Here is a 57,671-nt window from a genome sequence, read left to right on the forward strand (position 1 = left end):
GTTCGCTGGAGCTGTCTTCGCTGGACGGGAGCAACGGTTTTGTCCTGAACGGGATTGATGCCAGCGACCAGTCGGGCGTTTCGGTTTCGTCGGCGGGCGACGTGAACGGTGACGGGGTGGCGGACTTGATCATCGGGGCAGTCGGCGGCGATCCCAACGGCAACAGCATTGCGGGCGAGAGCTATGTGGTGTTCGGCGGCGGCTCGGTGGGCTCGGGGGGTTCGCTGGAGCTGTCTTCGCTGGACGGGAGCAACGGTTTTGTCCTGAACGGGATTGATGCCAGCGACCAGTCGGGCGTTTCGGTTTCGTCGGCGGGGGATGTGAACGGTGACGGGGTGGCGGACGTGATCATCGGGGCACGTGGTGGGGACCCCAACGGCAACGGCAGCGCGGGCGAGAGCTACGTGGTGTTCGGCGGCGGCTCGGTGGGTTCGGGGGGTTCGCTGGACCTGTCTTCGCTGGACGGTAGCAACGGTTTCGTCCTGAACGGGATTGATACCGGTGACCAGTCAGGCGTTTCGGTTTCGTCGGCGGGGGATGTGAACGGTGACGGGGTGGCGGACGTGATCATCGGGGCAATCGGCGGCGACCCCAACGGCAACAGCTCTGCGGGCGAGAGCTACGTGGTGTACGGGGTATCGGTCTTCACCTGGACGGGCCTTTCGGGTGGCAACTTCGATCTGGGCGGCAACTTCATCGGGGGGGTTACCCCCGGGACCACCGGCGGGGTGGTGGTCCTGGAGACCCAGTTCGGCGGGACCATCAACGGGCCGAGCGGTGTCGTGATCGCCGACCGGCTCAGCCTGGGGGCGGAGTTCGGCGTGACGACGCTGGACCTGCAGGCCAACAGCTTGATGCAGGTCCGCTCGGACGTGTCGCTGGATAACTCGGCCCGGCTGACGGGCGCGGGTGGGGTGTTTGCGGTGTCGGGTGACCTGAACAACGCCGGGGAGATCGATCTGGGGGTTAGCGGCCTGCAGGTGGTGGCCGACTCGCTGAACAACACCGGGCTGTTCCGGGGCTCGGGGGTGGTGGATGCGGTGTTTGTCAACTCGGCCAACGGTCGGATCGAGGCGTTTGATCAGAGCGGCGAGATGGACTTCCGCGCGAACGTGCTCAATCAACTCGGCGGGCTGATCGCCACGCGCGGTTCGGCGATGCGGTTTAACCAGGGCCTGACGAATGAGGGGCTGGTGTCGGTGAGTGACGGGGTGAGCGACCTCTTCGGGGACGTGAGCAACACCGGCAAGATCGCCTTGAGCAGCCAGGCGGTGGCGTCGTTTGTGGGTGACCTGGATCAGGAAGGCACGCTGGAGCTGCTGGGCAGCAGCCGCGCGATCGTTTTTGACACGTATACCGGCAGCGGCGGGACGACCGGGAGCGGCACGCTCGAGGTGCTGGGCACGTTCTCCCCGGGTTCGAGTCCGGCGAGCGTGGAGTACGGCGGAAACCTGATCGCCACCGGCGGCACGGAGATCGAGATCGGCGGCACGGGGGTGGGCGAGTTCGACCAGTCGATCGTGGCGGGCGACCTGACGCTGGACGGTGAGCTGACGATCGTGTTGATCGAGGAGTTCGTTCCGATGGCGGGTGATGTGTTTATGATTTTTGATGTGGGTGGCGAACGGATCGGCGCCTTCGACGGATTGGACGAAGGCGCTCTGGTCGGTAGCTACGACGGCACAGGCTTGTTCATCAGTTATCTGGGCGGAGATGGCAACGATGTGACGCTGTATACGATCCCCGAGCCGGGCTCGGCAGCCGTGGTGGTGTTGGTCAGCCTTCTGGGAGCGATGCGGCGGCGAAGCTACTGCTGAGTACGTCGTGGCTTCAACATGAAGCCCGCCATTGTGACTACCAATAAACCGGTGGTGGGTTCGGGGATGGTGGTGAGGGTGTTGGCCGAGGCGTTGGTGTTGCCGAAGTTGTCTTGCCAGACGGTGTAGTCTGCGGCGTCGACGATCCCGTTGCCGTTGCCATCGGCGGCGAGGTCGGTGGTGGAGCCGAAGTTGTCTTGCCAGATGGTGTAGTCGGCGGCATCGACAATACCGTTGCCGTTGTAGTCGCCCATTACGTTGGCTACATCGCCGAGGGTGTTAGCTACGAAGATACCCTCCGTACCATCGGTAAAAGTGGCGTGGAAGGCGAGTTGGCCAGCATCGTTGAAGAAAGCTGGTTGACCATACTCCCAGTCAATGTCGATTGAGGCGATGATACGGAGGTCTTCGTTGAGCGGGTTGTCATCAATATCGAGGAGATCGCCTTTACGAATGACAAGAGTCGGCAGGCCGTCGAGGTCAGTGGCCCAGATGCCGGTGTTGTTGGATAAATCTACGCCGGTGCCAAATAGTTCGCCACGGAAAGCAACTTGCCCTGCGTTGTTGAGGATGGGGTCCCAGCGCAGGCTGCTAAAAACAACGCCGGGCTTGGTTCCGGGAGCGGCGTCGCCAGTCCGGGCAATAATTCCGGGGTTGCTGATGGAACCTACGGCTTCGGACCAAATACCTTCATCGTTAGACCCGTTTACTCCGGTGCCGGTGAGTTCACCGCGGAACGCGGTATGTCCTTTGGCATTGAGAGACGGGCGAGCAAGCCCTCTTCTGAAGGTGACACCGGGTTCAGTCCCGGGCGCCGGATCCCCGGTGCGAACAACGATCCCGGGTCTACCCGCAGAGCCTGCGGCTTCGGACCAAATACCTTCGTTGTTGGAGCCATCCACGCCGGTACCGGTAAGTCTGCCACGGAAAGCGGTCTCGCCGACGTCGTTGAAGGCGAGGTCAAGTAGTCTGCGGAATTTCACGCCGGACTCTGTTCCTGGGGCGTGGTCGCCAGTGCGGATAATCAGATCGAGATTATCCGTGGTCTTGGACCAAATGCCAGTGTCGTTGGAGCTATCGACGCCGTTCCCGGTAAGTTGTGCCCAAAATGCGGTCTGTCCGGCGTCGTTGAGCACTGGTTTGGCTATGTCGATATGACTGAAAATGATGCCGGACCCTGTTCCGGGAGCGGCATTACCGGTTCGGACGAGAATTCCTGGGTTACCGGAAGAGCCTGCGGCCTCGGACCAAATCCCTCGATCGCTGAAACCGTTGGAGCTAAGCGAGGACAGGAGTGCGGTGAACGTGATCTGTCCCGCGTTGTTGAGGACAGGAGCGCTTATGCCGGTGAATTGGACGCCGGGCGGGGTGTCGGGGGCGGCGTCACCATCGCGAAGGAATAGTTCGAGCGAGCCTTTGGGCCCTGCAGCTTGGGAGTAGATCACGAAGTTGTTGGTGTGGTCCACGTCGGGGCCAGTGATGACCGCGCGGAAGGCAATCATTCCGTTGTCGTTGAGGACGGGGCCTACGAATCCATCGAGTTTGACGCCTGCGGGTGTACCGGATGCGTCATCATCATCACGTGCGATGAGTCCGGGGTTGCCGATCGAACCGGCGGTTTCGGACCAGATGCCTTTGTCAGGAATGACGAAGTTCGGATTGATGTTGGTCACGTAGCCCAGGAAGGCGACCTGACCGGAGGCGTTGATCGTTGGGTAGCCGAAGCTTTCGAAGGTGACGCCGGGTTCGGTGCCGGGGGCTTGGGTGCCGCTAAGAGCGCGGGTCTCGATTGTTACCTCGCCTAAGGCAGACGAGGTTATGACCAAGTCTGCGGCAGTTACAAAACCCGTCAACACGGCCACAAGAAAGGTTCGCAACAACCTCGCCGTCTTCGTCTGCTTTTTGTTCATCACTGCCTCCGGAGTACAACATCATCAGATGGGCTCGATGATAATGGTTGCGTAGTGCCTGACAACCTCTGCATGCACCTTGTTGATATCGCCCGTTGAGTAGTGGGTACCTCGAATGCGGATAAGCCTGCTGCTAACTGTGTCTTCTTGTGGGAGTGTACAGTTGCGCGATACTCGACGCCGCGGTGGCCCCGGGTCATTTACCCGGGGCTAAAGTTGATATGGGGATTAGGGCGTAAGTTGGGTGTGGCGGCGACGCGTGGTGGCGAGGCCGGTGAGGGTGAGCAGCACGAAGCCGGTGGTGGGTTCGGGGATGGTGGCGAGGGTGTTGGGCGAGGCGTTGGTGTTGCCGAAGTTGTCTTGCCAGACGGTGTAGTCCGCGGCGTCGATGACGCCGTTGCCGTTGCCGTCGGCGGCGAGGTCGGTGGTGCTGCCGAAGTTGTCGGCCCAGACGGTGTAGTCCGCGGCGTCGACGATGCCGTTGCCGTTATAGTCGCCGGCGAGGAGGTTGATGGCGACGACCGACAGGGCGACGCGGCTGGCTTCGTAGAGCACATCGAACTCCAGGCCGCTATCGAGGGTGGGCAGCGCGATGTTGTCGAAGGTGCCGGTGACGGTGTCGGCGAGGATCAGGTCGTACTCATCGCCCAGGCCGATGCCCGAGACATCCGCGGCGGACACGATCAGCGAGCCAGCGAGGGTGGCGGTGTTGTCGACCTGGAGCAGGTCGTCCGCCCCGGCGGCGGTTTCGATGCCGAAGGCGATGCTGCTGCCGCTGGTGAGTGCCAGAGCGCTGGCGGCGTTGGTGTTGACGATGGTGATGTCGCCGCCGTTGATGGTGCCGGTAGTGATCGCGTCGACGAGCACGAGGTCGCCGTTGGTGTTGTTGAGGGTGCCGAAGTCGGCGGTGCCCTGGGCGATCACGATGGTGCCGCTGTTGACGGTCGCACCCGACGAGAAGTTGCCCTCGGCGACGTTGAGCAGGCCGTCGGATTGAACAAAGGTGCTGTTGGTGACGTTGATGGTTTCGTCTTCGTCGATGACCAGCGTGCTGCCGAAGAGGCCCGAGCTGGTGACCACGATGCCGGAGTTGGTGAAATTGAGCGTGCCCGAATCGAACTCAACTTGACTGAAGCTGCCCGTCGAGATCGACCCGATGCTGAGCGACCCGCCGTCGACTTCGATCGGCCCGCCGAGAACGGCCAAGCCGTCGAAAGCGAGGTGCTTGCCCGCGTCGAGCAGGGCCGGGCCGCCGGAGAACACGGTGTTGATATCGCTGGTCGCAAAGGTTTTACTGCCGGTGTAGCGGATCAGGCCGGTGTCCCAGTTCACGGTGGGCACCGGTGTGTAGTTCGTGCCGGTGAAGTCGAGGAAGATCAGGTCGTTGGCGATGAGTTCGCCGCCGGTGAGGTTGATGGTGCCGCGGTCCTTGAGATAGAAGTCGCCGTCGATGGTGATCCGCCCGTTTTCGAGCAGGTTGAGGGTCGAGGAGCCGGACGATTGGCTTCCGCCGGACGACGAGACGTTGGTGCTGCCGGACATGTAGAAGTTGCCGGCGACGTCCCACGTGGCCATCGCGCCGGGCCCGCCGATGTCGACGCGGCCGACGTTGGTTGACGCTCGGCCGATGAACCCGTTCCCCCCGGTCACGACGGCGCCGCCGTCACGGATGCGCATCTCGCCGTCGACGCGGAGCGAAGACGAACCCGCCGCGACGGAGAGGTCGCCGCCGGTTTCGTAGAGCGAGCCGGCGTCTTCGACGGTCAGGAAGTTGTCGCCGTCGCCGCCCGCGCCGACCTCGGAGTATTCGGCGATCTGGACCTCGCCGCCGTTACTGACGGTGACGCTGCCGCTGGCCCCGTTGGCCTGGCCGATGTCGAGGTAGCGCACGTCCACGAGCGAGCCCGCTCCGTCGACGAGTAGTTCGCCGTGCCCGTTGGATTCGTCGCCGAGGACCATGAAGCCCTGCGTCGCCGGGTTGGCGGCGTCGGTGCGGAAGGCGCGGACGACCGCACCGTCGAGCACGTGGAGCTTGTTGCGGTCCGCCGCGGTGCCCGCCTGGAACCCGACGCTGATGCGTTCGCCGCCGAAGTAGTTGACGGCCGAGCCGACGCCGGTGACGGTGAGCGACGAGTCGTTGCTGCTGTTGACGCGACCGATGATGAGGCGTCGGTCGGCGACGTCCGGGTCGGCGAAGTTGCTCGCCACGTTGACGACCGCGCCGCCGCTGACGGTCATGGTCGCGTCGTTCTCGTCGCCGACAGAAAGACGCTGGGTGAGGTTGAGTTGCGAGCCGGCGCCGTCCACGGTGATGTCGCTGCCGGCGGAGCCGGGCTCGTCGGCGAGGATGAGTCCGTTGCCGTTGACGACGCCGCCGCTGTCGATGTTGAGGAAGCCGTCGCCCTGGAAGCCGACGAGGATGAAGTCGCCGTTGGCGTCGTAGCGGGAGCCGGTGCCGGTGACGTTGAGCGTGCCCTGGGCGTTGGCGCGGTAGCCGATCCAGGTCCGGCCGGAGGCGATGCCCACGCCGCCGGCGGAGATGTTGACGGTGCCGGTGCCGCCGTTTTCGTTCTCCGAGCCGCCGATGAACCAGGTGGAGTTGGTCGTTTCGACGCGGGACCCGACGCCTTCGATATTGAGCGTGCCGATGCCTTCGTCGTCGTCGCCGATGGTGACGCCACTGCCGGTGTCGTTGGTGGCGAAGACGCCGTTGAGCGTGGCGGTCGCGCCGTTGCGGAAGGTGGCGGTGCCGGTTGAGCCGACGCCGGTGCCGTTGCCGACGAACAGGTTGAGCGCGGTGAGCGTGGTGCCGGTGCCGTCGAAGAGCGCGGTGCTGACCGAGCCGTCGCGGAGGCCGACGTTGAAGGACGTGCCCGCCGTGGTGGTACTGCCATTGAACGATTCCCAGACGCCGCGCCCGGCGTCGCCGACGATAATCGCGCCGGACGTTTGGACCTGGGCGTTGGCCCCGTCCACCACCACACGGTTGTCCTGGTCGTTGTTGTCGAGGTCGCCGACGATGATCTGGGCCGCGTTGACCTGCCCGAAGTCTTGGAAGTTGTCGTTGAGGTCTCGGCCGACGCGTAGCTCACCCAGGCCGTCGCTGCCGACGATGACGATGTTATCCGCGTTCACGGCTGAGGCCGTTGTGCCATCGGTGCCGTAGACCGCCACCAGGCCGTTGGCGATCGCCCCGGCGGCGTTGGTGTTGCCGATGATGAGGTCGCCTTCGTTGGTGCTGTCGGTGGCTTGGGCGGTGATCTCGGTGATCAACTCTCCGCCGTTGGACACGGCAATTTGGGCGGTGCCGCCGGATGTGCCGACGAACACGGCGTGGGCCCGCAGGACCGAATCGGTCCCGTCGATCGTGCCGTTGCCGACCGAGCCTTCGCCGCTACCAAAGAGCGCTTGGGGGCTGGCCCCTTCGGCGAGCACGACCTGGCCGCCGTCGAGGATGTTGACCGTGCCGATCCCGCCGAGGTGGCCGACCAAGAAGTCGCTGGTTTCGGCCAGCGAACCGGCGCCCGAGACGTTGAGTGTGCCGACGGAGCGGACGACGGGGTTCGCCGGGTCTGCCAAGTCGGCATCGAAGAAGCTGCGGCCCACGACGATGTCTTGGTTGGCGCTGCCGCCGGCGTTGGTGGTGAGCAGTTGGCCGCCGTTGGTCAGGTTGACCGTGCCGGTGCCGCCATCGCCGCCGATGTTGATGATGCGTCCTTGGCTGTCGGTGCGGACCGCCGCGAGCGTTGAGCCCACGCCGTCGACGTTGACCACGCCCACCGCCCCGGCCGAATTACCCACGAAGATGTTCTCGGCGGTGACGTCCGAGCTGGTCTGGATGCCCAGCGTGCCGAAGCCCTGCTGCGCCACGAGCAGGTCGTTGTCGTTGGTCAGCGCGGCATCGGCGATGTTCCACAGGGCGCTATCGGCGATGTTCAGCGAGGCACCGGTGGCCAGGGAGGTGGCCGTGACGTCATCGATCAACGCGACGCCGGCGGTGGTTAGGTCGCCGCTGGTGATCCCGGAAAATGTCCAGGCGTTGTCGGCCACGGTGAGGTTGTTGCTTTGGCTGCCGGCGCTGAGCACGATCGGGTTGCCCATGAGGTCGACCTGGAACAACGCGTTGTCGGCGAGCGTGGGCGCGTTGCCGGTGTCCCAGTTGCTGCCCGTGCCGTAGATCAGGAAGGGGAACGGCCCCGGGGGCGGCGTGGGATTGATCCACTCGGCATCCTGCGCCTCGGCCCGCATGCCCGCCACCGCGACCACCACAACCAAACCCGTGGCCGACCACGCAGCCACGTTCCGATGCTTTGAAATGTACATCTCAACTCCCAACTAAACCGCCGCCCAGACGGGCCGCGCCGTTGACCCAAAGATGACTCGGACCTTGAGAAGTGCCAAGGCCCGGGGAGGGAAAGAAATGGGGCTTGTACACCTGACCCACCACTGCCTCTGCAGCGTTTATATCACCCCCCGAAAGCCGCAGCAAGAGAATTCAGCGCTCCCGACGACGACCGATCAACCCCGCACCTAAAACGCCCAAAACTGTCAACGAAGCCGGCTCGGGGATGATGGAGAGGGTGCTGGTTGAGGCGTTGGTGCTGCCGAAGTTGTCTTGCCAGACGGTGTAGTCCGCGGCGTCGATCATGCCGTTGCCGTTGCCATCGGCGGCGAGGTCGGTGGTGCTACCGAAGGAGTCTTGCCAGACGGTGTAGTCTGCGGCGTCGACGATGCCGTTGTTGTTGTAGTCGCCCAGGAGCGTGTCGATGATGGTGGCGAGGGCGATGCCTTCGGTGCCGTCTTCGAGGGCGAAGCGGAAGGCGAGTTGGCCTTCTTCGTTGAAGCCGAAGTCGTTGTATAGGAGGAACAGGTTGTTGATGGGGCTGCCTTGGAGATCGTCGCCGATGCGGGCGAGTTCGAGGAGGCCGTGGTCGGGGTCGAAGACGAAATAGGCGAGGGTGGATTGGGGGTTGGTGGCGTCGATGGTGGATGCGAGGAAGGCGACTTGGCCGTCGTCGTTGAGCTTGGCGCCGTGGAGGCCGGTGATCAGCTGGTCGAGGGAGTTGAGTTGGCCGACACGGAAGAGCGGGGCGAATCCGTCGGCGGTGCCGTCGCGGAGGAAGAGGGTTTCGAGGTTGTCTTCGCTGTTGTCGTTGATGGCGGTGCTGGCTTGGATGAGGACTTGGCCGGCGTTGTTGATCTGGGGCTCGCGGAAGCTCAGGCTGGCAAGGGTTCCGCCGCCGGGCAGGGCTTGGCCTTCGCGGGCCAGGGCGGAGAGTCCGTTCGCGGTGCCGTCGCTGAGGAAGAGTCCGCTGTTTGCCCCGTCGGTGACGCCGGCGAGGGTGTTGGTGAAGGCGACATGACCGAGGTCGTTGAGGGAGAACTTGTGGAAGGCGCTGCCTTGGGGGCCGAAGGTCCCGTTGCCATCGGGTGAAGCCTGGTCCTGTTGGACAATGAGCGAGGGGCCTGCGGGGTCACCGCCGAGGTAGAGGTTGGCGACTACGCCAGGCGATGGTGATTCGATAGGGATCGGGGTTGCGCTGTACACGGCCTGTCCGCTTTGATTGAGGCCAGTCAGCTGTTCACGAAAACGGATACCGTCTTCGCTGTCGAAGTCTTCGATGAACGTGCCGCTGTTCGGTGTGCCGTCGGTGCGGTAGAGGCCGCTAGCACCGAAGGGGAATCCGGGCATGTCGAATCGGGCGTTGAACGCAACTTGGCCGGTGTCGTTGAGGGTGCCGTCGAAACGGCGGGGCCGAAGGTCGACAACGCTCCCCCCGCCGTCGGGTAGCGGCTACCCTTCTCGGCCCAGACCGACGAGTCCGCCGGGTGTGCCGTCGCCGACATAGATCCCGGATTCCTCAGCGAATGGATCGTCATTGGTCGAGATATCGGCGATGAAGGCGACTTGGCCGACGTTGTTGAAGCCGGCGATGTGAGGGTTAGCCGCCGCCGCAAAGGATGGTGGTGTGCCGAAGTAAGTGAACGCCCCCGCGCCGTCTGGCGGCGTTTGTCCGGTCCGGGCGATCTCGACGAGTCCGGTGCCGGTGGCGTCGACTCGGTAGATGGCGAGGTTGTCATCGAACCCGCCGGGGGTGCCTGCGAGCGCAGCGGCGAAGGCGACTTGGCCGGTGTCGTTGAGCCAGAACGGGCTGCGGATCGTGGAGCTGACACCCGTTTGGAACGAATCGAGCGTGAACCCGCCGGGCACCGTTTGGCCGGTGGTGACGAGGACTTGTGTTTCGATCGAGGGGGCTGCCTGCACCGCCCCGCCGAGGATCAGCGTGGCGACTCCAACCACGGCGAGCCACGCCCGATGGGGTGCTCGGGCATAGGGCCGTTGCAAGCTCATCCGTCTACCACGAAACACACTCATATTGAAAACCTCCGGGAATTCTTGGGGACGATGAAGCTTGATTAAAGGTTAGCCGTGGTTAGCGATCAGAAGGTGTCGGCGGGTCCACTCGTTGGCCGAGATGGCGTGGCTCTACGGACTCGCCCTCGGCCAAACACGAGGGTGGCGAAGGAAAAGAGCGCGAGGCCGGTCGAGGGCTCGGGGATGATGGATAGGGTGTTGATGCTGAGGTTGGTGTTGCCGAAGTTGTCCTGCCAGACGGTGTAGTCCGCGGCATCGATGATGCCGTTGCCGTTGTAGTCGCCCAGGAGTTCGGCGATGTCGTTGAGGCTGACGATCCACGCGCTGCCGAGGGCGCCTTCGGGGCCGGAGCCGTTGCCGATGAAGGTTTGGCCGTCGGCACTGACATCGACGACGTCTTCGATGCCGGCGACGAAGTCGGCGCCGATGCCGGCGTCGAGGAAGACGTCGCGGAGGTTGCGCATGCCGTGTTCTTCGGTCCAGATGAACGGGGCGTCTCGCTGGGAGAAGGATTCGGCTTCGATGGTGGCTTCGCCGACGATGACCGAGCCGTCGGCGGAGATGGCGGTGGCCCAGCTGTTGAAATCGCCACCGGGCAGATCGCCCAGGCCGACCATGCCGTCCTCTTCGGTCCAGCGGAAGGCTTCGAAGAAGCCGCCGCCGGCTTCGGCGTTGGCCGAGTCGCTGGTGCCGACGATGATCGATCCGTCGGCGGAGATGTCGGCGGCGGTGCTGTAGTCGTTGTCGCCGCCGGGGAGGTAGCCCAGGTATTCGAACTCGCCGTCGGGTTCCCAGCGGTAGGCCTGGGTTCGGCTCGAACTTCCGCCGCTGTAGCTGCGGACGTCGCCCACCACCACACCGGCGTCGGCACTGAGCCCGCCCACATCGACATGCCGCCAAATATGGTGGGAGGGCCCGAGGTCGAGGAATTGGTAGCCGCCGTCGCTGGTCCAGACAAAAGCGTTCGAGCGGCTTTGTGGGCTGTTTGTCGCGTACCCTGCAAGGACCGATCCGTCGGCGGAGATGGCTCGCGCATTGACGCGTGGGTACCCGGTGGCGGGCAGATCGATCGGCTGTTTGTCTCCGCCGGGCTGCCAGGTGTACATCCGTATACCGCCACTCATACCGCCGTAATCGAACAGCGTACCCAAGGCGGTGTCGCCGTTGTCGGTGATGTCGACGGCCCAACTGTCGGCGCCTAGCGGTGCGCCGAGACTGCCCATACCGAGCATGCCGGTTTCGGCGGTCCAATGGAACGCTTCTTCTTCGATTCCTTCGAAAGTACTGCTGCTGCCGATCACGGAAGACCCGTCGGCGGATAGTGCCACTGCTTGGCTGTAGCTGTAGTCCGTACCGTCGGTCAGCGACCCCAGCCAGCGGTAGTCGGCTGCCATGGCGTTACTGCACACCAAGCCCGTACCGAAACACACCACCCATCCCATAAACGCTTTCACAGCAGAACCTCCAGAATCTGTAGACAAACCAAGACATCCCCGGGAGTGAATAAAGACACCGAGGCGGTGTCAATCCAAGCATGCATACTACTTAGCGGAATGTTCCATTACAACGCTATATCCGGATTTCATGGACAGCATGTTTTGCGGATTTTCTGATCGGACCGCGAAGATCGGGGTATCGTTCGCTCAGGGTGTTCAGGGGTTATCCTCGCGCTCTTCGATGTGTACACAGCAAACCACTCAAACCCAACAGCCCTATTGTCCCTGGCTCCGGGAGGATGGCGAGGGTGCTGGTGCCAATGTTCGAGTTGCCGAAGTTGTCCTGCCAAACGGTGTAGTCCGCGGCGTCGATGATGCCGTTGCCGTTGCCATCGGCGGCGAGGTCGGTGGTGCTGCCGAAGGAGTCTTGCCAGATGGTGTAGTCGGCGGCGTCGACGATGCCGTTGTTGTTGTAGTCGCCCAGGAGCGTGTCGATGATCGTGGCGAGGGCGATGCCCGATCTTCCGTCTTCGAGGCTGAAGCGGTAGGCGACTTGGCCGGCGTTGTTGAGGGTGCTGCTGAAGCCGACGTAGGAGAGGGTGCTGCCGAGGAAGGCATCGCCTTCGCGGGCGATTTTGATGAGGCCGCCGTCGTCGTCGTGAACATAGATGCCCGACACGACATCGCTGCTGCCGAGGATGCCGAGGTCAGCTACGACCAGGGCTTGGCCCTGGTCGTTGAGGCCTTGGGGGTGGAACTCGAGGAACTCGGCATCGCCTTCGGGGGTGATTTCTTCGTCGCGTGCGATTTGGAAGAGGCCCTCGGCAGTGCCATCGGTGAGGTAGAGGCCTTGCCCCACGGTTTGACCGTCGGCGGGGTTCATGAGGTCGGTGGCGAACAGCATTTGGCCGGCGTTGTTGAGTTCGTCGTGGTAGAGGAACCCTCCCGCGGAGTGGCCGGTGGGTAGGAGCTGGCCCTTGCGGATAAGGGTGTCGAGTCCGCCGCCGGTGCTGTCGCTGCGGAAGAGGCCGGAGTCGTCGCTGTTGCCGTCGGTAGTGCTGCTGAGAGTGGAGTAAAACGCGACTTGGCCCGCGTTGTTAATCATGGGGGTAATGAAGGTGGGGACGACAAAACTGCCGTTACCATCGGGCGCAGCCTGCCCTTCGCGGACGACTTTGGTCAGGCTGCCGGGCGTGCCGTCGCCGCGGTAGATGCCCTGGTCGTCGGTGGTACCCCCGGGGGTGTCTTGAAGCGTGGCGTTGAAGGCAACTTGGCCGGCGTCGTTGATGACGTACCGCCTGGAAGTAAAAGAGCGGAACGTACCATCGCTGTCGGGAAGAGATTGATCCACGGCGGCGATGGTCGTATCTCCGGAAGAGGTGCCGTCGCCGCGATAGATGCGGGTTTCATAGGTAAACGGTGTGGAGTCGTCACTGACCGAAGTCACAAAAGCGATCTGCCCGGCGTCGTTCAACTCAGGAGTCGAACTGGAGAATTGAAAAAAAGATTCTCCGCTGCTCGGCAGCGGTTGGCCCTCGCGAGCGAGGTTGACGAGGCCGCCGGGCGAGCCGTCGCCGAGGTATTGGCCGTGGGCGTATCGGGTGAAGTAGGGAGAATTGGTTTCTGCGAGAAAGGCAACCTGCCCGGCGTTGTTGATGCCTGAGGCGAAGTCTGCTGCTGCAAAAGTACTGAAGCCCAAACGACGGAATGTGCCGTTGCCTTCAGGCACCTCATCGCTAAGGCGTACGATTCTTACGAGTCCTTCAGCCGTGCCGTCGCCACGGTAGATTCCTTGGTAATCGCTAAACCCGCCGTTGGTGCCGGTGAGTTCGACGCTGAACGCCACCTGGCCTATGTCGTTGAGGTGTGGGGCGAAGTTCCAAAAGAAGTCGAAAGTGCCATCGTTTTCGGGGGTGGCTTGGCCTTGGATGGCGACAATAGCGGTGTCTACCACAGGCGTAGCGTTCACGTTGCCGACGCTCATACCCGGCAGCGCCAGCCCACACGAGACCGCCAGGGCCCAGCCCCTGTCCTTGGTCTTCACAACAGCATCCATCACCGCGTCCTCCGAAAAGCAAGGCCCGCCCGGGCTTGGTTTGAAACGATCCCCGAAATTGGGAGAACCAGAGCTCCTAGCCTAACAGAACACACTCACAGATCAACGATTGGCATGGTTTATTAAGCATAAACGGCCTGCGGCTAGACGAGATTTGCCCCTTGGCGAAACGCTTGGCCTGGAGCAAAAACCTCGACATCCAGCATGCATATCGATATGCTTGACAACCACTCGGATATCGGATCGTCCCACGTTTTGGGGCGTGGAGCTCATCGGCCAACACGCTTTCAACCCTGAATCACACCCGGCTAACGCGTCACCACCGATGCGCTTAGCGGCGATGTGAGTTTTTTGTTTGATGCAGGATTCCTCACGGCGACGCGTGGCGTTGTTCTTGTGGCGTTCTAGATGTTTTCTCCAGCCCTAACTCAACGAGTGATCTCAAAATGTACACCCAACCCCAGAATCGATGGTCTCATTACATCCTTTCCCTCATCGCCGGCGTCGCCTTCACCGCCGCCGCCCCGCTCTTCGCCCAGCCCCACACCGGCGACCCCGAAGAGAGTTTCGCCCCCGACGGCTACGAGCTCGCGTGGGAAGACGATTTCAACGGCCACCAGCTCGACCACGACAAGTGGTTCTACCGCAACGGCATCGACCGCGGACGCACCGTCATGTCACGCGACAACGTCATCCTCGACCACGGCCACCTCAACCTCGTCGTACAGTCCGGCGACTTCCGCATCAACCGCGAAACCTACCCGTACTACAACGGTGAACGCGACACGTTCAACTACGTCGGGGCCGGCGTGATCAGCGATTGGCGGTTCTCGCTCGGCTACTACGAAGCCCGCTCGAAGATGCTCGACGCCCACTACTGGCACCCCGCGTACTGGCTGGAAGTCGTCAACGCGGATGACGACAACAACCTGCTTCGCTTCCACAACCGGGCGGAGATCGACATCATGGAATGCGAGCCGCAGTGGCCCGTCGCGCAGAGCATCCGCGTGCACGACTGGCTGACGGGCGGGGAACACCGCAAGCTCCCGCCCAAAGACCCAAAGACCAAGCACAACATGACCATCGCGTCGGACCAGTCGCTGGGCTGGTACGTCTGGGGCATGGAACTCACCGAAGACCAGGCGATCTTCTTCGAGAACGGCCGACACGTCGTGACCGTCGATATCCCCGACGACTACCGACGCGACCCGATGAACATCATCCTGTCGTGCGTGACGATCAAGGACCCCGAAGACAGCGGCATCCAGAAGTTCGATTGGGTGCGTTACCACGAGCCGGCGTCGCTGCGGGAGAGCGATCGGAAAGAATGCGAAAGACTGATCCAGTTCACGAGTCTAGTCGGCCCCGATTTCATGGACGAACGCGATACCGAGGCCTCAAACGGCTGGCGGCAGCGGGCGAGCAACGCGAAGAAAGGCGACTTCGTAACGTACCGCGTGTACGTGAACGAGCCGGGCGAGTACGCGGTGAAGCTGCGGACGTTTGCCGAGGACGACGCAACCGGTGCGTGGCGTCTGACGATCGATGGCGAGAAGCAGGGCAAGCCCATCCGTGCCGACAAATCGACGGGTTATGTCGAATGGGAACTGGGCACGAAGGCGTTTGCGGAGAAGGGCTACGCGGAGTTCACGCTGACGTGCGTGAACGCGAAGGGTAAGGGGGCGGTGTTGGACTTTGACTGGATCGAGTTGGTGAAGGAGTGAGGGGTGAGATCGCCGGGATGCCGGGTGTCCCCGGTTGGCCGTTATTTTTCGTTACCCCCCCGCCTTTGGCGGGGGCTAGGCGTGGCGGCGAAAGCGCATCACCGGCCGGAAGAGTACTTGGGGGGCGTCCGCCCTGCCGGGCGTTTGGCTGGCAAGGTCGGCGAAGGCGGGGGTATCGACATCGCGCAACGTGTCGAGGTTCAGTCCGTAGTCGCGGTGCAGTACGCCGGCGTCGTTGAGACGGACTTCCTCGCCTTTGTGGTTTACGGCGATGGGTGCGTCTGTGTCGGCGTCGGCATCGGCGTCCAGCAGCTTCCACCCTTGTTCGCGGTAGGCGTCGCGCCCCTGTTCGTTGCGGTTGAAGATCACGATGTCGTGGAAGCCTTGCTCTCTGGCGTAGGCGTATGTGTAGTTTTAAAGGGTGTAGACCAAGTCGGCGTAGAGGGTTTGTTTTTCTTCCGTACCCAATGCCTCGTTTGGTGTGCCGAGGGTGGTGGGGCAGATGATGTGGCGGGTGATGGCCAAGACGCGGTGCTCGGACAGGCAACTCAACTTCAATGGGCGGAGAGTCATACACGCCAAAGTCTTGCCCCGATACCGAACCACGAGGTGGCGGGCTTCCCCACCGGCTTCATGGTCGATGCGCATCGCTTCGAGTCGGCGTTGCCAGTGGCCGTGCTGCCCCTCGGGGTCGTCGAGCCCGGTGGCTGTGTCTTTGCCAAGGGCCTCCAGGTGGATGCCCCGCCTGCCGACGAGGGGTTGGATGTTCTGGTGAAACGTCCCGTCCTCGAAGGGTGCTTCATCGGAAGGGGTGTGGTTGTCGCGACGCTCGAGTTTGCAGTTGAATCCCAGGAAATGCTGAGGGATTTTGTTGAGGCTGTAATACAGCCTGTGGGTCTCGGGGATCGAGAGCCCGTAAGCGGTGGGTACGAATTGGGCGTTGCGCTTGGTGAATAGGGCGTAGCTGTAGAGCTGGTCGGGTTTCGCTGTTTCGAGGTGGCGGATGATCTTGCGCATCGTGGTGCCATGGTGGATCGGGCCATCGAAGACCAGGACCGATCGAGTGGCGACAGCCTTGGCGAGATCCTCCGAACTCAGTTCTCTGGCCCGATCTTTGCCGTACTCATCTTTGTCCAGCATCCAGTAGCGGTATCCGCTCTCCGCTTTATTCCGGCTCGTGGTGCAGTAGATATACGAAGCGTTGTAAAGGGCCCACGGCCAGCGGGGGCGGTCGGTGTCGGCGTTGTATTCGTTGATCCAGCCGACCAATGCTTCATAAAGCTGGTGGCCCGACTCGCCTACCAACACGATGACCGGACGGTACGTCTCGTCTTCGTACCCCTTCGGCCAGAGTTCGGGGCCGAAGCGGGTACACATATCTAACAGGAGCGCCCGTACCTGTTCTTGCCCTAGGAACTGGGTCAGCATCATCTGGCGGTCTTGGTTGTTGGGTGGCGTGTCCTGTGAGTCATTGGGCAGGACTGCGGTGGTTCCCGGAGTTGAAGCCATGCGTCGTATCTTGGTGGTGAAGGATCAGATATCAAAAAACCCCAGATCAAAATGAGGTGGGGTAATTTAACAAATTCCAAGGGGTTGTCGAGAGATTCAACTTGGCCTGCGGTCGGCTTCCGGAGCCCGTATGAACAACCGGTCTAATTCGCGGGGTTTGTCTGGAAAATGGCCGCGTCGTCGTGGAGCTCGTAATTGTTTCCCACGAGAGCTGAAATCTCGGCGGTGCGCATCTGCATGCATGATCGGCAGAGGTGTTTTTGATCGACCTCCACCGCCCGCATGTGTTCTTTGCCGTGCAAGGTTTCGTGGATGATCTCGCCGCAACGGTCGCAGGAATGTTGGTCCTCACGGCCTTCTTCAGATTCGTTGACGAGTTCGACGAGTCGGCTCACTTTGTTGTAAGGCGTGAGCCGAAGTAGTGCCGGGTCAATCGGATGGTGGTCTGTGTTCACGAGCTCAATCTACTTTCGATGGCAAGGGTTGGCATCTTCGACCGCCCCTATGCCTTAACCGAAAACTATAGCGCCATGCGGCAAATGATACAAATCGTCAATCCCTTGGGACGATCCTGCTTATCGACCATCGATGTAAAGATGGGCGAATTTCTATCGGTCTTCCGTGACCCCGGAGTGAGTGCTGAACCGCCCTCAACCTGAAAGCAACATCATAAGCATATCCGCCCAACCCTTGCAAGCCGCACAACCTCACCCCTCCGCCTTGTCCGTTGCAGGTTATAACCAGGCCGGAAACCAAATGTAGGAATAATGGCGATTTAGAACGTGTGCGAGAAGGCTGGTTTTGCCCCCCTTCCTCCGGGAGAGGGGGACAAGCCAATCGCTTCTCGTGCAATTTTTAGGGGCTCGTTCCGTTACGCGGGCTCGATGAAGTCGATCTCGCCACAATCCGGCAGCAGGCCGGCGGCGATGCCTTCTTGGATGAGTTGGCGCACGGCTTGTCGGCCACGTTCGCCGTAGTCGAGGGTCCAGTCGTTGACGTACATGCCGACGAATTTGTCGGCCAAGTCCGCACCCATGTCACGGGCATAATTCAGGGCGAAGTTCACCGAGGCTTCGCGGTGTTCGAGGGCGTACTCGATGCTGTCGAGGAGGATGCGGCAGATGGTTCGGGCTTCGCCGGACTCGACGAGGTCGCGGCGGATGGCGTTGGCGCCCAGGGGCAAAGGGAGGTTGCGGGACTGGGTCCACCAGGTGCCGAGGTCGACGAGTTTTTCCAGGCCGTTGTTCTGGAAGGTGATTTGGCCTTCGTGGATGATGAGGCCCGCGTCGAACTCGCCGCTTTCCACTTTTTGGAGGATCTCGTCGAACATGACGGGCTGCCAGTCGAGGTCGTCGGCCGACAGGCCGTGCTCGGCGAGGAGGAGTTGGCAGGACAGCCAGGCGGTGGTGCGCTCGCCGGGGATGGCGAGCTTGGCGCTCTTGAGGTCTTCGATGGTTTTGAACTTGTCGGGGGGGCAGACGATCATCGGGCCGTAGTTGTCGCCCATGGAGCTGCCGCAGGAGGTCATTGCGTATTTGTCGGCCACGTAGGGATATTCGTGGACGGAAAAGGCGGTGATCTCGAGTTCGCCTTTTTCGGAGCGGACGTTGAGCGACTGGATGTCCTCGAGCACGTGGACGAAGTCGTAGCCCTTGGTGTCGATCTTGGGGGTGAGGGTGGTGCCGTCGGGTGCGGTGAAGTTGGCCAAGGGGTACCACATGAAGGCGTCGTCGGGGTCGGGGGAGTGGCCGATGTGGAGGGTTTTGTTCTGGGTGGGTGCAGTGCTCATGTCAGCAGTTTAGGCGTTTAAGGGGGTGGGGGGATTTAGATGTCCGAGCACGCTGCGTCAGCGAGTGGGTGGGAAGCGGGGGTTGGGGGAAGGCGTGGCAAGGCGGTCGCCTGCGCGGCGGGCGGTCAGGGCTACGCCCCGACACCCCGAAGGCATGGCGGCTGTCGAACTTTAGCTCCGGGTCATTGACCCGGGGTTGCCGCGGCTTCGGTTCCGCCAGAGCTACCGTAGCGTTCTTCGTGAATCAAGATGGGATGGTTCGGGCCTTGGCGGAAATCGATGGCGTTACCGGTGGCAGCCCCAAGATCGGCGAGACGCCCGGCCCCGAAGAGGTAGACCCTTGAGCCTTCACACCAGAGGGGCTCGGCCTCGTTGGAGTGGTAGTCGTGTGAGGCGACGAGTTGGAGGTCATCGTTGAAGATCAGCAATCGGTAGGCAAGGCCACGCGGTGCAGGCATGCCGGAGAGGATCAGGCGTTGGGTGGCAATGTGGTAGTTGCCGGCATCGGTCGTGATGTCGCCGATGTAGGCCAGTTGGGTTTGTTGCACCCCGTGGGGCGGTGCGGCGGCGGCGGTCATGCGTTGGTAGAGAGATAGATGGGGCGAGCAGCCGATTAAGGCCAAGGTGAAAATACAGATCGGGAGGTACCGCAGCATGTAAGAGAGGGTATCTCGAAATTGGTTCTGCGCCGCTGCGGCCCCGGGTCATTGACCCGGGGCTAAAGTGGGGGGACTGCAGACAATCCCGGGAGGTGTAAAATGGGGTGCATTCACGAGACCTATCATTCGGTTACGGCGGGACCGGAGTCGATGGAACGACCCCCCGGAAGCACCCATGCCCGGCAAACGCAACCTGAAAACCAACGGCGGCTGGCCGAACTACCGCAGCCCGCACCGCCAGCGTGCGGACGCCGAGGCGCACGCGGAGCAGGCCGCCCCGCCGCCGGTGGTCGAACACGATCTGGTGCCCGATGGCGAGCTGGGCGTGGTCGAAACCCAAGACGCGCTGCTCAAGTTGATCGACGAACTGCGGGACGCGGGCCGCTTTGGTTACGACACCGAGTTCATCGGGGAAGAGACGTTTTACTCGCGGTTCTGCGTGGTGCAGGTGTCGACGCCGGAGAAGATCACGCTGATCGACGCGTTGGCCCCCGGAATTGATCTACTTCCTTTCTGGGAGTTATTGGCTGAGCCGGCGGTGGAGAAGATCGTGCATGCGGGGCTGCAAGACATGGAGCCGGTGCAGCGGCTGACGGGTAAGCCGCCGGCCAACGTGTTCGATACGCAGATCGCCGCGGCGTTTGCCGGGCAGCCGTACCCGATGTCGCAGGCCAAGCTCTGCCTGGCGGTGGCGGAGGCGGACCTGGGCAAGAGCAGCAAGTTCAGCCAGTGGGACCGCCGGCCGTTGACGCCGCATCAGAAGCAATACGCCGCGAACGACGTGCGGTACCTGCACCTGGTCCGCCACCGCATTGGCAAGCGGTTGGACGAGATGGGGCACGCCGACAAGGCGCGGACGGAGTGCCAGCAGTTTTCGGACCCGTCGATCTACCGGGTCGAGCCGTTGGAGATGAAGCTCAAGGCCAAGGGCGGCGGGACGCTGAACCGCAAGGAACAGGCGATCGTCAACGCGCTATTGCTCTGGCGGGCCGAGGTGGCGGAAGAGCGTAACCTGCCGATGCGGATGCTCCTGGAAGATCAAATCCTGGTGGACCTGGCCAAGACGCCGGTGACGTCGGCGAGCGAGGTGGCGTCGTTTAAAGGTATGCCCTGGCCTGTGAAAGAGGCGTACGCGCAGACGCTGGTGGACCTGACGGCGGCGGCGTTGGCCGGGCCTTTGCCCAAGCGCAAGCGGGGGTACAAACCGCTGAGCGACACCGCCCAAGCCCGCCTCGACGAGTTGTGGGAGGCGGCCCAGGCTCACTGCGATGCGTTGTCGATCGCCCCGTCGATGGTGTTCACCAAGCGGGAGCTCACGGCACTGGTCCGCGCGGAAGAAAAAGGCAAAGCTCCGCCGACGGGGCTGCGCATCGGCACGGGTTGGCGCCGCGAGGTGTTGGAGCCGGTGCTTGGGGCGTTGCTTTGATTGGGCGATTTGGTGATTGAAGAAGTAGCTGCGACGCCACGCGTCGCTGGAGTGGTAGCACCATGTCGATTAAGGTACGGGGTTGGTCGGAGAACGATTGGCCCGGCATGTGGCGGATCATCGAACCGGTGGTGCGAGGCGGGGAGACGTATGCGTACTCGCGGGACGCGACTGAGTTGACGATGAAGCGGGCTTGGACCGAGTTGCCCGAGGCGACGTTCGTTGCGGGGGACCAGGCGGGCGCGTTGCTGGGGACGTATTACCTTAAGGCGAACCAGCAGGGGCCGGGGGCGCATGTGTGCAACTGCGGGTACATCGTGGGGGCCGAGGCACGCGGCCGGGGTGTGGCGACACTGATGTGCGAACACTCGCAGGCACAGGCGGTGGCGATGGGGTTCCGGGCGATGCAATTCAACCTGGTGGTATCGACGAATGCGGGGGCGGTGCGGTTGTGGGAGAAGCTGGGATTTGAAATCGTGGGGAGGTTACCCGGAGCGTTCGATCATCCACGGGTGGGTGAGGTGGATGCGCTGGTGATGTTCAAGCGGTTGGGGAAGTAGGCAGTGGGAAAGCAAAGGTAAGTGTGCGATGGGGAGAGGCTTTCCCCACACCCCATTGCCCACTGCCCAGTTCCCCACTCAATCAAACGGGTTGATGAAGTTGAAGATGTCCCCAAGGGGATCGGGCTTCGGGTCAGCGGGCGTGTCCGGATCGGCGTCGGCTTGTTCGTCTTGCTCGGGCGTGGGCGCGGGCTCTTCGACAGGGATGAGATTCGGGGCCCAGGTCTCGAAGTCTTCGGGGGGTGCGTGTTGCATCTGGAAGATGGAGTCGGCCGTGACCTCTTCGCCGGGGTTGTCCGGGGTGGCGACGTCGATGCTGATGTCGAGCGCCGAGTTGAGTCGGGGGAAGTCGATCTGGTAGCCGCCGAGGCCGAGGGACACCGAGTTGAGGTTGGCGACCGCCCGCTTGCGGTGCCAGAACACGCTCTTCTCGCGGATGAGGTGGGCGAACGGCAGGTCGATCTCGGCGATGAAGACGACCGATTGGCCGTGGGTGGGCAGGCGCATGCTGACGACCCGGCCGATGGGGATACCGCGGAACCGGACGGACGTGCCGGGCTCGATGGCGTCGCGTTGGTCGGAGGTGATGAACAGGCGCAGCCCGCCGGTCATGCCTGCATCGGACGGCGGGCCGGAGAGCGCGGTGAACGACTTGTTGCGACGCGGCACCTCTTCGCCCGGGCGGTACTCGATGCTCGGCCCGGCGAGCAACGACTCGACACCGCTCACGTCGGTCAGGCTGAACTCGGGGCGGAGGACCCACCAGTCCGAGTCGGGCGTGGCCAGCGGCAGCCCGGATTCGTTGAGCCTGATCGACACGGTGGCGCCGTTGCCGTTGGGGCTGAGCGCGACGTTGGTCACCGTGCCCACCTCGACGCCGCGGCAACGCACGGGCGTCTGGAACGCCTTGATCCCCGAGGCGTCTTCCAGGCGGAGCGTGACGTTGGGCTCGTTCTGCGTGTACGCCCAGTAGGCGAAGTAGCCCACCACCGCGAGCCCGAGGACCGGCAGCAGCCAGGCAAACGGCAGACGGCGGCGACGCACCGGCACCGCGGCGGGCAGGCTCGATGCGGGGGGTGGGGTGGGGTTTGTTTCGTTCATGTTGTATCCAGTTTGATTGTTTTTCACTTTAGCCCCCGGTGAGTCACCGGGGGCCGCCGCGGTGTTTTGGGTTGCCGCGGCCGCCCCGGGTCATTGACCAGGGGTTCATGTCGAGTCCTTCGTGCGCGACCAAAACACGCGCGGGTTGATCTCCTCGGCCGCGGCGATCGTGATCACCACCACCGCCAGGAACGCGATCGCCCCCGGCTTGGGATCAACCGACGCCAACGAACCCAGCCGCACCAGCCCGATGAGCAGTGCCACCACGAACATGTCCACCATGGACCACCGCCCGATCGTCGCGACAAAGCGGTGCAGTTTCGTCATGCAGCGGGCCGTGCTTGCCCGGCGCGGGTGGCGACACAACAGCATCGCGATGATCACAAACACCTTGGCGATCGGCACACACAGGCTGGCGACAAATACCAGCGCCGCCAACGCCGGCGACCCGCCGAAGTACAAGACCTTGATCCCCTCCCACACCGTCGCGGGCTCGGGCGGGCCGAGCTCGGCGATCCGCATGATCGGCACTAGGTTGGCCGGCAACAACAACACCGCCGCCAGCCCCACCAGCACGACGCTGCGCACCAGCGCCTTGTGTTCGTCTTCATTGATCTCCGCCCCGCACCGCTGGCAGCTCAGCTCGTGGTCGGCCATGCAGCGCGGGATCCGCTGCGCCAGCCCGCAGGTCTGACACCCCACCACGGTGTCGGCGGTCATGCAGGGGTCCGTGCCCTCCGGTGCGACCTCGGCCCGCTCGCTGTGCGGGCAGTCGACGCTGGGTTGCAACAGCTCCCAAAACCGGTGCGGCTTCACCCGGCGGGCGATGATGATCCACACTGCGAGCGCCGCGAGAAACAGGTGGAAGCCTCGGCCGTAGTCGAGGTGCCCTTCGTGCCCGAGCTTGCCCGCCGTGACCAGCACGCCCAGCAGGAATACCTCGAGCATCACCCACGGCCGGAGCTTGTGCATGCTGCGCAAAATACCGGCCGTGCCGGGCCCGGGCATGCGGGCCGCCAACCCGCCGCAGACATACAGCATCCCCAGCCCCCACAAGATCGGCCCGACCACCGTGCAAAACAGCACCGCCATGCCCACGGCCGTGCCGCCCAGCCGGATCGTGTCGATCGGCGGGTGGATGATCGCGATGCGGTTCTGCCCGCTCGCAAACGTGAACGACATGAACAGGTCTTGCGTCGCCACAAGCATGCAACCCAGCAGCAGCAACACCCAGAACATCGCCTCGATCGGCCCCGCCGGCGAGCGGTGCCGCAGCGTGTAATCACAACGCCGACACTTCGCCTTGCCCGCCGGGTAACCCGGCAGGGTTTGGATCAATCCGCAGCTTGGACATGTGTGAACAACGGCCATGACATCAAGAATAAGTGATTACTGACCGGAATTATTCATTGGTGAGTTGGTTGTGACGTTTTAAGGTACTGAGCATTTCGCTTGCACCCGATTGGTGGGTAGCCGGTAGCCCGGCGCTGTGATCGGGGGCAGCGGGTTGAATCAGGGTTACGCTCAACGCATAGTCGTGGAGGAAGGTGTGCGTGTTTTCAGAGTACGGCTCGGCCGAAAGCGAATCAATGATTGTGAGGTGGTCTTCTTCGGCTCCGTTGTCGAGGACCACCCAGTGATAGGTGCTTCGGTACACCAGGGCGACGGCTAGGTGTTCATCGCGAAGGTGATCATTCAGCATCACCTGGCTCTGCGGATCATCGAGTGATAGAGGTTGAACCCCGAAGCCGTCTTGATCGAGGACGCGGTAGAGGTCGGGTTGCAGGGTCCCAGTGGATTCGTCATCGAACGGGTTGGCTTTGGCATCGACTCCCAGTCGGAAGCGTAGGTCGTACCTGTCGGGATCAAGGCCGTAGGCGCGGTACAGCGATCGGAGCGAGTGGAGGCCGCAGGTGTGGGGCTCGGTCTGTATCTCGGCCACAACCGTGGTGGGCGTGGGGTTGGGCGCGGCGGAGGTTTCGGCGCTGTGGTACTTGCCGGACATAAACCCGCAGCCGTGGAATATGAGTACCACTAAGAGCAGTATGACAATCGGCGTGGCCAAGGCCGCGAGCCCGACTGTGCGCCACAGTATCCGTCGGTGGGACGCGGCAAGGTCGGGATTGGTGGGGTTTTTGGTCGACACGCTTTACGGACTCCGCGGTAGGTCGTGGATACCAGATTAAGTCAACCTTAAAGAAAAAGCCCGCGCATGGTTTTGAGCATGCACGGGCTTGAGTTTGGTTGGGTGCAGGTTCTACCCGATCAGCGATTTGAAGCCTTCGGCGATGCCTTCGGGGCCGAGGCCTTGGTAGGGCATTTGGCGCCAGAGGCCGCCGGAGCCTTCTTTGTTGGTGCCGATGTGGGTGTACTTGCCGGCGAAGCCGCGCTTGAGTAGTTCGCTGCCGAACTTGCTGCCGAGGCCGGTGGTGACGTTGAACGACTCGGCGACCATCACGGCGGGGGCGGCGGCGAGCTTGGCCATCATGGCTTCGTCGTAGATGTTGAGGCAGGTCTTGGCGATGAGGCCGACGTCGGTGCCGGCTTCCTTGAGGCCGATCACGGCGTCGAGGGCGCGATAAGTGGTTTCGCCGAAGGAGACGATGTAGCCGGCGGTGCCTTCGCGGACGACGGTGTCCTTGCCGGCGTCGAAGGTGTAGTCATCGCCGAAGACCAGGTTGCCGTTGTCATCGAGCAGGTCGGGCACGGCCGAGCGGGTGCTGAAGATGAAGCGGAGGCCTTCGTCGGTGAAGATCGACTTGAGGCATTTGGCGAACTGGTGCTGGTCGCTGGGGAAGTAGAGGCGGGTGGTGTCGTGGCCTTCGTCGGGCAGGCCGTTGGCGGCGAACATGTTGTTGATGCCGAAGTGGCAGGTGTTGTCGGCCATGTCGTCGCAGCCTGCGTGGCTGAAGTGGGCGAGCACGTTCGATTTGTTCAGTCGGGCCATGGTGATTTCGCTGACGCACATCTCGAGGAAGGCGGAGAAGGTCGCGAAGACGCCTTGCTTGCCCTTCTCGAAACCGAAGCCGGCGGCGGCGGAGTAGTTGCCGCGTTCCATGATGCCGCCGCGGATGAAGATCTCGGGGAACTCGGCCCGGATGACGTCGAGGCCGCAGGAGCCTTCGAGGTCGCTGTCGAAGACTTTGACCGAGGCTTCGCGTTCTTCTTTGGACATTGCGCCGACGATCTCGTTGAAGACCTTGCCGAACAGCGAGCGGTTTTTGCCGGCACCGGTCGAGCCTTTGAACTCGGGAGCTTTGGGGCCCTTGGTGACGTTCTTGAGGTACTCGGCGGCGTCGGTCAGGCCGCGGGCTTCGAGGTAGTCAACGGCGTAGGAGGCTTTGATGACGTCGTGGCCGTGGGGCGAGCCTTCGAGGGGTTCGATGCCGACGGCCATCTTGCGCTTGTTGATCAGGGCGACGGGGCCGGCGGTGTTGAACGCGGCGGCCATGCGGGCGTAGAGCGAGTCGAGGTCTTCGCCGTCGCCGACGTCGGTCTTGAGGCCGTGGCCCGCGAGGGTCTGGGTGACGTCGTAGCCCTTGAGGTACTTCGAGGGGTGGCCGGCGATGGTGACGTCGTTGTCGTCGATCAGGAGTTTGACGTTGAGGTCTTCGGCGACGCAGAGCCGGGCGGCCTCGGCGTCGTTGCCTTCCATCTGGCTGCCGTCGCTGCCGAGCATGAGCACGGTCTTGCCGGGGTTGGCCAGGGCGACGCCGTTGACCATGGGCCACATGTGGCCGAGGCGGCCGGAGCTGAACTTCACGCCGGGGGTGAAGTCACGTTCGGGGTGGCCGGGCAGGTGGCTGAGGTATTCGCGGTAGTGGAAGAGCTTGTTGGTTTCGAGGTTGCCTTCGAGCACGGCCATGAGGTATTGGGTTGCGACGCGGTGGCCGGCCTCGTCGAAGAAGATCGGCACGATCGAGTCGCCAGCGGGGCCTTGCATGAAGCTGTAGGCGATCATGACTTCGGGCACGGTGTCGTAGGGCCCGCCGGTGTGGCCGCCCAGGCCCTTGGCGTCGCCGATGGCGGTGAAGAACACGATGGCGTCGCGGCAGAGCTGGATGTTGTGTTGGAGCGCCTCACGCTGCTCGTCGGTGAGGGTGGTCACCGAAGGGTCGAGCGGGAGCTTCTTGAAGCTGCCCAGGTCGATGGGGAAGGTGGCGGTTTCGGTGGGGGTGGGTTCGAGGAGGGCAGCGGTCATGGCGGGGTTCCGGGTTGGGGTTCCTACGGGGATGCTGGGGGATTAAGGGGTCTGGGGTGGTGAATATGGTTTATCTGATCCGGGGCTTCGCGGTGCTCAGCCCTCGGCTTAGGGGGCGTCACACAATAACGCCGCGGTTATGGGGCGGCGTCGGGGGGATCGGCGTTGACCACAAATTAACAGATTGCCTTGGCGTGGTCGGCCACGCGGGGGCGGAGAGAGCTTAACAAGATTGGCCATGGGGAGCGCAGGGAGGTAGGGAGATGGGGAGTAGGCAGTAGGCCGCCATGGTTTTCCTACTGCCTACTCCCTGCCGCCTACTGCCTTCGACCACGCGTGGTGGAGCGATTACCCCTCTTCCACGCGGTCGAGGATCTGCTGCAGCAGACGTTGCTCGAGGTGGACGTCCCGGCCGATCGGCTCCCAGTAGCTCTGGGTGATGCCGCGGGCCTGGAGTTCTTCGGGGACCTCGGCCAGGTCGGCGAAGACCACGCCGTTGGTGCTGCCGTTCATCCGGCGTTGGGGGATCTGGAGGCGTTCCACCAGGACCTCGACGCGGAGGTCGTAGGTCGAGACCAGACGCTTCGCGGACTCAGCGTCGGCGTGGGGGGCATCATTTTGGGGTAGGAAATTGACGGTGACGGTGCGACGCAGATCGCCCAGGGTCGAGCGGACGGACTGGTCGGGATACGTGTTATCGGGTTTCCAGGCCTCGATGAGCGTGGGTGAGCCCTTGGGCTTGGTCGACACTTTGCCGAAGCGGAAGTCTCGGCGATCGACCTGGAAACCCGCGTCGCGCAAAACCTCGGCACTGATCTGGAACGCCTCGGGATAGTCCGCGATGGTTATCGCGGCGGGGTTACCCTGCACCGCGGGGTCGTTGGAGGTCGCGCACCCGACGGCGAGTCCAAGCGTCAACGACATACCCAGCAAGCCCTTCCGGAGCCTGGGGGAACACGGGGCATGACCAAGAGGCGAGATGGCGGAGCGCGATAGCATGGCCTAAGTCTACCTGTTTCAAGGTGTTTCAGAGCGTTTCAGATTTGATGGGGAAGTCCCGTAAATTGTTCAGGTCTTTGCCGGAGGGCTCAAGCCCCGTGGGTGGGCCTGCCGATACTTTTGCGGGGCGGTCCAGAGAATCTCAGGACCTACAAGCTGAATCGGTTGCGTGCTGAATAGTGTACCGCGACCGATTCGAATGACCCGCGATGCGGATGGCTCGGCGTGCAGTGTGGCGCCGGGGGGTTCCTTCCGCAGGCAAACCGCACTGTCTTCCTTTTAGGAAGATCCGGCGGTGGGTGAGGCCTGAACGAGGTCTCACTCCAAATCCAGGGCAACGCCGCCTGAGACCGGCCGAGATCGAGTTGCTTTGACCCCTTGGGGGGAGCCAAAGCAGTGCGAACTCCCGCTCCGAGACGCGTGAACGCCCGCATATGGAAGCATGTCGGACCGATGAAATTGACCAAGACCTCCGCCCAAGCCGCTCTGGCGATGGGTTATCTCGCTGAGCAGACCGCCACCCGCCCCACCCAAGCCCGTCAGGTGGCTGAGCACCTGGGTATCCCGACCGATTCCACCCTCAAGATCCTGCAGACCCTTGTCCGTCAGCAATTGCTGCGTAGCCAACTCGGCCGCAGCGGCGGCTACCAGATGCTGGTTCCCGCCGAGTACATCTCCTTGCTGCAGATCGTTGAAGCCATCGACGGCCCGATCAACACCGAACTGCCGCTGGACAGCCCGTCCCCCGAAGTGGAAGGCCGGCTCTCGTTGCTGCACGACGTCTGCATGCGTTCGACCGAGCACCTGCGCCGCGAACTCTCGAGCGTCACCGTGGCCGACCTGATGAACGCCGCGAAATCCGGGGCCCCGGTCCTCACGCCGGCGTCCTACGCCATCGCGGGTTAAAGGTTGAGTATCCACTGCTCCACCCGATAACGCATAGCGTCTATGGAGGCGTGGTTGATAACTGGGGGTTTACCTAAACCGCTTCGTTGTGCAATCCGATCAGTCAAAAGGATATGGGTAGCCCCGTAATGAGACGCGGCCCCATCCAGAGTGAGGCTGATGGATGAGTGAGCACGAAACGACCAACGACTTCTTGGAAGAGGATAACGATCACGATCTGTTGCAACTTGTGAGTTTTGAGATCGGCGTTGAGGAGTACGCCATCCCGATCCTCGCAGTTCAGGAGATCAACCGGATGATGCCGATCACCCGGGTGCCTCACTCCCCCGCCGCGGTGGAGGGTGTGATCAATCTGCGTGGCCGGATCATCCCCGTTATCGACATGCGTAAACGCTTCGGCCTCAAGCCTTCGGCCGACGAGGGCGATGCCCGTGTCATCGTGGTCGAAGTAGGCAATGTCGGCCGAGTGATCGGCTTCACCGTCGACCGCGTGCATGAAGTGCTCCGTCTCGACAAGACCATTATCGACCCTGCCCCGACCGCCGGCAACGGCGTCAAGGCCGACTTCATCTGCGGGGTGGGCAAACTCGAGGATCGGCTGTTGATCCTGATCGATCTCGAACGGCTGTTCACCCGCGAAGACTTCATCGACGCCAACGGCCTCGCCGCCTGACCCCCGAACCTCTCCACGCGTGGGATCACCAAGCCCGCGACACCTCTCTGTATTCCGAGCCAGGACCCATCATGCCCACGACCAAACGGCTAACCCTCTCCGACGCACAGTTCGAAACACTCCGCAAGGTCGTCTATGACCGCTCGGGCATCCACTTCCAAGACTCCAAGAAGTACGTCCTCGAGTCGCGGCTGTCGCGCCGCCTCGAAGAGCTTGAGTTCGACGACTACGACCAGTACCTAATGTTCCTGACCTCCGGCCCGTACCAGACCGACGAATTCCAGGAGATGTTCAACCGCATCACCATCAACGAGACCAGCTTCTTCCGCAACGAACCGCAACTCGACGTGTTCGAGCAGCGCATCCTGCCCGAGATCCTCGAGAAGCGCAAGAGCAGCAAGACGCTGCGTCTCTGGTCCGCCGCGTGTTCCTCTGGCGAAGAGCCCTACACCCTGGCCATGATCCTGCACCGCTCGCTGGGTATCCGCCTGGCGGACTGGAAGATCGAGATCCTGGGCACCGACATCTCCGAGAAGGTCCTGAACATCGCCAACGGCGGCCGCTATCCGCACTACGCGGTGAAGTCCACCAACCCGATGGTGCTGTCGCGTTATTTCAAGCAGGAAGGCCGTGAGTACATCCTCGACCCCGAGATCATGAGCATGGTCCACTTCGAGAAGCTCAATCTCAAAGACACCTACGCCGCCCGGCGGTTCGGCACGTTCGACGTGATTTTCTGCCGCAACGTGATGATCTACTTCGACGACCAGATGAAGACCAACTGCGTGAAGATGTTCCACAAACAGCTTGCCGACGACGGCACGCTGATGATCGGGCACAGCGAATCGCTGCGAAACCTCGACGTGAAATTCACCCAACTCAACATCCCCCAAGGCTTCGCGTATCAAAAATCCGACGCCTAATCACGCCCGACCCACCGCATCGAGCGAAAAGAGAGAATCACGATGAACGACATGGACGCCAGCCTGCTACAGGATTTCCTCACCGAGTCTTCGGAGCTGATCGAGCAGCTCGACCAAGATCTGGTCACCCTCGAGTCCGCGCCCGAGTCCGAGCAGGGCGACATCTGCAACAGCTGCTTCCGTGCGCTGCACACCATCAAGGGCGCCGCAGGCTTCCTGGGGCTTGAGCCCGTGATCGAGTTCGCCCACGCCGCGGAAGACGCGCTCAACCGCCTGCGCAGGGGCGAAGTCGCGGTGAGTGCCCAGGTGATGGACCTGCTGCTGCAGTCGGCGGATGTGGTCCGCGGACAGATCGAACAGCTCGCCGCCGGCGAATCGCCGAGCCCGGCCGACCCCGCCCTCATCGCCGCCCTTAACGCCATCGGCAGCGACGACGCCGGCGCGGACGCTTCGGCGTCTACGGATGACGCGCAGGAAACCGATGCATCTTCCGAAAACGACGCCGAGCCCGGCGAGCCCCTCGAGCTCGGCCCGCAAAAGATGGACCTGATCGAGTTCATGGTCACCGACCTGCAGGACTACTCGGCCCAGCTCACCGACACCATCCGTCAGGTCACCAACGACGCGACCCGCTCCGAGGCCGCTGAGCAGCTCGGCGAGATCGCCGACAACATGGTCAAGACCGCCGACTTCTTCGAGCTCGACGACCTGACCGCGGTAACCCAGCTCATGTTCGAGGTCGCGCCGAAGCTCAACGACCTGTCGTCTGAACTCGTCGCGGAAATCGAAGTGCGTCTGCGTGCGGCCAAGTGGATCATCGACAAGCAGGCCGAGGCGCTGGGCAAACTCCGTGTGTTGTCCTGGCCGTTGGAGACGTTCCTGCAACGCCTGAGCCAGCTCGCCGACGGGGAACCCCTGGACGCCGACTTCGCCACGAAACACGGCGGCGAGGTCGAGCAGCTGCTGATCCTCGATGGCATCGTGGACGAGCCCGCCGCGGCCGAGGTGCTCGACGATATCGCCGGCAAGATCGAGCCCGCCGAATCCGAAACCCCTGCCCCGCCCCAGGCCAACGAGCCCGCGGCCCCCGCTGCGCCCCAGGCCGCCCCGAAGGCCGCCAAAGAGCCGGGCCCCAAAACCGCGGCCCAGGTCGAGCAGACCATCCGCGTTGAAGTCGGCCGGCTCGAGTCGCTGCTGAACCTCGTCGGCCAGTTGGTGCTGAATAAGAACCGCGTGGTCGCGCTCAGCCGAACGGTGGGTGAGGCCGGCATCGAGCAAGAACTCAGTGAATCCTTCGCCGAGGCCGCCGGCGACCTGGATCGCCTCACCAGCGAACTCCAGGTCGGTGTGATGCGCACCCGCATGCAGCCGCTCGCTAAGCTGTTTGATCGCTACCCCCGGGTTATCCGCGACATCGCCCGCCACACCGACAAGAAGATCAACCTCGAGATCGTTGGCAAAGACACCGAGGTCGACAAGTCCGTCCTCGAGCTCCTGGCCGACCCGTTGGTCCACATCCTCCGCAACTCGGCCGACCACGGCATCGAGTTGCCCACCACCCGTGCAGACAACGGCAAGACCGAAGAGGGCACGATCAGCCTCTCGGCCGAGCACCAGGGCAGCCACGTCCGCGTCGCCATCACCGACGACGGCAAGGGCCTCTCACGCCAGGTCATCGGTGGCAAGGCGATCGAGAAGGGTCTGGTCACGCCCGAGGCGTTGGCCAACCTCGCCGACGAAGAAGTTTTCCGCTTCATCTTCGAGGCCGGCTTCTCCACCGCCGCCCAGGTCTCCGACCTCTCGGGCCGCGGCGTGGGCATGGACGTGGTCCGCACCAACATCAGCAAGCTCAACGGCGCGATCAACATCATGTCGACCGAGGGCCAGGGCACGACGATCGAGATCCTCATCCCGCTGACCGTCGCCATCATGCCCGCGATGATGATCGAGTCTGACTCCGACCAGTACGCGATCCCGCTGCAGAGCATCGTCGAGATCATCCGCCCCGAAGACGCATCGATCTCTTCGATCCAGGGGCAACAGGTCGTGCGGTTGCGCGACAGCGTGCTGCCGCTCATCGATCTGCGCGACCGCTTGGGCCAGCCCCCGCTGCCGCCCGAGCAGCGTTTCGCGGTCGTGGTCAAGGTCGGTGCACAGCAGATCGGCCTCGTGGTCGACGGCCTGATCGGGCAGCAGGAAATCGTCATCAAACCGCTCGAAGACGGCTACACCGAGGGCGGGCCGTTCTCCGGTGCCACCATCCGCGAAGACGGCCGGGTGTGCCTGATCCTCGACGTGATCCAGCTCATCAAGACCCCTTGCGGCACGCCTCAGCCTCACGGCGACCGGGCGGCCGCGTAATCCATGAAACCTCGGGTTGGGCGTGAATCGTCGCCCCGCCCCAGCCGATAGAGAAAAAGGTCGTGCACTGAGGACCGATCCCCGCAACCACCATCTGTACTCATATTCATCCAGGAGAGCCCTGTGGACAGCCAATTCATCATCCCGTTCATTGATTCGGTGACCAACGTCTTCGAGACGATGCTCCAGCTCAAGGTGGAAGTCGGCACCCCGTCGATCAAGCCCGCCGAGTCCGAATCGCACGACGTGTCCGGCATCATCGGCATGTCCGGCGACGTCGAAGGCACCATCGTCCTGGGCTTCCCCACCGCCAGCGCCGAACGCGCGGTCGCTGTCTTCACCGGTATGGAGATGGACTCGAAGCACGAAGACTTCGCCGACGCCATCGGCGAGCTGGTCAACATGGTCTCCGGCGGCGCCAAGGCCAAGTTCACCGATCGTAAGGTCAGCATCACCTGCCCCTCGGTCATCGTCGGCCAGCACCACACGGTCACCGGCCGCAAAGACATACTTACCATCCACATTCCGGTCGAATGCGACCTGGGCAACTTCAGTGTCGATGTTTCGATCCGCGACGCCCTGGCCTCCGAAGCCGCCGCGTAACGATTCCACCTCTTGTGGAGCCACCCGATTTACCCCAACCCGGCCTGCCGCTCAAAGCCCCGCCGCCAACCCGATCCATTTGATCCGACGAGGACACACTCATGAAAGTGCTACTGGTAGACGATTCGAAAACGATGCGCAACATCCAGCGTGGCATCCTGACCCAGCTCGGCTACAGCCAGATCGAAGAGGCGGTGGACGGCCAGGACGCCTTGGATAAAGTCACGTCGTTCTGCCCCGAGCTGATCCTGCTGGACTGGAACATGCCCAACATGGACGGCATCACCTTCATCAAGGAATACCGCAGCAGCGGCGCTACCACCCCCGTGATTATGGTCACCACCGAAGCCGAGAAGTCGCGCGTCGTGGAAGCCATCAAGGCCGGCGTGAACAACTACGTTGTCAAGCCGTTTACCCCAGATATTCTGAGTCAACGTATCCAGGAAACGCTCAGCAGAGCTGCGGCCTAACCGCGCCGGGTGGCCGGTCGGGGTGATAGGTCCGGGGTGTGTAAATTAGTACAGTCAACGGAGACGTGTGCGATGCGCATTCTGATCACAGATGACTCGGCCTTCATGCGGCTGGCGATCGGCCGGACGCTGGCGGAACAGCCCGACTTCGAGATCGTCGGCCGGGCCTGCGACGGCCGCGAGGCCGTCCGGCTCGCCAAGGAGCTCCGGCCCGACGTCATCACCATGGACATCGAGATGCCGGAGATGGACGGGTTGACCGCGCTCCGCCGGATCATGCGTGAAGCGCCGACTCAGGTGCTCATGTGTTCCACGCTGACGACCGAGGGGTCTTATCAATCGCTGCAGGCCCTGCGCTTGGGCGCGGCCGATGTCATACCAAAGCAGCTCAGTGCTGATCCGCAGGTCAAGCAGCGTTTTCTCGACGACCTGGTCCGCCGGGTCCGGGGGCTGGGCGAGAGCAACCGCCACAAACAGCAATCGTCGGACGTCGCGCCTGCGGTGTCGGACGCGCTGCCCGAGATCGATGCGTCGCGGATGGAGATGGTCTGCATCGCGTCTTCGACGGGCGGGCCGCCGGTGCTGGAAACACTGCTGCCCAGCCTGCCGGCCACGCTGCACATACCGGTGGTGGTGGGTCAGCACATGCCCCGGCTGTTCACCGAATCGATGTCACGTCGTCTTAACGACATCTGCCCGCTGCCTGTGATCCACGCCGAGAACGGGATGGAACTCGAAGCGGGCAAGGTCTACATCGCCCCCGGCGAAACCCACACCCATATCGAACGCGTGTCGTTGGCCAAGTGCGGCCTGCGCATGAGCGACGAACCGCGCGAGTCGTTGTATAAACCCTCGGCCGACGTATTGTTCGAAACCGCCGCGAAAGTCTGCCAGCAACGCGTGCTGGGCATCATCCTGACCGGTATCGGCGACGATGGATTGAAAGGGGCCCGGGCCCTCCACGAATGCGGTGCCCCCCTTCTCGCCCAGGACCGCTATTCTTGCGTGGTCTACGGCATGCCGCGCGTGGTCGCCGAAGCGGGCTATGCCACCGCGTCACTCACGCCGGACGACATCGCCAAGACACTGAGCGGTCTGACCGCTCGCGCCGCAGCGTGAACAATCGAAATGTAACTCAGAGTACGACACGTCAGCGAGTGACAAGGCGATGCACTTGCTGACGCTTCGTGCTCGGCGATGGGTTGGTATTACCGCTTAGTACGCATTGCGTTTACGCACCGGGATTTGTTCGATGCGTAGGCTCGCCAGCGATTGGGCGATCTGCTGGCCGGTTTCGCCACGGCCGTAGGGTTGGCGGAAGCGTCGCGTGTTGAGGCCGAGAGTTTGTTGGATCGCTTGGGTGACGCCGCGCTTCCCGTAGCCACAGGAAACCACGGAGTTGGGCGTTTCCCGTCCGCCTTGCCGCGGGCCGATGTTGACCGCGGGTGTCTTGCAGACGGCGGCTTCGATCAGTCCGGCGGAGGAGTTGCCCACGATCAACCGAGCGGCTTTGAGACGGGCGATGAATTCGTGGCGTGGCAGGTGATCCACGACTTCGACGCCAGCTTCGTGGATCGCTTGCGCGATGCCGTTGCGGCCGGGGTCGTGATTGGGGGCCATGACTAGGCGGGAGAACTTGGCGGTGGCTTGCAGTGTGCCACGCATGCGCTGGTGTTCGGTGGCGTCGTCGTCCCCGATGGGGTGCTGCATGACGATGATCTCGGGTGCGTCTTCCGCTGGGGCGATGTCGCTCAGGCCATCCGCCGCGGGTGAGCCGTGGTTGAAGACCGTGGCGGGGTCTTCCCCCATGCGGATGAGGCGTTTGCGGCTCTGAGCGGTGGCAGGGAAGTGCAGGTGGGCGAGTTTGCTGATCGCGTGGCGCATCGCTTCGTCGGCCACGCCCTCGGCCCGGTCGCCGCCGTGCAGGTGGGCGACGCGGATCCCGGCGATCGATGCTGTGCTCGCCGCGGCAAACGCTTCGATACGGTCGCCTAGCACGAGCACCACATCGGGCTTGAGCTGCGCAAACGCCTCGGCAAATACACTGATGCCCCGCCCCGTCGCTACCGCGTCGTGATGCCGCCCCACGCGATCCGGCTTCTGCATCCGCACCTTCGCCGCGATTGGGAAGGCGATGTCTTGGTGTGTTCCGGTGACAAGGTGCATCCCCGCCGCAACGCATTGAAGCGAGAGCTTGGGGTGCGCGTCGATGGCGCGCATCACGGTTTCGAGCAGGCCGTACTCGGCCCGCGTCCCGGTGACGACTGCGATGTTGCGGGGTGACGCCATGAGCAAGGCCTGTAGGGTGGGCACCGCCCACCACGAAGCGGCAAGATCGGCGCGGTGGGCGGTGCCCACCCTACGCCTTTGAATAACTACAAGTTCACCCTGCCGCCCGGCCGCGTTCCTCGGCCTGCAGCTTCAGCGTGGCCTCGGCGACGATCAGGTCTTTGGCTTCGTCGATGTCGATCACTTCGCCGGGCTCGGTGACGACGACACGACGGTCGGTGCCGAGGAAGGCGTGGGGGTTGGCCGGGTCGATCTTGAACAGGCTCTCGCGGGTGACGGCGATGACGCCGCCGTCGAGCTGATACAGCGGCGGCAGGTCTTGCCGGCGGTAGACGCTGTTGGGCTCGTAGGGCTCCATCACGTCGTCGTTCTCGCCGGTGAGCGACTTCATCCAGTAGGGGTGGTGCTTGCCGACGGGGCAGACGGACTGGACCGAGTCGCAGCCGGTCTCGATGAGCTTGTCGAGGGCGCGTTGGGTCAGGTCGTCGGGGCGGACGGGCACGTTGCCGTAGAGGATCACGATGTGCTCGTGGTTGCCGATGATCGAGGTCACGGCGTGCCGGGCGGCGGCGTCGACGGTTGCGGTGTCGTGGGCAAACTCGTACGGCCGGGTGACGACTTCGACGCCCAGGTGTCGGCCGATCTGCGACATCTCGTTGCTGTCGGTGGACAGCAGGATGCGGTCGAGGCCGGGGGTTTCGAGGGCGTGTTCGATGGTCCACGCCAGGCAGGGCTTGCCGGCGACGGGGAGTTGATTTTTGTGCGGCAGGCCTTTGCTGCCGGCACGGGCGAGGATCACAGCGAGAGCGTTCATGGATTGTTTTCGTTCGCCGGGTATCGGCGTTGCAGATGGTAGTGTTATTTATCAATGCATTATCAATATCGGCTAGCACGATACCGGGGCTGTAGCCTCAACCCGCCGCATCGACCACCAATCGTGGCACCGCCGACACACCGGCGAATCGTCTCGCCCGCCCGGGATTTCCAGCGTTGGAACGCCCGCCCAGAGCTCCAAAAGCATGTTATCGGAAGCGTTGCCCAGGCTCGCCCGGCCAAGCGCATCCTGCCCGCAGAGCGTGACCGTGCCGTCGGACAGGACCGTGATCCGACGCTTGACCTGGTGCAGACTCGGTTGCTTCCACGGCGGGTCCATCGGCACGGGGTTCTGGTCCGGGGCCAACGCAAAGCTGCCCTTGCCCAGCGTCGGCGGGCGCTCGATCACGGCATGCCCCACGACCTGCATCCAACGCTCGAAGAACATCTCCATGTCCTTGAGCGTGTCGGCGGTCTTTACGAGTCGCGGGATGATCCACGGCAGACCCGCGGCGGGGAGCTGGTCGCTCGCTGAGGTCGTCGTTGCCCGCCGGTCGAACAGCCACTGCAGGTTGGCCATCACTTCGGGCAGGCGGTCGATGCCCATCACCTTGGAGTAGGTCGCGGCGGTGTCGGCGTTCACGCGGACGCTGAGGATGTCGATCGGCAGCTCAGTCAGCGGCGCGAGTTCGTCACGCGGCGAGAGTAAGTCGGTTTCGAGGTGCAGCCCGAACACGTCGGCCTCGGTGGCGGCTTGAACGAGTTCGACCCATTGCGGGTGGAGCAGCGCGTCGCCGAGCCCGCCGAGGGTGACGGCTTTACCGGCGCATTGGGCGAGCAGGTCGCGGGCCAACCCGAGGTCCATCTCGCTGCGTGGGAGGTCGACGTGGTGTTGCGGGACGATCGGACCGTCGGGGATGCGGCGCGGGGTAAGCTCGATGGTGATCTGCTCGGGCAGGTCGGCAAAGACGTGTTCGGGGTGGTCGAGTTCCCAAACGCGACAGGCGTCGGTGATGGCCACGGCATCCGCGTCGGCGAAGCCATCACCGAGTTGATCTGCGACGCGATGCAGACGTTGCATCCCCGCCGGGCTGTCGAAGATGAACCGCCGAGCGGTGTCGCGGACGCTGGCGGCGATGGGCAGGTTGCACTCTCGGCCGATGGGGTCGATCGCGGGGCGTTTGGGGTTGTAGGCGAGCGCACTGCCGAAGGTCGCCTGCTTCTCGGCGAAGTCGTGCAGCACCTCACGGCTGGTCACGAGCGGGCTCAGCCCGGGCGGGGCCTGGGTGAAGACGAGCTTCATCGCGTCGGGCGCGTCGAGGTGGATGTCGAGCAGTCCGTCGGCGTAGCCCGGATCGAACGCACACCAGTCGCCCCCCACAAGCACCGCGGCCTCAGCGTTGAAGCGGTCCATCGCCAACGCGAGCGGCGCGGCGGGCAAGAGTTCGTCCCACGCGGTTGCGCCGGCCAAGCCGCCCCGCCAGCCGGACAACGCCCACTTGCGGGCCGAGCGGATGCGCGGGGTGAACGTGTCGCCGGCCACGTCGCCATGAGCGAAGGTTTCGATGGGCTTGGCGAATGCAGAGGTGTCGATGTGGGCCAGCGGGTCTTGCCCCGGCTGATGCAGCACGACGACTCGGCCGACGCGTCCGATGCGCGTGGCGCGTTGCAGTGTGTGCCACAGCGCCGGCCGGCCCGCGAGCGGGGCATGCAGGTCGCGCGCATGACCCAACCGCCCCGCCGAGACGTCGGCCACGATCAACGCGATGACAGATGCGGGGTTGCTCATGGGAGGGTTACGCGGCGGGGGTGGCGATCTTGCGCGACGGCTTGGCCGAGGCGTTGGCGTTGATCTGGATATCCGGGGAGCGTGACTCGCGCTTGGCGCGTTGCGTCACACGCCCGTGCGCCTCGCGAAAGATGACGAGTGCTTCGTCGCAGGCCTGGATGATCCAGTCGATGTTGTCGCGGTCGCGCTCGAGCTGGGCGGCGAGTTTTTCCTTGGAATTCCCCGCGTCTTTCGCGATCGAGCGGTCGGTGCGGTTGCGGCGGTACGAGCCGATGGTGTTGAGCTGGTTGACCAGGGCGAAGGGCTCTTTGAGGTCGCCCTCGACGCGCTTGCGGTTGCGGTCAAGCTTGGTGAAGTGCTGGTCGAGTTTCTTCTTGTCACCCTTCTCCAGGCATCGGCCCATTTTGCGGATGAGTTCGATGCTGTCGCGGGACATGCGTTTGAGTTCGAGGGTCTGCGTGATCCGCTGGTTGAGCAGCGCGTCGAGTTGGCCCAGGCGGTCTGCATCCAGCTTGCGCGGCGGGACGGGCAGCGTCGGCACGGGGCGGGTGGCGTGCTGGGCGATCGCGTCGGCGAAAGTGAGGCGGGTGGTGTGGGCCTTGGGCATGCCGCCCTCGGTGGCGTCAATGACGAGTTGATCGTCGGCCTCGGCGTCGGCGAAGTCGCGCTCGAACTGCTTGAGGTAGGTGATCATCTGCTCGTCGGAGAAGATCGGTCGGCCGTGCATATCGTCGAATCGGCGGAGGTGGCCCCGCATGCGGACGATGCGTTGCCACTCCATCATCTCGATGGTGTTGAACGGGTTGAGTTCGCAGTCCCACACCTGGTGGACCGCGGTGCCGGGGGCGTAGTAGAGCCCGTCGGAGAAGCCAAGGTCTTGGCCGATGAACATGATCGGATCGCAGCCGAGGTGCTGGGCGAGGTAGAACGACAGGTGGGCGACGGTCGCGCCGCCGCGGATGGGCACGATCTCTCGGCCGAGGCCGCCGGTCGCGGGGTCGCCGAGAAGTTGGTCGTTGAACGCATCACGGCAGACGCGGACGGGGCCGGGGAACGCGTCGAGGATGGCGGGGTTGGCCTTGGGCTCGGCGACGAGCGTGACGTTGGGAAGTTCGGGCAGGCCTTCGTAGAACCGGGCGCAGATCGGCGAGTAGTCGAGCGCCGTCACGAAGTCGGGCTGGACGCCGCGGTCCAGCAGCGGCTTGAGCGCCGTCTGCACCGCGATGACCACGATGTTCTTTCGCACCTCAGGGTCCTGCAGCAGGTGCACGTTCTTCACCAGGCTCGGCCCGGCGCCGACGCACACAGCGGGGTACCCCTTGGCCGCGTTGTGCAGCTCGTTGGTCGTCGCCCCGGCGGCGTAGACATCGAGGTTGTTGGCGAGGTTGCGGCAGGTCCGCGCGGCATTGACTAGCGCGGTGGCGATGTTGGTCCGGCTGTAGGCGACGATGTCGGTGATGGCTTGGCCGAAGGCGTTGACCGCGTCGCTGTGTAGCTTGCGGGCGATCGGCAGCGTGACGAGCTGGGTGCCCTGGGTGAAGAGTTGGGCGTGGACCTCGGTGCGCGAGAGCAGCTTGGCCCGGTCGATGTCATCCCCGCCCCCGGAAAAGAGCATGACGTTGGGCTTGGCGAGCAGCTTCGACAGGTCGCGCTGCTCGAAGACCGCCCTGAGCAGCGCGGGGTCGGGCTCGTAGAGCAGGATCAGGGCGTCGTTCCCCAGAAGGTCGAGGGCGGCCTCGGCGTGGTAACCCAGCCCCAAGCCGAGCAGTACGGCACACGCGGTCTTGCCGGGGTCGAGGTCGCCCAGCAGTTTCTGGGCCTCGGCGGCGGGGTCGTATTTGCTGCACAGCGGGGTCGGCCGGCCGCCGGGGGCTTCGGTGGGGAGCGCGGCGATGGGCTGGCCGTTGCGGGCGGTGTCCCAGTCCAAGGCGGCGGGCGTGGTCTGCTCCAGTAGCTCGGCGAGCGCGGGGTCGTCGCCGCGGAGGGCATCGAGGTTGGCGCGCAGGATGTCGGGCACGGGCGTGGGCATGCGTAGGAGAGTTATCGGAAGGCGGGCGGCGTGGGCATGATTCGTGGGGCTTGCCGCTTACGGCTTAGCCCGGGGTTGGCTAAGCGCTAAGCCGCAAGCGGCTGGGCGGGAGGTGTAACCCCTGTTCAGGGGACGACGTATGCCAAGTGACGGCAATTCTGCCGGGCCCGGTTCCGGGCGGATAGGATGGTGCGATATGGAAATGATCTTGGCCCAGAGTTCGAGCCTTTCGGAGTTGCTTTTGGAGAACCCCTGGCCGTTGGTGATCGCGCTGGTCGCGGTCTCGGCGGTGCTGCGGACGGTGGGCAAGCGGCAGGACCAGAAGAAGGCGGTGTCGGCCTCGTGGCTGGCGCTGCTTCTGGGCATCGGCGTTTACGTCGCGGCGACGCTAGTGAACACCGATCGGGAGACGATGATCGAGCGGACCGAGGCGTTCGTGGCGGCGACCTCGCCCCCGGACGAGGTGGCGCTGCGGGACCTGCTGGCCGACCGGGTGGTGCTCATGGGGCCGGGCGGCGACGTCTGGGAGGACCTGAGCGCCGAGTTCATCGCCAGGGAGATCAAAGAGCACGAGGTGAAAGACAACGCGACCCGCGCCGTGGACGCCCAGAGCACCCGCCCGGGCATGGGCGTCAGTACCATGGACGTCAGCAGCCGGCTGGGCGGCTACCCCATGCGGAGCCAGTGGGAAGTCGAGTGGCAGAAAGACCCGCAGGGGAATTGGCGAATCACGGCCCTGAAGTGGCTAAGCTTTAATCAGCAGGACCCCAGCCCCAACCTCTACCGTTAGCCATGAACGCGAAGCAACTGTTCCGAATGAAGAAACTCGCGGCCACGCTGCTGCTGCTCACGCTGTTGCTGGGCGTGGTGACCTACACGCTCGCGGAACCGACCGCCGACGCGGAGCCCGCGACGATCGACCTGGGCCCGCGCTGGGTGGACGGCCAGACGTCGCGCTACGAGTTCTGGAACCAGATGGAGCAGACGGTCCACATCAAGCTCGGCGACCAATCGCAGACCTCGTCCAGCACCATCGAAGTCGATGGCGAAGTGACCTGGACGGTCGACAAGGTCAACGCCGACGGCTCGTCGGTCTGCACCATGACGCTGGAGTGGATGAAGTACGTCAACACGCCGAGCGAGGGCAAGGCGATCTCGGTCGATTCGCGCAAGTCCGCGTCGGCCGAGACCAAGGCGATGCACGAGTTGCTCAGCGCGATGGCGGGCGTGGGGCTGACTATCGAGATCGCACCCGACGGGAGCGTGACGAAGGCCAACGGCGTGGACAAGATGAAGCGCAAGACCTCGCAGCCCGACTTCATCCCGTCGGAGCTGGACTTCGAAGAGACCGCCTCGGACCTGGCGTCGATCGCCTACGCCCCCAAGCCGTTCGACCTCACGCCTTCGGGCGCGGGTAAGACGTGGAAGGCGGACTTCCGCTGGGACCACGACCTGGGCAAGATGGACCAGAAGTGGACGTATGAGCTGGACCGGGTGGAAGACATTGCTGGGGTCCAGGTCGCGGTGGTGACGGGGCAGGGCAAGTTCAAGCTCGACCCCGAGGTGGACAAGGACCGCCCCGCCGACGCCCCGCCGGTGAACGTACGGCTGCTCGAGGGCTCGGCCGAGGCGGAGGTGCTGTTCGACCTCTCGCGTCACGAGGCGGTGGGTCGGCACTCGCTCAGCAACGAAAAGATCCTCGTCACCGTGTCGCTGCCCGACGGCCGGAAGTTCGAGCGGACCCTGACCGAGGAAACCGTCGGCCAGGTCCTCCGGCTCTCCGAAGACTGATCCTTGCCTGGCGGGGGTTGTCCAATTAATATATTTGAACCGATTTTAATGGACGTCTCACCCCCTCACGTCTCGGCTTAGGCTCGACGATTTTCAGGAGAATAGCGTGATGAAATACTTAACTTCTTTGTTTGTGTCGTGCTTCGTCATCGCGTTGACTGCGGATCGGGCCGTGGCGGCCGAGCCCGGGCAGACCGATCGGCCCAACATCGTCTACATCCTGATCGACGACCTGAGCTGGTTCACGATGACCTCCTACGGGGCCACGGCCGTGACCTCCGGGCAGCAGCACTTCAAAGACGTGCCGTTGTCGATGCCCCACATCGATGCGCTGGCTTCGGGCGGGGTGATGTGTGAGCAGGCGTATGTCTATCCCATCTGCGAGCCGACGCGGGTCGCGATCCTCTCGGGCATGCACAACGGCCGAAACTTCATCGCGCCCAAGGCGCTGCACGAATCCCAGATCACCATCAGCGACGTGTTCAAACGCGCGGGCTACGCCACGGGCATGTTCGGCAAATGGAAGCAGACGCGCGGCACGAAAGAGATCTCCGCGGCCGACTACATCTTCCGTTTCGGCTGGGACGAGTACCTGTGCTTCGATGTGGCGAACAAGGCCCCGGGTTGGAGCCGGTTCCTCGACCCGACGCTGTATCACAACGGCGAGGTGCTGCACTTCACCAAGGACGACAAAGACCCCGTCACCGGCCGGCGCGTGTACGGCCCGGACGTGTGCAACCGCGCGCTGCTGAAGTTCATCGACGACCACAAGGACCAGCCGTTCTTCGTGTACTACCCGATGATCCTGGTGCACGACGAACACACCCCCACCCCCGACACCGTGCCCGCCTCGGCCTACGACAACTTCGACATCAAGGGCGACTTCAAGCACGGCGCGATGAAGGGCGACGCCAGGCAGTACTTCCCCGACATGCTCGCCTATATGGACAAGCTCATCGGCAAGGTCGTTGAGAAGCTCGAAGAGCACGACCTGCGCGAGAACACGCTGATCGTCATCATGGGCGACAACGGTACCAAGGCCGTCTTCGAAGCCACCCAGCCCGACGGCAGCAAGATCGCCGGCGGCAAAGGCCACAGCCGATTCACCGGCGAACACGTCGGGCTGATCTTCAACCAGCCCGGCACCGTGCCCGCGGGCGGCGCGGGTCAGGCGCGCACGTTCTCCGGCCTGGTCGACGCGACGGACATCTACCCCACGTTCCTCGAGGCCTGCGGCATCGACATCCCCAACCCCGACCGCATCGACGGCATCAGCGTTTGGCCGCAGGTGATCGGCCGGGCCAACGGCGCGGGGCGTCAGGCGATCTTCAAGTGGTACAACGGCAACCGCAAGATCACCGACCTCGAGAAGAAGATCGAGTTCGCCCACACTGCCGACTTCAAACGCTACGCCCCGCACCACGACTTCCCCAACGGCCGGTTCTTCGACCTCCGCGACAACCCCTGGGAAGAGCAGGGCAAGAAGGGCCCGAAGATCGGCTGGCAGAACTTCTTCTACCACGGGCTGGACGTGAATCAGCTCACCCCCGAACAGCAGGCGGCCTACGACATGCTCGGCGAAACGCTCGACGAGAAAGCCTACGTCCCGGTGAAGTCGCTGAAGATCGCCGCCCCGAGCCAGGCGGTGTCGCGCGGCCAGACGATCGACCTGACCTGCGCGGTGATCCCCGCCAACGCCACCCGTAACAACGTGATCTGGGAATCCAGCAACCCGAAGATCGCGTCGATCGACAAGTTCGGCACCGTCACCGGGCACAAGACCGGCAGCGTGACGATCACGGTGTACTCCTGGGACGACGCCAACCCGGTGGCGAACCCCAACATGACCGAGTTCCTCCGCGACGGCGTGAAAGACACGGTGAAAATCGAGGTGCGACGGGAAAGCCTAACTTCAACGATGCGATAGTCGATGCCTTCGCCCCCCTCTCTCTCCGGGAGAGGGTTGGGGTGAGGGAACGTGGTGTAGTGACACGCCCTACGCCGTGGTTACCGCGAGTTCCCCCTCCGACCGGCCTCTGACGAGTCCGCCCACCTCCCCCGATGGGGGAGGGATTAAGTCAGCGCTTTTGATACCACGCCCAGAGTTTTTCGAGTCCCTGCCGGACGTCGGTCTGCGGGTCGTAGCCCAGCAGGCGCTGGGCTTTTTCGATATTGGCAAACGTCTGCTTCGGCTCGCTCGCCGGGGCGGGCGGGGTGTCGAGGATGGCTTTCTTGCCGATGAGTTCTTCGAGCATGGTGACGAAGTCGGCCATGAGCACGGGCTCGCCGCGGCCGAGGTTGATGACCTCGTAGCCCAGCGGTTTACGCAGCGCCGCGTCGACGCCCGAGACGATATCGTCGACGAACGTCCAGTCGCGTTTCATCTGCCCGGCATCGAAGAGCGTGATGGTCTCGCCGCGGGCGATGCGGTCGGTGATCATGAAGGGCATCATGTCGGGGCGGGCCCGCGGGCCGTAGACGCTGAAGAAGCGCACGGCGGTGAAGTTCATCTGGTGCAGGTTGTGGTAGGTGTAGCCCATCAGCTCGATGGCTTTTTTCGAGGCGGGGTAGGCCGAGAGGGGTAGGTTGCAGGCGTCGTCTTCAACGAAGGGGATGTTGGGCGTCTTGCCGTAGATCGAGCTGGTCGAGGCGAAGACGAAGTTGCCGCAGTCGTGGGCTTTGGCGGCTTCGAGGAGGTTGATGCTGCCTGTGATGTTGACCTGGTTGTAGATCGGGGTCCGGCCGATGGAGTAGCGGACGTTGGCCATCGCCGCGAGGTGGGCGACGGCGTCGGGCTGGTGCTGCTCGAAGAGTTGGCTGACGCCGGCCTCGTCGCGGATGTCGATCTCGGCGAGCGTGCAGTTCTCGTGGTCTTTGAACCCCGCGACGTTGGCGTGCTTCTGATCGACGTCGTAGTAGTCGTTGAAGTTGTCCAGCGCGATGACGCGGTCGCCCGCGGCGAGCAGTCGTTCGCAGAGGTGGGACCCGATGAGGCCCGCGGCGCCGGTGACGAGGAAGGTTTTCATTTCAGATTTCAGATTGAGGATTTCAGATATTCATTTGCCGGGGGCTGCAAAACATATCGGACATCTGAATTCTGAAATCAAAAATCTGAAATGAATTATTTCGCCGGGTTGGTCCGCGGGTTGTCCTTGCGGAGGCCTTCGCGGTATCGGCCGTAGACGCCTTGGCCCGACCGGCGGACGTGGGCGACCAGGGCCAGGACGCAGGCGTCGTGGGGGTAGGCGTCTTCCAGGTCTTCCAGGGCGGAAGCGGTGTTGCCGGCCTTGCCCGTGGCGGTGCGGCGGTAGAGGCGTTTCCAGGCGTCTTTGAGATTGCTGATCGACTCGGCGGTGAAGCCGCGGCGGCCCAGGCCGGTGGTATTGACGCCGCGGATCACGGCGGGGTTGCCCTCGGCGATCATGAACGGCGGGCAGTCGTTGACCGCGCGGGTCATGCCGCCGACGAAGGCGTGCTGGCCGATGGTGACGAAGTGGTGGATGGCGGTGGCGCCGCCGATGACCACGTGGTCCTCGACGCAGACGTGGCCGGCGAACTGCACGGCGTTGGCGATGACGATGTGGCTGCCCAGGACGCAGTCGTGGCCGAGGTGGGCGTAGGCCATGATGAGGTTGTGGCTACCGACGGTGGTGATGCCGTGGTCGTTGGCGGTGCCCTTGTGGATGGTGACGCACTCGCGGATCTCGTTGTGATCGCCGATCACCAGCTGGGAGTCTTCGCCCTGGAACTTGAGGTCTTGCGGGTCGCCGCCGAGCACGGCCCCGGACCAGACGGTGTTGTTTTCGCCGAGGGTGGTGCGGCCGGTGATGGTGACGTGAGACACCAGCCGGGTCCCCGTGCCCAGGGTGACCTTGGGCCCGACGTGGCAGAACGGACCGACTCGGACGTCGTCGGCAAGCGTGGCTTGAGGGTCGACGACGGCTAGGGGGTGGATTTCGGGCATAGGCAAGTTGTGGTCCTTGACCCGGACTCGGTGGCGTGAGCCAGGCGATTGAGAACTATGTTCACGGCTCGTTGAGCGTGTTGCAACAACAATTTCTCAATTCCGGGGCCAAAAACCTCCTTATTCCGCCTCGTCGTCGACCATCATGAACTTCACTTGCGCCTCGGCGGCGAGTTCCTCGGCCACGTAGGCCCGGCAGTGCATGTGTGCGATTCGGCTGCGGATCTTCACCGCCTCGGCGATGAGCATGAGTTGGTCGCCGGGCGTCACCGGCTTACGAAGCTTGACGCGGTCCAGACTGAGGAGCACCGGCAATTTGCCGACCTGCTCCAGGGATTGGCCGATCAGCACGCCCGACAATTGGGCCATCGCTTCCACGACCAGTACACCAGGCATTATCGGAGTATTGGGGTAGTGGCCCTGAAAAAACGGCTCGTTAATCGTTACGTTTTTTACACCTACAGCTCTTTGGTCCCCCACGATCTCCACCACCCGGTCCACCAGGAGCATGGGGTAGCGGTGGGGCATCATGCGAAAGAGCCGGCGGACATCCAGCACCGAGTGGTGGTGGGCCAGGTCCTTGAGCCGGGCGGCCTCGTGCTGTTTGATCAGCTCGCGTACGAGGCGGTGGTTCATCGGGTGGCCCGACTTGTAGGCCACGATCCGGCCCTGGATCGGTGCGCCCAGGAGATACAGGTCGCCGATCAGGTCGAGCATCTTGTGACGGACCGGCTCATCGTCGAAGCGGAACTCGTTGGTGCCCAGCGGGCCGTCGTCGCCGATGACCAGCGCGGTGTCCACGGTCAGGTGCGGGAACAGCCCGGCCTTCTGCGCGGCCATCGCCTCGGCCTCGAGGCTGAAGGTTCGGCTCGGCGCGATCTCCTTGGCGTAGTCCGCTTCGGGGTCGTCCAGGTCGAACGTCTTGAGCTGCCGGCCGATGACTTTCGACACCCCGGTGTAGTCGAGTTCGTAGACGACCTGCATGCCCGGGTCGGGGCTGGGCAGCGCGGCGACCATGGCGTCGTCTTCGCGGATGACCACGGGGGTCTTCACGACCAGCCGGCGGCGGGGGGTGTCTTGTTTCGCAATGCCCGCCTTGAGCAGGGTTTCGTAGAACGGCAGCGACGAGCCGTCCATCGCCGGGACCTCGGGGCCGTCGAGCTCGATGATGAGGTTGTCGATGGCGTGGGCGGCGACGGCCGACATGCAGTGTTCGATGGTGTCGACCGAAGCCTCGCCGACCTTGATCGCGGTGCGGCGGACACGTTTGGTGACGTGCTCGACGGAGACGGGGATCTCGGCGTTGTTGAGGTCGGTGCGTCGGAAGACGATGCCGTGGTTGGCCGGGGCGGGGAGGAACGTGAGGTTGACCGGCACGCCGTGGAACAGCCCGCGTCCGGACATGGACTGGGGGGTCGAGATGGTGTGCTGGTGTGAATCCATACGGTAGTTCGGCAGATGCCGTGGGGCGGGCACGATGTCCGCCGCTCGCCGGGGCGTTCGCTGCGAAAATCAGGAAGCCTTAGTTTAGCGTCGGGCGGTCAGTCGCTCACCTCGGAGCGGTCGACGCGCTGCTTGAGGGCCTTGAAATCTTTGAGAAGCTTGGGGAGTTTTTTGATCGCCATCAGTTCACGGATGGCCTCTTTAGCGTTGCTGGCGTTGTACCCCAGCCACTCCTCGCCGTCGGGGATATCGCCTGAAATGCCTGCGCCGCCCGCGATCTTGCAGCCTCTACCGACGGTGACGTGGTCACGGAAGATCACCGCCCCGCCCACGAGCGTGCCGTCCCCGATCTTTACCGAGCCGGCCACCGCGGAGCAGCCGGACATCACGACCATCTGGCCGATCTTGCAGTTGTGCCCTATCTGCACCTTGTTGTCGATCTTGGTCCCTTGGCCAATCGTGGTGGCGTCGAACTTGCCGCGGTCGATGGTGACGCAGGCGCCAAGTTCGACCTCGTCGCCGATCTCGACGTTGCCCAGGTGAGGTATCTTGACGATGCGGGGGCGCTCGCCGGTCATGTCCGGGCGGTAGCCGAAGCCGTCGGCCCCGATGATGCAGCCCGGCTCGAAGATGCAGCGGCTGCCGACTTTGCAGCGTTCGCGGATCACCACGTTGGGCCACATCACGCAGTCTTCGCCGAGGCGGACGTCGTCGAGCAGGGTCACATGGTTGTGCAGCACGGTGCGGGCCCCGACCTTCACACCCGGGCCGATGACGCAGTACGCCCCGACGGTCACGTCTTCGCCGAGCTCGGCGGTGTCGTGCACGACCGCGGTGGCGTGGATGCCGGGCTCGGGCTTGGCGGGCTCGGGGGCGATCGCGTCGAGCACGCGGGCCATCGCCAGGTCGGCGTTCTCGACGAACACCAGCGCCCGGCCTTCGCCGGGCTCGAGCTCGATGCCCTCGGTGACGATGGCGACGGACGCCTGACTGGTGCCCCAACGCGGCGCGTAGCCCGACTCACCGACGAACGTGAGGTCGCCGGGCTTGGCGGTGCTGATCTCGGCGAGGCCGGTAATGGCCAGGTCGGGATCGCCCACGAGTCGGCCTTCGAGTAGCTCGGCCACGGTCTGGGGGGTGTATTCAGTCAAGCGTTGAACGTCGGAGGTTAGCGGTGTCTTCTGACTCCCCGTCCTTGAGGTAGGGGCCGGGGGAGGGTGTCGGTGTTATCAAGGCTGACGGAATCTCGTGATCCTGGCAAGCCTCTGCACCCTCCCCTTACCCCTCCCTCAAGGGAGGGGGATCGAGCCGGAAGCATTTCGATGTCTTAGCGTTGATCGAAGTCAGCGTTCATGCGTTGCAGCACGGCGTTGGTGATGTCCACGGCGTCGCCGGAGTAGATCACCTTCCGGGTCTGCACCACGGTTTGGAGTTGCTGGATGTTGAGCCGCATCAGGTCGGGCAGTTCGCCGCCTTGCAGGACGACGTCGTAGCCGGCGGCCTGGGCGATGGCGGCCGAGGCTTCGTTCGCAGCGATGTAGATCTCGGCGAACTGGCGGGCCTGATCGAGTTGGCCGTTCTGCTCTTGCATCTGGACCCAGACCTGCATCTCCAGGGTCTTCTGCTGGAGTTCTTCACGCTTCTTGTTCCACGCGTCGCCGCCGACTTGCAGCGTGTCGAGGGTGGTGGAGATGGTTGCGATCTGTTGCTGGCGCTGCTGCTGCTCGGCCTTGAGCGACTCGGCCTTGGCCTTGCCCTCGGCGAGGAACGCGGCCTGCTGGGCACACTGGTTGATGACGTCCTGCAGGTTCACCACCGCCACCTTCGTGGGGGTCGCGGCGCCGCCGGCCTGACCGCCCGCGGTGACGTACAGACCCAGGGTCAACGCGGCGACCAGGGCAACGATTACGATCGAATTCTTCATCTCTGCAACTCCTTGACGAGTTCGGGTATGGTTCGGTTGAAAGGTAAATCCGTAGCCCAATATCGTATCAGGCTGTCTACGGCCTCACAAAACATACGCCGGCATGGCCCATGAGGGTCGCCGATGGTTGTTTGCCATCCCCAACGTTTTCCCCTCCGAGCACGAAGCGTAAGCGAGTGGCCGTGGCGGTCTGACACCGCATGCACTCGCTGACGCGTCGTGCTCGGAGGGGGGATATGGGGGTGTGGGGGTGAGTCAGTCTGCCGACAGCGCTCGACGCAGGATCTTGCCGGTGGGGTTACGCGGCAGCTCGTCGAGCACGCGGATTTCTTTGGGCACCTTGAACGGTGCCATGTTGTCCCGGCAGTAGGTCTTGAGCGCCCCTTCGTCGAACTCGGCGTCCTCGGCCAGCTCGACGAACGCGATCGCCACCTCGCCGCGGGAGTCGTCGGCCCGGCCGATGACCGCCGAGGCGTTCACGGTCTCGTGGCGGTTGAGCACCTCTTCGATCTCGCGGGGGAAGACGTTCTCGCCGCCGATGATGAGCATCTCTTTCTTGCGGCCGGTGATGTAGAGGTACCCATCCTTGTCGATCTTGCCGATGTCGCCGGTGCGGAAGCAGCGGGTCGGGCCGCCGCGTTTAGCGCGGTGCCCGGACGAGCCGATGTTCGGATCGTCGGGCACGTCCAGCGTCAGGATGACCTTGTCGGTGAGTTCGGGCAGCTGGTAGTAGCCCTGCATGACGCTGGGGGCCGAGATGAGGATTTCGCCTTCCTGGTCGCGGCCGAGCAGCTTGTCGTTGTCGTCGACGATGAAGTTCTGCACGCTGGGCAGCGGCAGGCCGACGGAGTGGAGGCGGGTGTTTTCGGGGGTGGACCAGTTGGTGACGGGTGAGGTTTCGGTGAGGCCGTAGCCCTCGTTGATCTCGACGCCGAGCTTGTCTTTGTACCCGTCGTACACCGCCTGGGGCAGCGGCTCGCCTCCGCAGATGACGTAACGCAGGCTCTTCCAGTCGTCGGGCGAGGCGCTCTTCACGTTGAGCAGCGCGCCGAGCATCGACGGCACGCCGATGAAAAGCTGCGGCCGGTGCTCGCGCATCAGGTCCATGATCTTGCGTGGGTTGAACCGCGCGGTGTACACCACCCGTCCCCCGCCGAAGAGCGGCAGCAGCGTGAGCACGGTCAGCCCGAACGTGTGGAACTGCGGCAGCACGCCCAGGAACGTGTCACACTTGGTCAGGCCCGCGTGTTCCATGGAGTCTTCGATGTTGGTGCGGATGTTCTTCTCGCTGAGCATCACGCCCTTGGGCTTGCCCGAGGTGCCCGAGGTGTAGAGCAGGACCGCCAGGTCGTCGTCGGCCAGCTTGGGCGGCATCCGCAGCGGGGGCAGGCCCTTGAAAGACACGTCCTCGAGCTTCATCAGCTTCACATCGCCGGGCAACGCCTCGACGTCGATGCCCAGGCCCGTGATCGCCTCGATCATCTTCCCGGCGGTGATGATGGTGTCGATGCCGCTGTCGGCCACGACGTGGGCCAGCTCGTCCTGCGACAGCAGGTAGTTCAGCGGCACCGGCGTCTTCTTGGCCAGCCAGGTCCCCAGAAACGCGACGGTGAACGCGCCGCTGGTCGGCAGCATGATGCCGATCTTGTCTTTCTGCGTGGCCTGCTCGATCGCCTTGGCGGCAAACAGCGCACCGGCCGCGATCTTGAAGAACGTGTACTCGCGCTGGTCGTCGATCACCGCCACCTTCGCGGGGTGGGTGATGGCCTTTCGCATGATCTTTCGCAGGATGCTCATCGCGGTAAACTATATCCTAATCATTCGATCATTCCCCAAACCTCCCCGATCAGGAAGGCTCAAAATCCGATGAATGGATCCCGCGTGTTGCGTGTCGTGTTGTGTTTGATGCTGCTGTCTGGTGTGGTGTTGCAGTCGGGCTGCCGTAATTCTCAGCCCACCGCGACGCTGGACGACGCCAACAGCGCCTACCACCGCGGCGACTACGAACAGGCCTACAGCTTCGCCTCCGCCATCGCGTCCGCCGAGCCCTCGCTGGACTCGGCCGAGGCGGCGTACGTCGCGGGCCTGTCTGCGGGTGAGCTCGGCCGGACCGACAAGGCCGTGAAATACCTCCGCCAGGCCGCCGAGGGCTTCGACAAGGAACTCGCCGCCAATGCCGGGGTCATGCTCGGCCTGGCCTACTCGACCCAGGAACGCTACGCCCTGGCGACCGACGCCCTGCTCTCGGCCGCGCCCACGCTCACCGGCGAAGACCGCGCCAAGGCCTACTACTACGCCGCCATCGCCCAGCAGAAGCTCGGTCGATGGGCCAACGCCCGGGACCACCTGACCCTGGCCCGCGCCTCGTCCGCCGACCCCGCGTTCCGCAAGCAGGTCGAAGACCAACTCGCCGTGAACGGCTACACGCTCCAGCTCGGCTCGTTCGCCAATGTCGAAAACGCCCAGGCCGCCGCCGACCAGATCCGCGACGCCGCGATCGAGGCCCGCGTCGGTGCCCCCCGCCTGCTCGCCAACCCCGCCCGCCCCGGCCAGACGCTGGTGCACCTGGGCCGGTTCACCACCTACACCTCCGCCGCGGCCTACCGCGACGAGCTGGGCATCCCCGGCGCGTTCATCGTCCCGGTCGCCACCGAACAGGTGCGGTGAGCATTTGGTGGTTTAGCGATTTTGTGATTTGGCGATTGAGCCATTGAGCAAACTCAAAGACCTGCCCCGGCATCACGCCGACCGGCAGGTCTTTTTTCAATCGCTAAATCACGAAATCACAAAATCGCCAAATGACCTCACCACATCGCGCGGGCGCTGGTCGCCGCGATCCGGGCCAGACGCGTCAGACGCATGCGGTCTTCATCGCTCATGTTGATGAACTCGATGCCGAACTCGAACTTGCGTCGGCCGAGCTTGCGGATACGGCGGACGATGACATCGATGGACATGATTTCTTTGTCGATCTGCACATCGATGCGGAACTTCTCGCCTTCCTGGACGGGGATCGCGCCCTTGCGGTGGATCCGCATCCCCGAGGCGGAGATGTCCACGACGCTGCCCAGCGACGACTCGGTGCCCTCGGTCTTGAGACGGCCGTGGCGACGGCGGTTCTGAGCGTGTGCCTCCGGAGCATCTTTCATACTGGTACGCCAGATCTTCATACCGTGGATATCGACCGGCCCGGTATCCGGCTTTACCAGCACAATCCGTCATATCCGGCGGGTTTTCCCCCGCACCCGAAACCTTATCGGCCCCCCCAGACATACAACAGGACCGCGAGGCACATCAGCGCCGCGGCGCCCAGCCGCCGCGCCTGCACCGCCCAGCCGTGCTTCTGCTCCAGGTGGTGCCAGCCCATGCCCGCCAGCATGACGCCCAGCAGGATCGAGATCAGCCCGCGGGTCGATTGAAGGATGGCTCCGAGCACGGTGCCCAGGCTCGCAAACGTGGCGTAGAGCGCGACCATCGTTGCCAGCCAGATTGCGGCATAGGGCAGGGTGTCCCGCCAGGCCTCCCGCTTCCGTGAGCCCCAGACCCCGAGCAGGGGCAGCGCGATCACGCCCAGGCTGCCGTAGACCGCGGCGACCGTGAAGATCGGGATGCCGAACCTCGAGTGGTCCCCGGTCATGTCTTTGGCGATCTCGATGGTGCCCTTGATGAACGTATCCGCCAAGGCGTACGCCAGGCAGGCCCCGACGACCAGCGCCGTCACCTTCCACGCCAGCCGGCCGCCCACATCGTTGAGCACCCACGCCGCCGCCACCGCCATCGCCACGCCGGTCCACTGCGTCCCGGTCAACGGCATCCCCATCAGCACCGAGAGCAACGCCAACACCGCCACCTTCATCCCCAGCAGCGGCGCCACCCGCGACGCATCGGTCGCACGCAACGAACTCAGCAAGCACACCTGCGCGAGCACAAAAAATCCGATCAGCCCCGACAGCTGGCCCCACCATTCCGCCGTCGGCGCGAAACCCACGGGCCAAAGAAACGGCAGCGCTACCCAGCACACCGCCCCCATCAACACGTGTCCCTGAACCAACAGCTGCGACACCGGCCGGCCGCGATCGACCGTGAACCAACGCGACGCCAGATACGCCAAGGAGTGGCCCAGCCCCGTTAACAAACCCAAAAGGATGCCCAAGGCCATACCGCAAACACGCCTGTCTACTTAGTCCGTAAGTCCCAAGCGATCGTAGCCCCGCTGCAGCATGTCGGCCGTCTTCTCCCAGCCGATGCATTCGTCGGTCACCGACACGCCGTATTGCAGCTGCGACAGGTCGTCGGGGATCGACTGCTTACCTTCGAACAGGTTCGACTCGATCATCACGCCGATGATCGCCTCGCCCGATCCGCCGGCGTTGCGCTGCTCGATCAGGCTGTCCCACACGACTTCCTGCTGGGCGAACTTCTTGCCCGAGTTGGCGTGGGAGCAGTCGACCATCAGCAGCGGGTTCATGCTGGCGGAGGTGAGTTTTTCTGCGGTGGCGGAGATGTCTTGGGGGTGGTAGTTGCTGCCCTGAGCGCCACCCCGCAGGATCACGTGGCCGTAGGCGTTGCCGCGCGTGTGCACGACGCTGGCCCGGCCCTCTTCGTCGACGCCGATGAAGTGGTGGGGGTTGAGCGCGGCCTGCATCGCGTCGAGCGCGACTTGCAGCGAACCGTTGGTCGCGTTCTTGAAACCGACCGGCATCGACAGGCCGCTGGCCATCTGGCGGTGGGTCTGGCTCTCGGTGGTGCGTGCGCCGATCGCGGCCCAGCTCACAAGGTCGTCGAGGTACTGCGGCGTGATCGGATCGAGGAACTCGGTGCCGGTGGGCAGGCCGAGCTCGTTGATGTCGATCAGCAGTTTGCGGGCGACGTTGAGGCCGTGGGTGATGTCGAAGCTGCCGTCGAGGTGGGGGTCGTTGATCAGGCCCTTCCAGCCGACGGTGGTGCGGGGCTTCTCGAAGTAGACCCGCATGACCAGGAACAGCCGGTCGTCGAACTTCTGTTTGAGTTCTGCGAGTTTCTTGGCGTACTCCATCGCCGCGGCGGGGTCGTGGATGGAGCAGGGACCGATGACGACTAGGAGGCGCGGGTCTTCGCCGCGCAGGATCGCCTCGATGCTCTGCCGGCCGTCCAGCACGGTCTGCCGGGCCCGGTCGGACAGCGGCAGGGATTTCTCAAGCGTCGCCGGCGGGACCAGGGGGTCCAGCGACGTGACGTTGAGGTTCTGGGTCGGCCGAGGATCGGTGGTGGGGGTGGTGTTCATAGCGAATCGACCATGATACCCGCTATCCGCGAGGAATTGGGCAAGGTGTTGACCCCAGAAAACAGACCGCCGATGCCACCGGCGGCTTTGAACGGAAGTTGCGGATTAAAGAGAAGTTACCCCGCGAAACGCTGGGCGATGCGGTTCACGCCCCGCAGGATGTCGGCGGCGGTCTTGAAATCGCTGAGCCCGGGGTTGATGGGCTTGAGGATCGAAGCGGTCAGCGACTCCAGGGCCCTGGCGCTCTCGCCCAGCGGCTGGTAGTCGATCAGCCGTTCGAGCTCGGGGTTGGTCTGCGGGTGGTTGATCTGGACCGCGAGGTAGAACGTGTCCACGCTGGGGTCGGCCTTGCCCTGCACCGCGGCGAGGGCTTCGTTGGTGACCTCGCCGTTCTCCACCATCTGGCCGAGCACACGTTGGATGTGGCTGGTGCGCATCATCTGGTCGAACAGCTCGTGCAGGACGGGGCTGGCTTGGAGGTCTTCGTCGATCTGAGCGGAGCTGCCGAAGTCGATAAAGCCGACGCCCTCGGGGGTGATGACCAGGTTGTCCGGCCGCAGGTCCAGGTGCATCAGCTTGGCGTGGTCGTGCAGCATGGAGAGCAGCTCGAGCGACTGCCGGGCGAACTCGATCTGCGTGATGGGTTGGCCGCCGTTGCGTAGCCAGTTCATGTCCAGCCGGGTGACAAAGCCCTTGTCGTTCTTCACGATGCGCAGCGGCCGGGGCACGCGGGTGCGGAACGCCTCGGGCAGCGTGCGTTGCAGCTTGTCGAGCGCCTTGGCCTCGCGGGTCAGGAAGATCGGGAAGATCTCGTTGACCAGTTTCTCAGCGCGGACGCGGATGTCGATCAGGTCAAGGTCGGGGTACTTGCACGCCAATCGGCGGGACAGGTTGTCGATCGTCGGCACCTGCTTACGCACGCAGAAGCCCGAGCTCTGCGAGTCGTCCTCGGCGAGCTTGACGTCGAACGTGAACCGATCGGTCACCTGCCCTGGGGGCACGAGGTGGGTCTTGCGTGCGACGAAGCAGTAGGCCCGCGGCGTGACGCCGGGGATGCGCAGCCCCAACGGCCCGCCCCAGAGTTCATCGAACCCCTGTTCGAGCACGAAGCCGTTCTTGTTGTCGTAGGCCTGCATGATCTTGCCGACGCGCTCGGGGTTAGGGTCGACGCAGGCAAACAAGCCGCCCCACCGCAGCCGTTCGAACACCTCATCGGGCTGCTTGGGCTCGCCGGGTCCGGCCAGGCGGATATCGACCATGCCGTCGTGCTCGGCGTCGCTGGACCGCCCGACCTGTCGGCCGCGGGCCTCGGCCTTGAGCTTCTGCTCCAAGAGGATGCGGACCCACTTCTCGGTGTCGGCGTTCTGGCCGACCGCCGAGGGCTTCATGTGTCGCGAGAGCGGACTGATTTTTTGCAGGATGGACATCGCCGGGATCTCTGAAGACGCGGTTTCGCAAGGGCTTCGTCCATGTCTTCGTGCATCTCGGCGGGCGACTGAGTCGGGAACGGATGCGGGGCCGTAATTTGTGGGTTTAGGTCCGGCGTAGCACGGACAAGCGGCGCAGCACGCAGCCCGCCGGGGAAAATCGGGCTGCGGGGGTGAAATTGATTTGACAGGGTTAGGCGTGAATCGGAGCACGAAGCGTTAGCGAGTGACAGCTTTCGCAGGTCGCTTGTGTCACTCGCTTACGCTTCGTGCTCGGAAGTGGCGTTGTGTGCGGGGGCGGTCAGGTGAGGGTCAGATATCCCGCACGCAGCGGAAGCCGTTGTTGGTCGTGGCGCTGTCGGGGGTGTTGCCGGTGCGGGCCCCCAGGCGGTAGCGGTTGCAGTAAGAGTCGTGGCAGAGGTAGCTGCCGCCCTTTTGGACCTTGTGGGTGAGGCGGTAGCCGGTGGAGTCGATGAGCGTTGCCGCTTGCGGCTTAGCGTTCGGGGTGTTGGATCCGGTGCTTTGTCGCTGCGCTCCGCAGCATCCGGCTTCGTTTTGGGGTTTGACGGGTTGGGGGCCGAATGGGTTGTCGCGGGTTTCGGTGGAGGCTTCGACGTGCCAGGTGGGGCTGAACCAGTCGCTGACCCATTCCCAGACGTTGCCGGAGGTGTTGTGCAGGCCGAAGCCGTTGGGGGAGAACGCGGTGACGGGGCAGGTGCCGACGTAGCCGTCGTCGGCGGTGTTGTTCGTGGGGAACTTGCCCTGCCAGACGTTGCAGCGGTGTTGGCCGCGCGGTTCCAGCACATCGCCCCAGGGGAAGATCGTCTGCTCCTTGCCGCCGCGGGAGGCGTATTCCCACTCGGCCTCGGTCGGCAGACGCTTGCCCGCCCACCGGGCGTACTCCATCGCGTCGTTCCAGCTCACCTGCACCACGGGGTGGTCCATGATGGCTTTGATCGATGAGCGTTCGCCGTGCGGCCGATCCCACTTGGCGCCGGGCACTGCCAGCCACCACGGCGTCTGCGGCACGGTCGCGTCCTTGCGCAGGCTCTCGGCAAACTTCTTAGACAGGTGCAGGTGGAACACGAACGACCAGCCGAAGCGTTCGGCCTCGGTGGTGTAGCCGGTGTCTTTAATAAACGCGGCGAACTGGGCGTTGGTCACGCTGGTCGCGTCGATCCAGAACGGGCGGAGCGTGACCTCGCGGACCGGGCCCTCGCCGTCGTCGGGGAAGCCCTTGGGGTAGTCCGTGCCCATGAGGAAGCTTCCGCCGGGCAGCTCGATCATGACGTCGGTCGAGCCTTGGTCGGCGTGACGGATCGGCTCGAGCACCGCTTGGAGCGGGCCGGTGTAGGCCGGGGAGCTGCCGGGGTTGGAGGAAACGCTGGGGGTGCAGCAGGCTTTGGGGGCGGACATCCATCCGATTTTATCAGAGGCGGT

General features: G+C 63.8%; 45 protein-coding genes and 1 pseudogene. 15 read left to right on the forward strand and 31 right to left on the reverse strand.

The genetic code is table 11. The features are described from left to right. A partial coding sequence (locus HNQ40_RS07915; RefSeq protein WP_390675041.1) for a hypothetical protein occupies positions 1-1,817 on the forward strand: 1,817 nt, incomplete at its 5' end. On the opposite strand, the gene HNQ40_RS07920 is transcribed toward HNQ40_RS07915, so the two are convergent. The 6 genes and pseudogenes from HNQ40_RS07920 to HNQ40_RS07945 all read right to left on the reverse strand — a co-directional run bounded on the left by HNQ40_RS07920 (position 1,808) and on the right by HNQ40_RS07945 (position 13,595). Beyond that, positions 1,808-3,727, reverse strand: coding sequence for a DUF7453 family protein (locus HNQ40_RS07920; RefSeq protein ID WP_184677339.1), 1,920 nt, complete (start codon positions 3,725-3,727; stop codon positions 1,808-1,810). The genes HNQ40_RS07915 and HNQ40_RS07920 overlap by 10 nt on opposite strands. Positions 3,728-3,955: 228 nt before the next feature. Continuing rightward, complete coding sequence (locus tag HNQ40_RS07925; RefSeq protein WP_221435427.1) at positions 3,956-8,026, reverse strand: beta strand repeat-containing protein; 4,071 nt, start codon at positions 8,024-8,026, stop codon at positions 3,956-3,958. 196 nt (positions 8,027-8,222) lie between these two features. Then, a pseudogene (locus HNQ40_RS07930) lies at positions 8,223-9,464 on the reverse strand (DUF7453 family protein); the annotation flags it as partial. Between the two features lie 57 nt (positions 9,465-9,521). Beyond that, a complete protein-coding gene (locus tag HNQ40_RS07935; protein ID WP_184677342.1) occupies positions 9,522-10,028 on the reverse strand; it encodes a DUF7453 family protein in 507 nt (168 codons plus the stop codon). 140 nt (positions 10,029-10,168) lie between these two features. Beyond that, positions 10,169-11,497: a hypothetical protein gene (locus HNQ40_RS07940; protein WP_184677343.1), complete on the reverse strand. Its 1,329-nt coding sequence runs from the start codon at positions 11,495-11,497 to the stop codon at positions 10,169-10,171. A gap of 265 nt (positions 11,498-11,762) precedes the next feature. Further along, positions 11,763-13,595 (reverse strand): DUF7453 family protein, encoded by a 1,833-nt coding sequence (locus HNQ40_RS07945; protein ID WP_184677344.1) that lies wholly within the window; start codon positions 13,593-13,595, stop codon positions 11,763-11,765. 446 nt (positions 13,596-14,041) lie between these two features. Here HNQ40_RS07945 and HNQ40_RS07950 point away from each other — a divergent pair, with 446 nt between their 5' ends. Continuing rightward, positions 14,042-15,319: a glycoside hydrolase family 16 protein gene (locus tag HNQ40_RS07950; protein WP_184677345.1), complete on the forward strand. Its 1,278-nt coding sequence runs from the start codon at positions 14,042-14,044 to the stop codon at positions 15,317-15,319. 75 nt (positions 15,320-15,394) lie between these two features. Here the strand turns inward: HNQ40_RS07950 and HNQ40_RS07955 are convergent, their stop codons facing one another. From HNQ40_RS07955 to HNQ40_RS07975, 5 genes are all read right to left on the reverse strand, one after another. Beyond that, positions 15,395-15,688, reverse strand: a complete 294-nt coding sequence (locus HNQ40_RS07955) for a hypothetical protein (protein ID WP_184677346.1) — start codon at positions 15,686-15,688, stop codon at positions 15,395-15,397. 45 nt (positions 15,689-15,733) lie between these two features. Further along, positions 15,734-16,828 carry a hypothetical protein gene (locus tag HNQ40_RS07960; RefSeq protein ID WP_184677347.1) on the reverse strand — a complete coding sequence of 365 codons (1,095 nt, stop codon included), beginning with the start codon at positions 16,826-16,828 and terminating at the stop codon, positions 15,734-15,736. A gap of 143 nt (positions 16,829-16,971) precedes the next feature. Then, positions 16,972-17,283, reverse strand: a complete 312-nt coding sequence (locus HNQ40_RS07965; protein WP_184677348.1) for a hypothetical protein — start codon at positions 17,281-17,283, stop codon at positions 16,972-16,974. A gap of 416 nt (positions 17,284-17,699) precedes the next feature. Further along, complete coding sequence (locus HNQ40_RS07970; RefSeq protein ID WP_184677349.1) at positions 17,700-18,617, reverse strand: menaquinone biosynthesis family protein; 918 nt, start codon at positions 18,615-18,617, stop codon at positions 17,700-17,702. Between the two features lie 182 nt (positions 18,618-18,799). Continuing rightward, positions 18,800-19,273 carry a hypothetical protein gene (locus HNQ40_RS07975; RefSeq protein ID WP_184677350.1) on the reverse strand — a complete coding sequence of 158 codons (474 nt, stop codon included), beginning with the start codon at positions 19,271-19,273 and terminating at the stop codon, positions 18,800-18,802. 178 nt (positions 19,274-19,451) lie between these two features. On the opposite strand from HNQ40_RS07975, the gene HNQ40_RS07980 reads away from it, so the two are divergent. Together HNQ40_RS07980 and HNQ40_RS07985 are read left to right on the forward strand one after the other, a co-directional pair. Beyond that, entirely contained in the window at positions 19,452-20,702 is a 1,251-nt protein-coding gene (locus HNQ40_RS07980) for a ribonuclease D (RefSeq protein ID WP_184677351.1), read from the forward strand. A gap of 62 nt (positions 20,703-20,764) precedes the next feature. Further along, entirely contained in the window at positions 20,765-21,262 is a 498-nt protein-coding gene (locus HNQ40_RS07985; RefSeq protein WP_184677352.1) for a GNAT family N-acetyltransferase, read from the forward strand. A 78-nt stretch (positions 21,263-21,340) separates the two neighbouring features. On the opposite strand, the gene HNQ40_RS07990 is transcribed toward HNQ40_RS07985, so the two are convergent. The 5 genes from HNQ40_RS07990 to HNQ40_RS08010 form a co-directional block, all read right to left on the reverse strand. Beyond that, positions 21,341-22,363, reverse strand: coding sequence for an MlaD family protein (locus tag HNQ40_RS07990; protein WP_184677353.1), 1,023 nt, complete (start codon positions 22,361-22,363; stop codon positions 21,341-21,343). 105 nt (positions 22,364-22,468) lie between these two features. Next, the gene (locus HNQ40_RS07995; protein ID WP_184677354.1) at positions 22,469-23,701 is read right to left on the reverse strand and encodes a paraquat-inducible protein A; all 1,233 of its coding nucleotides are present in this window, start codon (positions 23,699-23,701) and stop codon (positions 22,469-22,471) included. 64 nt (positions 23,702-23,765) lie between these two features. Beyond that, entirely contained in the window at positions 23,766-24,509 is a 744-nt protein-coding gene (locus HNQ40_RS08000; protein WP_184677355.1) for a hypothetical protein, read from the reverse strand. 111 nt (positions 24,510-24,620) lie between these two features. Then, the gene (locus HNQ40_RS08005) at positions 24,621-26,564 is read right to left on the reverse strand and encodes a transketolase (protein WP_184677356.1); all 1,944 of its coding nucleotides are present in this window, start codon (positions 26,562-26,564) and stop codon (positions 24,621-24,623) included. Positions 26,565-26,912: 348 nt separating this feature from the next. Continuing rightward, entirely contained in the window at positions 26,913-27,488 is a 576-nt protein-coding gene (locus HNQ40_RS08010; protein WP_184677357.1) for a hypothetical protein, read from the reverse strand. A gap of 528 nt (positions 27,489-28,016) precedes the next feature. Here HNQ40_RS08010 and HNQ40_RS08015 point away from each other — a divergent pair. The 7 genes from HNQ40_RS08015 (at position 28,017) to cheB (ending at position 34,618) form a co-directional block, all read left to right on the forward strand. Further along, the gene (locus HNQ40_RS08015; RefSeq protein ID WP_184677358.1) at positions 28,017-28,469 is read left to right on the forward strand and encodes an RrF2 family transcriptional regulator; all 453 of its coding nucleotides are present in this window, start codon (positions 28,017-28,019) and stop codon (positions 28,467-28,469) included. A 163-nt stretch (positions 28,470-28,632) separates the two neighbouring features. Next, positions 28,633-29,142, forward strand: coding sequence for a chemotaxis protein CheW (locus HNQ40_RS08020; protein ID WP_184677359.1), 510 nt, complete (start codon positions 28,633-28,635; stop codon positions 29,140-29,142). A gap of 71 nt (positions 29,143-29,213) precedes the next feature. Further along, positions 29,214-30,065 (forward strand): CheR family methyltransferase, encoded by an 852-nt coding sequence (locus HNQ40_RS08025; RefSeq protein WP_184677360.1) that lies wholly within the window; start codon positions 29,214-29,216, stop codon positions 30,063-30,065. 42 nt (positions 30,066-30,107) lie between these two features. Next, positions 30,108-32,426: a chemotaxis protein CheA gene (locus HNQ40_RS08030; protein ID WP_184677361.1), complete on the forward strand. Its 2,319-nt coding sequence runs from the start codon at positions 30,108-30,110 to the stop codon at positions 32,424-32,426. 123 nt (positions 32,427-32,549) lie between these two features. Continuing rightward, positions 32,550-33,029: a chemotaxis protein CheX gene (locus tag HNQ40_RS08035; RefSeq protein ID WP_184677362.1), complete on the forward strand. Its 480-nt coding sequence runs from the start codon at positions 32,550-32,552 to the stop codon at positions 33,027-33,029. Positions 33,030-33,130: 101 nt separating this feature from the next. Beyond that, on the forward strand, positions 33,131-33,499 hold the full coding sequence (locus HNQ40_RS08040) for a response regulator (protein ID WP_184677363.1): 369 nt from the start codon (positions 33,131-33,133) through the stop codon (positions 33,497-33,499). A gap of 72 nt (positions 33,500-33,571) precedes the next feature. After that, complete coding sequence (cheB, locus tag HNQ40_RS08045) at positions 33,572-34,618, forward strand: chemotaxis-specific protein-glutamate methyltransferase CheB (RefSeq protein ID WP_184677364.1); 1,047 nt, start codon at positions 33,572-33,574, stop codon at positions 34,616-34,618. A gap of 96 nt (positions 34,619-34,714) precedes the next feature. Here cheB and neuC read toward each other — a convergent pair whose 3' ends face one another. The 4 genes from neuC to HNQ40_RS08065 all read right to left on the reverse strand — a co-directional run bounded on the left by neuC (position 34,715) and on the right by HNQ40_RS08065 (position 40,419). Then, a complete protein-coding gene (neuC, locus tag HNQ40_RS08050; RefSeq protein WP_184677365.1) occupies positions 34,715-35,788 on the reverse strand; it encodes a UDP-N-acetylglucosamine 2-epimerase in 1,074 nt (357 codons plus the stop codon). Between the two features lie 94 nt (positions 35,789-35,882). Further along, positions 35,883-36,602, reverse strand: coding sequence for an acylneuraminate cytidylyltransferase family protein (locus HNQ40_RS08055; RefSeq protein ID WP_184677366.1), 720 nt, complete (start codon positions 36,600-36,602; stop codon positions 35,883-35,885). Positions 36,603-36,674: 72 nt separating this feature from the next. Continuing rightward, the gene (locus tag HNQ40_RS08060) at positions 36,675-38,390 is read right to left on the reverse strand and encodes an SPASM domain-containing protein (RefSeq protein WP_184677367.1); all 1,716 of its coding nucleotides are present in this window, start codon (positions 38,388-38,390) and stop codon (positions 36,675-36,677) included. Between the two features lie 7 nt (positions 38,391-38,397). Next, positions 38,398-40,419 carry a motility associated factor glycosyltransferase family protein gene (locus HNQ40_RS08065; RefSeq protein WP_184677368.1) on the reverse strand — a complete coding sequence of 674 codons (2,022 nt, stop codon included), beginning with the start codon at positions 40,417-40,419 and terminating at the stop codon, positions 38,398-38,400. A gap of 196 nt (positions 40,420-40,615) precedes the next feature. Between HNQ40_RS08065 and HNQ40_RS08070 the strand changes: the two genes are divergently transcribed. From HNQ40_RS08070 to HNQ40_RS08080, 3 genes are all read left to right on the forward strand, one after another. Then, on the forward strand, positions 40,616-41,209 hold the full coding sequence (locus HNQ40_RS08070) for a hypothetical protein (RefSeq protein WP_184677369.1): 594 nt from the start codon (positions 40,616-40,618) through the stop codon (positions 41,207-41,209). Between the two features lie 2 nt (positions 41,210-41,211). Then, a complete protein-coding gene (locus tag HNQ40_RS08075; RefSeq protein ID WP_184677370.1) occupies positions 41,212-42,210 on the forward strand; it encodes a hypothetical protein in 999 nt (332 codons plus the stop codon). 109 nt (positions 42,211-42,319) lie between these two features. Continuing rightward, on the forward strand, positions 42,320-44,137 hold the full coding sequence (locus tag HNQ40_RS08080; protein ID WP_184677371.1) for a sulfatase-like hydrolase/transferase: 1,818 nt from the start codon (positions 42,320-42,322) through the stop codon (positions 44,135-44,137). Between the two features lie 151 nt (positions 44,138-44,288). On the opposite strand, the gene HNQ40_RS08085 is transcribed toward HNQ40_RS08080, so the two are convergent. The 6 genes from HNQ40_RS08085 to HNQ40_RS08110 all read right to left on the reverse strand — a co-directional run bounded on the left by HNQ40_RS08085 (position 44,289) and on the right by HNQ40_RS08110 (position 51,338). Further along, on the reverse strand, positions 44,289-45,236 hold the full coding sequence (locus HNQ40_RS08085) for an NAD-dependent epimerase/dehydratase family protein (protein WP_184677372.1): 948 nt from the start codon (positions 45,234-45,236) through the stop codon (positions 44,289-44,291). Between the two features lie 95 nt (positions 45,237-45,331). Continuing rightward, on the reverse strand, positions 45,332-46,174 hold the full coding sequence (gene lpxA / locus HNQ40_RS08090; protein ID WP_184677373.1) for an acyl-ACP--UDP-N-acetylglucosamine O-acyltransferase: 843 nt from the start codon (positions 46,172-46,174) through the stop codon (positions 45,332-45,334). Between the two features lie 120 nt (positions 46,175-46,294). Continuing rightward, a complete protein-coding gene (lpxC, locus tag HNQ40_RS18290; protein ID WP_184677374.1) occupies positions 46,295-47,617 on the reverse strand; it encodes a UDP-3-O-acyl-N-acetylglucosamine deacetylase in 1,323 nt (440 codons plus the stop codon). 98 nt (positions 47,618-47,715) lie between these two features. After that, entirely contained in the window at positions 47,716-48,768 is a 1,053-nt protein-coding gene (gene lpxD / locus HNQ40_RS08100; RefSeq protein WP_184677375.1) for a UDP-3-O-(3-hydroxymyristoyl)glucosamine N-acyltransferase, read from the reverse strand. 176 nt (positions 48,769-48,944) lie between these two features. Continuing rightward, on the reverse strand, positions 48,945-49,541 hold the full coding sequence (locus tag HNQ40_RS08105; protein ID WP_184677376.1) for an OmpH family outer membrane protein: 597 nt from the start codon (positions 49,539-49,541) through the stop codon (positions 48,945-48,947). 255 nt (positions 49,542-49,796) lie between these two features. After that, entirely contained in the window at positions 49,797-51,338 is a 1,542-nt protein-coding gene (locus tag HNQ40_RS08110) for a class I adenylate-forming enzyme family protein (RefSeq protein ID WP_184677377.1), read from the reverse strand. Between the two features lie 69 nt (positions 51,339-51,407). Here HNQ40_RS08110 and HNQ40_RS08115 point away from each other — a divergent pair, with 69 nt between their 5' ends. Further along, on the forward strand, positions 51,408-52,208 hold the full coding sequence (locus HNQ40_RS08115; RefSeq protein ID WP_184677378.1) for an SPOR domain-containing protein: 801 nt from the start codon (positions 51,408-51,410) through the stop codon (positions 52,206-52,208). 137 nt (positions 52,209-52,345) lie between these two features. On the opposite strand, the gene HNQ40_RS08120 is transcribed toward HNQ40_RS08115, so the two are convergent. The 5 genes from HNQ40_RS08120 to HNQ40_RS08140 form a co-directional block, all read right to left on the reverse strand. After that, positions 52,346-52,690, reverse strand: a complete 345-nt coding sequence (locus HNQ40_RS08120; RefSeq protein WP_184677379.1) for a PilZ domain-containing protein — start codon at positions 52,688-52,690, stop codon at positions 52,346-52,348. A 104-nt stretch (positions 52,691-52,794) separates the two neighbouring features. Continuing rightward, positions 52,795-53,700, reverse strand: coding sequence for an EamA family transporter (locus HNQ40_RS08125; protein ID WP_184677380.1), 906 nt, complete (start codon positions 53,698-53,700; stop codon positions 52,795-52,797). A 21-nt stretch (positions 53,701-53,721) separates the two neighbouring features. Continuing rightward, entirely contained in the window at positions 53,722-54,804 is a 1,083-nt protein-coding gene (locus HNQ40_RS08130) for a 3-deoxy-7-phosphoheptulonate synthase (RefSeq protein ID WP_184677381.1), read from the reverse strand. Between the two features lie 116 nt (positions 54,805-54,920). Then, entirely contained in the window at positions 54,921-56,231 is a 1,311-nt protein-coding gene (locus HNQ40_RS08135) for a phosphotransferase (RefSeq protein ID WP_184677382.1), read from the reverse strand. A gap of 312 nt (positions 56,232-56,543) precedes the next feature. Continuing rightward, positions 56,544-57,647, reverse strand: coding sequence for a formylglycine-generating enzyme family protein (locus HNQ40_RS08140; protein WP_184677383.1), 1,104 nt, complete (start codon positions 57,645-57,647; stop codon positions 56,544-56,546). Positions 57,648-57,671: the final 24 nt, after the last annotated feature.

The sequence above is a fragment of the Algisphaera agarilytica genome, from assembly GCF_014207595.1.
GTDB lineage: Bacteria > Planctomycetota > Phycisphaerae > Phycisphaerales > Phycisphaeraceae > Algisphaera > Algisphaera agarilytica.

Bases quoted from the DNA above. Each gene is read 5' to 3' on its own strand.
- lpxA (WP_184677373.1), bottom strand. From the start codon at position 46,174: ATGCCCGAAATCCACCCCCTAGCCGTCGTCGACCCTCAAGCCACGCTT.
- HNQ40_RS08135 (WP_184677382.1), bottom strand. From the start codon at position 56,231: ATGTCCATCCTGCAAAAAATCAGTCCGCTCTCGCGACACATGAAGCCC.
- lpxC (WP_184677374.1), bottom strand. From the start codon at position 47,617: ATGGATTCACACCAGCACACCATCTCGACCCCCCAGTCCATGTCCGGA.
- HNQ40_RS07975 (WP_184677350.1), bottom strand. From the start codon at position 19,273: ATGCTGCGGTACCTCCCGATCTGTATTTTCACCTTGGCCTTAATCGGC.
- HNQ40_RS08075 (WP_184677370.1), top strand. From the start codon at position 41,212: ATGAACGCGAAGCAACTGTTCCGAATGAAGAAACTCGCGGCCACGCTG.
- HNQ40_RS08025 (WP_184677360.1), top strand. From the start codon at position 29,214: ATGCCCACGACCAAACGGCTAACCCTCTCCGACGCACAGTTCGAAACA.
- HNQ40_RS07990 (WP_184677353.1), bottom strand. From the start codon at position 22,363: ATGAACGAAACAAACCCCACCCCACCCCCCGCATCGAGCCTGCCCGCC.
- HNQ40_RS08010 (WP_184677357.1), bottom strand. From the start codon at position 27,488: ATGTCGTTGACGCTTGGACTCGCCGTCGGGTGCGCGACCTCCAACGAC.
- HNQ40_RS08005 (WP_184677356.1), bottom strand. From the start codon at position 26,564: ATGACCGCTGCCCTCCTCGAACCCACCCCCACCGAAACCGCCACCTTC.
- HNQ40_RS07920 (WP_184677339.1), bottom strand. From the start codon at position 3,727: ATGAACAAAAAGCAGACGAAGACGGCGAGGTTGTTGCGAACCTTTCTT.
- HNQ40_RS08130 (WP_184677381.1), bottom strand. From the start codon at position 54,804: ATGAACACCACCCCCACCACCGATCCTCGGCCGACCCAGAACCTCAAC.
- neuC (WP_184677365.1), bottom strand. From the start codon at position 35,788: ATGGCGTCACCCCGCAACATCGCAGTCGTCACCGGGACGCGGGCCGAG.
- HNQ40_RS08120 (WP_184677379.1), bottom strand. From the start codon at position 52,690: ATGAAAGATGCTCCGGAGGCACACGCTCAGAACCGCCGTCGCCACGGC.
- HNQ40_RS08030 (WP_184677361.1), top strand. From the start codon at position 30,108: ATGAACGACATGGACGCCAGCCTGCTACAGGATTTCCTCACCGAGTCT.
- HNQ40_RS07950 (WP_184677345.1), top strand. From the start codon at position 14,042: ATGTACACCCAACCCCAGAATCGATGGTCTCATTACATCCTTTCCCTC.
- HNQ40_RS08140 (WP_184677383.1), bottom strand. From the start codon at position 57,647: ATGTCCGCCCCCAAAGCCTGCTGCACCCCCAGCGTTTCCTCCAACCCC.
- cheB (WP_184677364.1), top strand. From the start codon at position 33,572: ATGCGCATTCTGATCACAGATGACTCGGCCTTCATGCGGCTGGCGATC.
- HNQ40_RS08085 (WP_184677372.1), bottom strand. From the start codon at position 45,236: ATGAAAACCTTCCTCGTCACCGGCGCCGCGGGCCTCATCGGGTCCCAC.
- HNQ40_RS08070 (WP_184677369.1), top strand. From the start codon at position 40,616: ATGGAAATGATCTTGGCCCAGAGTTCGAGCCTTTCGGAGTTGCTTTTG.
- HNQ40_RS08040 (WP_184677363.1), top strand. From the start codon at position 33,131: ATGAAAGTGCTACTGGTAGACGATTCGAAAACGATGCGCAACATCCAG.
- HNQ40_RS07970 (WP_184677349.1), bottom strand. From the start codon at position 18,617: ATGAGCACTGCACCCACCCAGAACAAAACCCTCCACATCGGCCACTCC.
- HNQ40_RS07980 (WP_184677351.1), top strand. From the start codon at position 19,452: ATGCCCGGCAAACGCAACCTGAAAACCAACGGCGGCTGGCCGAACTAC.
- HNQ40_RS08015 (WP_184677358.1), top strand. From the start codon at position 28,017: ATGAAATTGACCAAGACCTCCGCCCAAGCCGCTCTGGCGATGGGTTAT.
- HNQ40_RS08105 (WP_184677376.1), bottom strand. From the start codon at position 49,541: ATGAAGAATTCGATCGTAATCGTTGCCCTGGTCGCCGCGTTGACCCTG.
- HNQ40_RS08110 (WP_184677377.1), bottom strand. From the start codon at position 51,338: ATGAGCATCCTGCGAAAGATCATGCGAAAGGCCATCACCCACCCCGCG.
- HNQ40_RS07945 (WP_184677344.1), bottom strand. From the start codon at position 13,595: ATGGATGCTGTTGTGAAGACCAAGGACAGGGGCTGGGCCCTGGCGGTC.
- HNQ40_RS08065 (WP_184677368.1), bottom strand. From the start codon at position 40,419: ATGCCCACGCCCGTGCCCGACATCCTGCGCGCCAACCTCGATGCCCTC.
- HNQ40_RS08020 (WP_184677359.1), top strand. From the start codon at position 28,633: ATGAGTGAGCACGAAACGACCAACGACTTCTTGGAAGAGGATAACGAT.
- HNQ40_RS08125 (WP_184677380.1), bottom strand. From the start codon at position 53,700: ATGGCCTTGGGCATCCTTTTGGGTTTGTTAACGGGGCTGGGCCACTCC.
- HNQ40_RS07985 (WP_184677352.1), top strand. From the start codon at position 20,765: ATGTCGATTAAGGTACGGGGTTGGTCGGAGAACGATTGGCCCGGCATG.
- HNQ40_RS07940 (WP_184677343.1), bottom strand. From the start codon at position 11,497: ATGGCAGCCGACTACCGCTGGCTGGGGTCGCTGACCGACGGTACGGAC.
- HNQ40_RS08055 (WP_184677366.1), bottom strand. From the start codon at position 36,602: ATGAACGCTCTCGCTGTGATCCTCGCCCGTGCCGGCAGCAAAGGCCTG.
- HNQ40_RS08115 (WP_184677378.1), top strand. From the start codon at position 51,408: ATGAATGGATCCCGCGTGTTGCGTGTCGTGTTGTGTTTGATGCTGCTG.
- HNQ40_RS08060 (WP_184677367.1), bottom strand. From the start codon at position 38,390: ATGAGCAACCCCGCATCTGTCATCGCGTTGATCGTGGCCGACGTCTCG.
- HNQ40_RS08080 (WP_184677371.1), top strand. From the start codon at position 42,320: ATGAAATACTTAACTTCTTTGTTTGTGTCGTGCTTCGTCATCGCGTTG.
- HNQ40_RS07960 (WP_184677347.1), bottom strand. From the start codon at position 16,828: ATGGCTTCAACTCCGGGAACCACCGCAGTCCTGCCCAATGACTCACAG.